Raw genomic sequence first — 57,671 nt, 5'->3', positions numbered from 1 at the left:
TATGTATTTGGAAAATCAATTTGGCATTCAGTAAAGGCTAGATAGTTTTCTCCTTCAACTTCAAATCCGTGACCTGCAAAGTAAAAAATGGTAGCATCGTAATTCTTAATTTTTTCTTCAAACTCCGTTAAAAGTTCAACGATTTTCTGAGAATTCCCATTCGCACAATAAATAACATCATAGCCTAATTTTTCAAAAACCTGCTTAACACTATGTGCATCGTTTAAGGCGTTGTCCAATTTATATTTATCGTAGTAATTGTCATTTCCAATTACCAATGCTAATGTTTTCATTTATTCGATTAAGTTTTTTTCAGCTTGCAGCTAACGTTTTGTGTATTATTATTTGCGATTTTTTGTTTGTAAAGTTAATTAAAAGTGGTGAACTTTTGGTGTTGCGAGATTTGTCCGAAGGAACAAATCCGTAAGCAATTAATAATACACGGTGTTGTAAAACGTTTTTTTAGTCTAAATATTCAACATCAGAACGAACTTTCTTACGCCATATTTTTCCATACTTTTCATCCATGAGTTCAAATATTCGCTCGTTATATATTTTTATGCACTCTTCAGTTGGAGGTGTACAACCAAAGTCAAAATATTCTATTCCATATTTTTTCTCAAATCTTGTATCAGATAGAGAGTTTGCTCTTGGGGCAATCGATCCAACTAAAAGTAATTTTGCTCTATTATTATTCCAGTCTTTGTCTGCCTGTTCTTTGTTATATTCACAGTGAGCTTCTATGATTAGAGTCGTTTTGGTAATTCCGTCGTTGGTTTTTATTTTAAAAACTTGATTATCATATCCAAAAACTAAAAGTTGAACTTCATAAAGCTTATATGGTTTCAGATTTTTTAATTCGAAAAAAACCTAAGCTGTCTGCCATTGTCATTCTCTCTAAAAGAGGCTTTTTACTGTTCAACAGTTCAATATCAATTTCTGAAATTGGTTTTACACCTGTAATAGAGGATTTTACATATCCGTTAATCTCAACTTGAGAATATGAAATTCCATAAACTAATATAAAGGTTAGTTTGAGAAGTGTTTTCAATAAATTCGTTTTCATGAGCAATGTTTTACAACGTATTTGTATAACTGTTGTTACGGGATTAAAGTTACATATTTTGTTTAAAAACTAGTGTTAGTAATTACCGAGTGGATTCGGACGAAGTCGAATCCGCCGTAATTGTGGTTATACATTGTTACCACATGTTTTTATTCAGTTTTGTTTTTTAGTTTTTCCAATTCAATTTTTGTCAATCGTAATTCTTTATTCAAAGAGTCATTTTTAGATTCAAATTCGATTATTTTCTTTTCTAACTCCGATGTCTTTTCTTTCGATTCAGTTTGTTTGAGTTTCAGATTGTAATTTCGATTTGCATAGTATACAGCTGAAACTCCAAATATTATTGATAGGCATATTGGTACTATTCTATACCAATCAAGAGGCTTTTTAGAAATAAATTTCTCATATTCTTGATGTCCACCTAATTCCTTTGCTTTTATTCCTTTTTCTGTTAATCTATATTCGAAATGGTCAATTTTGTCAAAGTATTTATAGGTCATTCCTAGTCTTTGAACTCTAGAACTCATATCTAACATTTCTTGCTTTAATTCTTCAGTTGCTAATTCAAATTCGAAATCCTCATCTTCTGATAATATTTTCCAAACATTAAAACTTGTAATGTCTTGAATTTCGGATAGTACAATATTTAAATACTCGATTTCTGTTTTATAAGGCATTGTTTCTTAAATGTGTGGTAACGTTTTGTGTATTGTTATTTGCGATTTTTTGTTTGTAAAGTTAATTAAAAGTGATTAGCTTTTGATGTTATGAGATTTAGTCCGAAGGAATAAATTTGTAAGCAATTAACTATACATTTTGTTACCAGCTTTTTTCCATTTTTCAATTAGTTCATTCGACAAGGTTGCGCCCCAACCATTTGATCCTGCATTATGCATTTTAAATAGCTCTAAATCAAATTCTGACCTGATTCTAATTTGACATAATTTCTGTATTCCATTAAGCATAGAATAAGATAATTTAGGATTCCACTCACCATAAATTTGGGAAGCGCTTATTTCTCTTATGTTTTGAGTTATTTCGTGAATTGTGTTTTGATATTTAGGGTATTCGTTGATCAATTCTTCTGGAAGTTCATCTCCTAAGCCTTTAATTTTAATTTGATTGCATTCATTATCCCATTCAGGAATGTTGTCCGTTGTCAATAAATCTAGCATTTTATTTCCGAATTGAATTAGGTCAGAATCATTAATTGCATGTTTCCTGGAATAATATATAAGACTAAAGACACCAATTGCGGTCATTGCCCTAATGGAAAGTCTGTTAAATTCTTTTAAATTATCCATCTTGGTAGTTTGAATTGCTGGTAACGGTTTGTGTATTGTTATTTGCGTTTTTTAGTTGTAAAGTTAATTAAAAGAGGTGAGTTTTTGGTATTGCGAGATTTGTCCGAAGGATAAATCCGCAAGCAATTAACCATACATTTTGTTGCCTGTAGTTTTTATTTCAGTTCAATTACTTCGATTTTATTTTTAGTCAAACTCACTCCAACTTTGAATTCAGGCTCCCATTTGAATTCAGGATTGTTTTTTCTTTGGAAGCTATATATAGTCCAATAATATACATTTCCATCGTCAGAGATACTTTCGAGGTTAGAACTTGTTTGTCCTTTTATTTTGCGTATTCGTTTTTTAATTTGTCGGTTAGAATCAAATATCTTTTGAACCTTTGATATTCGTTTCATTTCAGCGATAGTCTCTTTGCGAAATTTTTTTTCAGAGTTTACTCCGTGAATACTGTCCATTTTTTTCCAAAGTTCTGTATGTACTGTTTTTACGCTGTCAACTAATTTTTGTGAAATTATAGAGCCTGCAACTTGATAAAGTTCAATTTCCCATTTTTTTCCAACGAATTCCATCGCTTTTCTATAGTGATAATTCGATGAGCCATAAGTCAAAATTCGATCAGGTTTTCTTTCGGCTTGCGAGAATGAAGTCCAACTTAGAAGAATGATTAATATGAATAATGTTTTTCTCAAATTACTGGCAACGGTCTCGGCTATGAGTAGTTGCGTAGATTAGTACTAAACTTTGCAAGTCATATATCAAACTTAAAATCCGAGAGGGTTTTCAGAAGTAGAGGAGAACAAGCAATTAATTATAGCCTTTGTTAGCAGTTGGTTTTTTATTTTTTTAATGTATAATTAAACTTTGAATTTTGAATTCTTTCTTTGGTTTTGTCAAAATTCAATGAGTCATTCAATTTTTTATAGATTATATTTTTTTGAATACTAATATTGATATTGTTTGAGGTTAAATCTACACACTCAGAATATATTTTCAATGCAGATTCTAAATTCCCAATAAGATACTCCTTTGTTGCCTTTTTAAATAGTGACTCGTAAGATTTTGTAATACCGTTTGTTTTTTGATTGATTTCTATTTTTCCATTCGTGTTTTTTGAATTGGAAAATAAGATATAATGAAATAAAACTTCCTTGAGAACTTTCACCTTTTTTCCGTTTACGACTGGGGATATCCACATTCCATTAGTTTTTAAAATTGCCTTTTTCAAATTTTTGTCATATGATTTATTAATGTGATGATGAATTTTTATATCACTGACTTTTCCATCTGTATTTATCACAAATGTCGAGTAAGATAAATGTTCTTTCCCGTTTGAACGTCCTTCTACAAATGGTTGAATAAAACTTTTTACGTTAGCATAGTCTTTATTCCTGAATTTTGGATAAACTTTTTGATTTTCAATATATAAAGAGTCTTTTCCTTGTTTGATAATATTCTTTTCGTCAAGAGTTAATTCATCCAAATACACTTGCTCTCTAGAAAAAAACATCCTTGCCGAACTAGGACTAATTTTATTATTGTTTAACTCAATTAAAATTAGTTGTCTATTATCTATTTTTTCAATTTTAAACTTGTTGAATAGTAAATCGATAATATCATTTTTAACTGTGTATTTAATTTTATAGCCCTTTTCGTTGTAAACAGAGGAAATATACATTTGACCATTATTTTCAAAAGTATATTTGATAAAATTTTTATCTCTTTTTTCGATAAATGGATTATTTCCTTTATCAAATGCCTCTATTTTTGTTTTAATCCAAGAGCCAAGAATAATTCTGTTATTTTGGCTAAATAGAGTTGTAGAGAGAATAAATAAAAATAGAGATGTTGTTATTCTGATGTTCATTTTTTAACTTGCTGCTAACGTATTTGTGTATGATTTTTTGCGCTTTTTCTGTAAATTTAATAAAAAAGCTTTGAGTTGGGAATAATATGATTTAGTTTAAAAAAGTTAGTATTCCGCAACTAAATATACACACTGTTATTTGCTGGCTCTTTATTAGTTGAAAAATAAGGACTATATATTTTCAATAGCGATTATTTAAAGATGTTCTTTTATGTCGAGGTTTGTCTAAGCGCGGACTTTACTAAATAAATTGACTGTTTTTTATTTAAGTCGCCATTATGATAAATAATGCGGCTTGCATATAACGTTTAGTATATGAAAAGTAGGCGGTTTCGAAGCACTAAACTTTCAGTTAAGCATAAAGTTTGATACAAGCAGTGAACCTTTATATTAGTAATATTACGCCTATTTTTTATATACATTGTTACCAGCTTTTATCTACTCATAGTAATTAAAAGGTCATCAATCTTTGCTCTTAATAATTCAGCAGGTTCGACTCCATTATCTTTCATATCTAACATTTTGCAAAGATCTTTGGCTGATATTATAACAATTAGTTTACCTGCTTCCTTTAAGGCGCCACTTGCAGCTTTATATGCATTTACATGACCATCATTTTTAGCAATTATAAAAGCTACTGAACGTAATGCTGTTGTGAACAAATACTTCTCAGTGGTGTAAATTTCACCTTGATTGATAACATCTGAATAATTTTTGTATTCGAAAATAATATATCGACTTTTGAAATCATGAAGAATTTCTTCCCAGAAGTTTTTTCCTGAGGGTCTAACTCTACAAAGTAGGTCGAATTTGTGCAAACCGTCAAGAGTGCTGTTCTGATCTTTCCACAGTTCTAAATCATTATTGAATAAGTACTGTAATATCTCGGTGCATTTTTTTTCAAATTTTGAAAAGTCGCCACGACCAGGGCCTATATCACTTAATTCAGCACAAAGTTGCTTGCCTTTAAGTTCTATAATCTCACCTTCTTTATCGGTTATTCGAGTATTTAGAAAATCTTGGATTAAAGTTGAACTTATATTTGTGTCAACAACTGAATACTCTTCAACAGGTTCTCCAAATAATTTGAAAAGAAACTCTTCAAGTTTATAGTATAAATCACCAGAATCAATCACCAAGGCAAATAGTTCTCGAATGTCCCAAATCACTATACCATAGTTCTTAAAAATATCGTTTTTAAAAGCTTTATTTACAGAGCTAGATATAATCAACAAAGGAATAGTGTCTTTTCGATTCTTATGAACAAAGAATAATTGTTGACAAGCTCTTTTAACCAAATCAATTCTTGCCTTTTTATTTCTTTGGATTTTTATTTCAACAATTGCTTCCTTACCATTCTTTACAATATCTAAATCGTAACCAATATCTCTATTTCGGCTTACATCTTTTACTGTAAAACCTTTAAATTTTAGAATTTTAGCAATCAGTGCTTCAAATTCTTCGTAGGTTTTAAATATGTCTAGTCGCTTATTTTCTTCCATTTTCTAATTGCTGGTAACGGTCTCGTATAACCGTCAGTTACCGGTTTTAAATTACTATTTTTCGATTAAGCACTGATGCTCGCAATTCCGAGTGGATTCGGACGCAGTCGAATCCGCCGTAATTGCGGTTATACATTGTTGTAGCCAGTTTTTATTCAGTTTAATTTCCACCATTTCGGTTTTTTTGATTTTTTCCAACTTTTAAATCGTTTGTTCAAAATTGGCTTGAATTTTTCATAATTCTCCCAATTATCTTGAATATGGTAAAGTGTTGGCAAATCTGTACCCAAAGTTTCAGAATAATCTTCTAAAAAGTCTCCATTTTCATAGTATTTATACGTGAATTCATTCCCTAATTCAGTCAAATCATCATCCATTAACACTCCATCAAGATTTCTTTCGAAAAATTCAGCTCCAGTTAATTTTCTTTTTTTGACTTTAGAAATTTCTGAATTCAAAAATTCATCGTCATTTGTGTCGAAAAGTCCATTTTCAATAATCCAAGTCAAGTAAAATCCAGTATGAACATAACCTTGAAAATTGTCTAATTCATTCGGAAATTCTCCGTCAAAATGCCATTTCGCTTTATCATATACTCCGTTAAAACCATCTGGTCGTTTTAGGATTTCTACTTCAATATATTTTTTGTCAATAAATTCTTGTTTTAATTTATTCAATTCATTTATTGCTTTTGCATTTGTTCCGCAATGTTTAGTAGATTCAGAAATTCCGCTTTTCCCAATTTTTCCAGATTGAATTTTCAATAGATGTCTATCGATTTCCATCTGAACAAAATCAGTTGTTACTCTATTTTTCTTTTCTAATCGAATTGTCATTTTCAAATTGGCTACAACGTTTTGTGTATTGTTATTTGCGATTTTTGATTGTAAAGTTAATTAAAAGTGGTGAACTTTTGATTTTGCGAGATTTGTCCGAAGGATAAATCCGCAAGCAATTAATAATACATTTTGTTGGCAACTGGTTTTAATTTGTCAAAAATCCATTTCTTTTTTTTAGGGTTGTCGATAATGTAGGTCAATTCGTCTACTCTTAAAGACTTACATGAACTTTCAGATATGGGCTCGTATCTTAATTTTATAGTATCTTTTATTTTACTAATTCTAACATCATATTTATCACATCCGTTAACTTTATATATTGTTTTGACGATAATTATGTCGTCTATATAGTTAATTTGAACTTTATTAAAGTCAAACTTATATTTCCCAACGTTATATTTGTATTCTGGTTCTCCGATTTCAATAGATTTAAAACCTATTAGATTTCCATTGTGTTTTTTTTGAGTTTCAGTTACGCATGAATTAAGAAAAAGAGTAAGATACAATATAAAAAAAGAGTGATAGTATTTTTTCATCTTAGGACTTGTTGCCAACGTATTTGTGTATGATTTTTTGCGGGAAAAGGACGCGAGTCATTTTTCGTTGATGCGGAAAGATAATTAATAAGATTGAATTTCCGCCGAGGAAATTCAGCCGCAATTAATTATACACCTTGTTGTGCTACGTTTTACCAAAACAAAGGTCTTTTACAATAATAACATTTATCGATTCCAGATGTATTTATTTTACTTGATAAATTTTCGTAAGAAAGAGTTTCTATTGTTTTTTTAAATTCAGCAAGAGTCTTTTTATTTAATGTTTGAAGAGTTATTGTCAGGTAATTGTTTTTGTAAGCGATGTAATTATTACTGAAATACTTTTCTCCAATTCTAAAGTCGTGTCTAAAGATATAATTATCACCAATTTTTTTTGATAATTTCTTTAAGGAATTTGAGTTAAGAATTTCATGTTTCAGAACTTCACACTCTTCTTGGAAAAATTTATTTAAACTTTCAAAAGATTGTCTTCCTGTTATAAGTCCATAATTACAGATTTTAAACTCTAAAGAGCTTTTATTCTCTAAATCAGTATAGGATTGAACATTACTACAGGAGTCTAGTGTTTTTTGAGTTAGTGATGACGGAATCTTAATCCTCATGTTATGAAATTCTATAACTCGTGTTTCGTTAGATTTGTCATTACAGGAAAGTAATGTGAAAATAAATAAGATAAATAATAATTTTCTCATTAATCGTTTTAATGTTGCACAACGTTTTATGTGTATGTTTTTTGCGATTTTTCTGTAAATTTAATAAAAAAGCTTTGAGTTGGGAATAATATAATTTAGTTTAAAGTATTTAGTATTCCGGAATTAAATATACACACTGTTATTTGCTGGCTCTTTATTAGTTGAAAAATAAGGACTATATATTTTAAAAGCTATTATTTAAAGATGTTCTTTTATGTCGAGGTTTTTCTAGGCGCGGACTTTACTAAATAAATTGACTATTTTTTATTTAAGTCGCCATTATGATAAATAATGCGGCTTGCATATAACGTTTTGTGTATTGTTATTTGCGATTTTTTGATTGTAAAATTAATTAAAAGAGATGAACTTTTGGTATTGCGAGATTTGTCCGAAGGATAAATCCGTAAGCAATTAATAATACATTTTGTTACCCAATGTTTTTATTCAGATTCAGTTAATTTATAAAAATCAGTTTCTTTTTGAATATCAGATATAGATTTGTTGAATTTCTTTTTTAGATGTTTATCTATTAGTTTATTATAACATTCCATTTCTGACCTTAAAATGCAACCCATTGAATAGTATTCAATATCATATTTCGATCCCAAAATTTCATCCATTCCTATAATAGAGCCAATACCAAAATGAAAGTATTTTAATTCACCCTTTTTTAAGTCAATAGAGAATCTATTTTCCATTTTTTCACAAGTATCTAATTCATAATATTCAGTAAGTCTCTTTTGTTTTTGTAAAGATTTATAATATTCAGTCCATAAATGTAAATTTAAAACAAAACAGATTCCAAATGTGCCAATCATTGTTTTTGTCAAGAAATTCCGCCAATCTTTAGCGAGGGAATAAAGTCCAACACTTATAAAACCTATAAAAAATAAAACTTTTGAAATTGTCAATTCCAACTTTACATTGTACCAATATTGCATTTTTACTGAATTAAAAATTAATAAAGTAAATGTGATAATTGATAAAATTAGAAGGATGTATTTTGTTCTTGTTTTCAATTTATTGTAAATGTTGGGTAACGGTCTCGGCTATGAGTAGTTGCGTGGGTTAGCGATTAACTTTGCAAGTACACACCAAGCTGAAAATCCGAGAGGATTTTCAGAAGAGGGCGAGAACAAGCAATTACTTATAGCCATTGTTGTAAGCAGTTTTTTATAGTTGATTTATGTATCCAACAACTTTGGATTCAGGTTCGTAAAATACATATAAATATCCGTGTCCAAAGTGTAGATAAGGGTCAAATGATTCTTTATCTAAAATCTCTTGTCCATTTACAGTTTCCGAGTCATCAATATCTCCTATCTGAAATAGAAATTCCATTTTGTTTCCAGAAATTGGACAATTAAGCCAATTTTCATCGTGAATCCAATTAGGTATTACAGTGTGACCAATTTCTCCAGGCACCATGTCAAATTCGTGAACGCCAACCTTTATTTTTCTTGAAGGTGCATTTTCAATCTTGAAATTCAATTTCTTATATTCAATATAGGCATCCGATGGTATGTCCTCAAATAATTGATAAAAATTCGAATCCACATTATCCCTTATCAGTTTTGGTTTTTTTGGGTCTGAATAGTCAAAAAACACAGGTGATTGCAAGTCAATGAATATTGGACATAATAAATGTAAGTCAAAATCAATTTTCGGGAAATGAGATTCATTTTTGGATATGCACCCAAAGTAGACAATCGGACTTGTCTCTAATTCAGGAATATTAATTTCGGAACTTGCCTTTCCACCAATTGAGTTAATTCCGTTGTCGTCCAAAATCAGACTTGCTTTGTCTGATGCAGATTTTTTCTTAAATATTTTTGATAGTATTCCCATTTCTCAAATTGCTTACAACGTCTCGTATAACAAGCGTAGCCTGCCGATAGGCGGCTATGATTTGTTATACATTGTTAGCTGCTATATTTATTTTTATTCAATTCTTTTAATGCTCTTCCTGCTGCTGATTTTCCATTATCCATTGCGGTTTTGGTCAATTCAATCAGTTTATTTCTTGCAGGTTCATATTTATGAAATCCTATTATATCTATTGCTCTTTCTTGGATATACATATCTTCATCGTCCAAAAAAGAATAAATATACGATTCAATTTCCTTGCTTTTTACTAAAGCCATAACAGAAAAAGCTAATTGTTGTCTTAAATCTTCTTTATTTTCAGAAACTTTTTCCAATTCAGTCAGAAGTTCAGCGATTATTTCTTCTCTGTTGTCTAAGTCAATTTCATTTTCTCTTTTCGGATAATCAAAAACTTGAACATCCAACTCACTAAAGTCGTAAGCCTCTGGGTTTTTATTAATCGTATTTATCAATTTAGTAATGTTCTTAAATTTAGGTTCAAGATTTACTTCGTCGTGAGATAAATAACAAACAGTTCCTTTTAATTTTCCTTGAACATATAAACACCAATAGTTTGAGTTGTTATCGGTTAGTATTGGAATCAAATTTTCGTAAATTTCATATTGCTCAAAAAATTCAAGCATACTTTCAAAATCGTCTCTCTCAATTAGCTCAAAACCATCTCGGGATTCGTAACTCAGAAGATTTTTTAAGTCATCTTTTTCGATTTCGTATTTTGAAAAATGTTCCATATTTATTTTCGTAGGTATTGCAGCTAACGTTTTATGTGTATGTTTTTTTGCGCTTTTTCTGTAAATTTAATAAAAAAGCTTTGAGTTAGTAATAATATGATTTAGTTTAAAAAAGTTAGTATTCCGCAACTAAATATACACACTGTTATTTGCTGGCTCTTTATTAGTTGAAAAATAAGGATTATATATTTTCAATAGCGATTATTTAAAGATGTTCTTTTATGTCGAGGTTTGTCTAAGCGCGGACTTTACTAAATAAATTGACTGTTTTTTATTTAAGTCGCCATTATGATAAATAATGCGGCTTGCATATAACGTATTTGTGTATGATTTTTTGCGGGAAAAGGACGCGAGTCGTTTTCCGATGTTGCGGAAAGATAATTAATAAGATTGAATTTCCGGTGAGGAAATTCAGCCGCAATTAATTATATACCTTGTTGTACATAGTACTTTTATTCCCATTTCGAGATTAACTCCTTAATTCCTTTTTCAATTCCATTGTAATATTCTCCTTTTTTGAAGTCAGGAATAATAATGTTATCCATTATTTTCTTACATATTTCGTCCGTCAATATTTTTTCAGTTCCATTACCCGTTGAGATTCTTATTCTCCTCAAGTTTTTGCTGAAAACTATTGTAAGTCCGTTATTTTTTTCCTTCAATCCAATTCCGTTGTAATTTGAAAGGTCAATAGCGAATTTGTCGAAGTCAGTATATTCTCCGATTGAAGCTATTGATACTATAGCAATTTGATTAGACGATTTTTTCTCAAACTCACGAATAATCAACGTCAATTTTTCTAACTGTTCTATCGTAAAAATGAATTCATAATCATTTACTTCACGTTTCAGTTTTGGTAAATCACTTTCTCCAAGATCAAATTCTGAAAATTCAACTTTAGGCGCTTCTGATTTAGATTCTATATTATCAACCTGTTTTGATTTACAACTAGAAACTATTAAAACAGTAATTATAAATATTCTAAATATCTTTTTCATTGGTATTATGTACAACGGTTTTGTGTATGGCTCGTCGCGGAAAATCAGCTATGATTTTCCGACGTAAAACGAAGATAGCAAATTGCAATGAATTCCGATTAAGGAATTCAGTCGAGATGAGCTATACACGTTGTTACCACACGTTTTTTATTTTACTATTTTTAATTCAGTTAGTAATTGTTCATTCGAAAATCCAGAACAACTGTTGTCTTGAAATTTAATTTTTTCAGCTCCGTTATCAAGATTATAACTAATTCCGAAATTACAGGAATTGTCAGCATTCTGCATTAAATTCAGTTTACGTTCAAACAAAGCTATTTTGTTAATAACAGATTCCGTTATTTTTATTTTTCCACGCTTTATTGTTTTACCATTTTTGTAATATTTATATTTTAAAAATCCATTTTTAGGCTTTAAAATCAGCTTGTCAGATTCAAAAGTCTGATGTCCCCAAGATGAAATTAAAACCCAACTGTCATTGTTTTTAATTGACTCTTTAATTAAAGATTTCTTATCGTAGTCTTTATATTTATTTACACAGATTTTTATTTCAGTCAGTTCCTTTGTTTTTGTGAAAGTCGTATCGATTTGCTGTCCAAAAATATTCGTGTACTCGATTCTTAAAAAGTCAGAGTTATTTACGATTATCTTTTTTTCATTTCCCCAATATTTTTCAGTTTGTTCAAATTTTTGGTTGGTCAGAATTTTTGGTTTTGCCCTATCTAGTTTAAACATAGTAAAACCATTTTCTTTACTACAATCATTGGAAAACAATTCAATTTTGTTTTGGGCAAACGAAAAGATTGTGTTTAAAACTAAAATTATCGATATGTAATGTGTTTTTTTCAAATGTGTGGTAACGGTCTCGTATAACCGTCAGTTACGGGTTAAATTAGCGATTATTTTCGGATTAAACACTAGTCTTAGCAATTCCGAGTGGATTCGGACGTAGTCGAATCCGCCGTAATTGCGGTTATACATTGTTGTAACACGTTTTTTATTCAGTTGTTTTTCTAACAAATTGTAAAGTTTTTCCGTTGAATAATTCGATTGAAATAGTGTCATTTTCAATTTTTTTCAACATTCTTGTTTCATTGTTATTTTCAAAAGTCAGATTATAAGTCAGACTTTGCTCTTTTTCAAAAATTCTGTTTGGATAAGATAAACTATCCACTTTTTCGAGCCTTCCAAAAACCGAAGATTTCACATTTTTAATAGCAATGTTTTTATTCAAGTCAAAATTAGGACTCAATCCAATTATAGCACTTAAGCCACTTTGTTTTGGTTTAATAAATTGTAAGTAATATCCTGTTCTGATGTTCAAAAATTTATCCTTTTCATATTCAACTTTAGTAAAAGGCAATTCATCGTCGGTTATTTCAGTTCCAGTATATTTATATTCGTGAAAATGTCCTCCAGGACAACCCATTAACATAAAACAGACTAAAATCAAAAAGATTATGTTTATTTTAGATTTCATTTGTGTTTGTTTGGTCGAAATGTGTTACAACGTATTTGTGTATGATTTTTTGCGGGAAAGGACGCGAGTCGTTTTCCGTTGTAGCGGAAAGATAATTAATAAGATTGAATTTCCGTCGAGGAAATTCAGCCGCAATTAATTATACACCTTGTTGGGCAACGTTTTCTAATAATCCGCAAGAGTTATTTTCACTCCGTTTATTTCCATTCCGCTTTTCAATTCCGTTTTTTTGATTTCGTAATAAGGATTCCACTTTTCCAAAATCAGTTTGTTTTCGTTTGTCCAGCCTTTTATTTTAAACCCGTCTGGAATTAGTCCTTTTTCGAGGTCAAATTCAGTTTTTTTATTTTCAATAACAGACCAAAATACTCTTGAATATCCAAATCCGCCATTGTCTAATTGGTATTCATAATATTTATGTTTTTTGTTTGGTGAAATTGCCTTTGAAATAAGAATAAAATCACCTTCTTTTAGTGAATGCTTCGAATGAAAAGTTTCCGCAACTTCATTAAAGTCAGAGTTGATTTTAACTCCGATTCCAACAATTCCGATTAAAATTATTGTAGTTATTATTAAAATCCATTTTTTCATTCAGCTCGGGATTTTCAAATGTTGCCCAACGGTCTTGTATAAGAATAGTAAGGGGTTAAAACGCTCTTACTTATCGGTTTAGTACTTAGCCAAATTTACAATTTTACCGTTAATTTTCTTTTTATATAACCGTCAAATTGAAAATTTGGCGGTCTTTGTTAATTAGCACAAGATTTGGGTTTTGCACTATAACCCTTATTATTTTTATACCTTGTTACCTGCTGGCTTTTCATTCTCAAAATCAAAATATAACTGGACATAACCATTTATTGCTTGAAGTCTTAGAGTTAGGCTCTCAAATTTCCATTTCCGACCATCCCATTTATCTTTATTAAATTCATTATCTCTCAGTTCTCCTTCATTATCTATATCATTACCAAAATAAGTTAACATTCTTTTGACTAACCTTTTAACTTCTTTATCGATTATAAACCAATTTGTAGGTTTGTCTTGACTTAAGAAAGTACTTGTTTCTTCTTCTGTGTTGGTAGGATAAAAGACTCCAATTTTATTAAAAAAACCAAATAAAAAATAGGGAAAATAAAATGTTCTAAAAATGCCATCTTCAGATTTTGAATCATAAAAACTATCTGACTTTAATAAATCTTGCATAATTTTTAAATCGAGGTTAGGGTTATCAAAATAGAAGAATTTTTTGTAAAATTCTAAGAACTCGTTGGGTTTGAAAACTCTAGTATTTATATTTAGTTCCTCAAATACTTTTTTAGTTTTTTTAAAAGATCTGTTATCATTAATTACATAAATATTACAAGTTGAAGCAAAGGCAGCGTGAAAAGCATCATCAGTTGTATTTTTAAATGTTTCTTTTCTGCCTTTTTTGATATTTACAGTATCTTCTTGGTAACCGTGCATATCAAGTTTTAGATATGTATTTGTTATATCATCAAACCATTTTGGAGCATTTTGATATTCAGGATAGAACTGTTCAGGATTGAAACCTAATTTATCATAAGTTTTTTGAATGAATTCAAATGGTTTTTTTGTATCGAATATTTGATCTCTATTAATTCCTGTTCCGCTTTGAACTGTTTTTCTTAAATCTTTATAATCTTCCAATTCGTTAAGATTGAAGTTCATTTTACTAAAACTTTTAAAGAAACCTTCTATTGTAGGGTTTTCTTTTAAACCAGGGAACATTTTTTCCATAACTTCAGAACTTTCAGGTGTTTCAAAAGCTTGTTTAAAAGACTCTTCAATTGGAATAGACTTGAGTAAATCAAATATTGGTTTTACAAGCCTTTTTGTTAATTCATCATCTTCAAAGTTTTCTAATAATCCATCTATACTTATATCTTTGAATGTGTTTTTGTCAGAGATATTTTGTTCAAACAATTCTTTTGGCGGATAATAGTCTAATATGATTCCTTTTCCATTATTAAAAAGGCAATACTCATTTGTTATATCAGAAATAAATTCTAAATCAGAATTTATATATTCTTGCTGTTTTGATGTTTCTTTAAAGCTAGAGGATATGTCGTTTATGTGTGAAGTTGAAAAGGGTATTAATAAATTTTCATTGTTTAATATTAGCTCTTTCAATTCATCGTGTTTTCCATTTTTCATTTGGGATAAAACATTCCAGTCAAAATAAACTTTTATCATAGGTTTTGATTAATCTTGATTTTCAGCTTGCAGGTAACGTATTTGTGTATGATTTTTTGCGGGAAAAGGACGCGAGTCGTTTTCCGATGTTGCGGAAAGATAATTAATAAGATTGAATTTCCGATGAGTAAATTCAGCCGCAATTAATTATACACGGTGTTAGCTGTAGTTTTATCTATAAATTATTTTCTTAATTTCTTTATCTGAATTTACTTTCTTTACACTAAATTTTAAGCCATAAGATTCATTATTTTCCTCTCCAATGCTAAGAGTTTTTATTCTATTCTTATTAATTATAACATAAAAATCGTCTGACTTTTTTTCTGAAGAAAAAATAATATCTGATCTTTTCGGGCTATACTTAGAAACAATTTCAACAATCTCATTTACTACAGGGTTTTTGTGATTAAATTTGATGTAGATTCTGTTCTGTTTATTATTAAATAATTTCTCGTTTATCCAAATTTTATTCTCTGTTGAATTAATTCTATGTTTTTCTATTCTTCCGTTTAAGTACTCAATACTTAATTCTTTATTTATTAATGAACTATCACAATAGAAAAAAACACTGTCTTTGACTACTCTCTCAGGCATTTGAATATTTCCTTTTTGAATATAATGTTTGAAAGGTTTTACATGATAAATAGTGTCATTTATTCTTGTTAATTTACCATGAAACTCTTCATAGTTTCCATGGTTTTGACTTGAATTTACATAAATTATTGTGTCACGATTCTTTAGTTTTACAATTTCTAATTCACACTGTTTTACAAAGTCAAAACAATAAAAGTCATGAAAAAAATATTCAACATCTGACTGTTTAATGTCTTTTTTAGAACATGAAATTAAAGATGAAAAAACTAAGATTAAAGTTAACTTAGTTACTATGCTTCTAATCATATTTATCTTTTGGTTTAAGTTCTATTACAGCTAACGTTTTATGTGTATGTTTTTTTGCGCTTTTTCTGTAAATTTAATAAAAAAGCTTTGAGTTTGGAATAATATGATTTAGTTTAAAAAAGTTAGTATTCCGCAACTAAATATACACACTGTTATTTGCTGGCTCTTTATTAGTTGAAAAATAAGGACTATATATTTTAAAAGCTATTATTTAAAGATGTTCTTTTATGTCGAGGTTTTTCTAGGCGCGGACTTTACTAAATAAATTGACTATTTTTTATTTAAGTCGCCATTATGATAAATAATGCGGCTTGCATATAACGGTTTGTGTATTATTAGTTGCGTTTTTTTTCCAAATGTAACTAAAAATTATTGGTTTTTAGTTTCAGCGAATACTTCCTAAAGAATCCAGAATTAAGCAATGAATTATACACGGTGTTACCCACAGTATCTATTCCTTCATATCATATTTATCAAATAATTCAGAAAGTTTATTGAATTTTGATTTAGATAGTAAAATGAATCTTGGAATCTCTCCTACTATTTTATAATTACTACATTCAAAACAAATCTCAAAAAATCCGTCTATATTCTCATTAGAATCATAAAATATGATTCCATGACGAGGAGCGTAACATGAATCTACTGTATAATCTTCTATATCTGTTTTTTGGTTAAACAAACTATTAAGAAAAATTGTAAAATCCGATTTCTTTATTTCGGTTTTCTGTCCAATTAATTTTTCTTCCAATTCAACTTTCCAGTTTTTATTTTTAATGTACTCTTTTTTAATTATAGTTTCGTTATCACATTCCTTTTCCAAAATTTTATCTCCATTATCATTGAAAAACTTTACCTTCCTACATTTCGGTAAAATTTTGATTAATTCAATACGGAGTATTTCAGAGTTTATAAATTTTTCAGTTTTTGAAACTATTGAATCAATATCAGAAGTTGACAATTCCATGTCTGTTATAAATTCTTTATTAGTCTGTGAAAAACCGTAAAAGGAAAAAAGAAAAATAACATATATTATCGCGTTTCTCATTATTGTGGGTAACGTTTGTATAAACTTAAATGCAGTATATCTACATTTATCTTGTTGTTGTTTAAGTGTTTGATTTATATTGTTTTATTGTCTAAAAAAGTGTCTAATGGACTTTTTATTTTTGCAAGAGACTTGCTAGTAACTCTTGTGTAAATTTCAGTTGTTTTGCTGCTTCCATGACCTAAAATATTTTGAATATATCTTAAATCTATACCTTGTTCTAACATATGTGTAGCGAATGAATGGCGTAACATATGTGGAGTGACATTTTGTGAAATTCCTGCCTTCAAAGCAGCTCTTTTTAAAATTTTAGCAACACTGCTGCTACTATATTGTTTTCTATTAAATCCTTCTATTAACCAATAATTTGGTTTATATTCATTTATATATAGATTATGCAATTTTTTCATATGCTCTGCGAAAATTGTAGTTCTATCTTTGTTTCCTTTTCCAGATCTAACAAATATAAGATTTTTATCATATAAAATATCTTCTTTTCTTAAGGCTAATAACTCACTTATGCGTAAGCCAGATGAATAAAGTAAAGCTAAAATAAACTTATGTTTTAAATTTTTACTGTGTTTTAATATCTTAAAAATTTGTTGCTCACTTAAAACTTTTGGAAGTTGCTTTGGCTTTTTCGGTCGTTCTATATAATATGTTTTGCGGTCTCTCTGTAAAACTTTTTCAAAATAAAATTTAATAGCATTTATGGCTTGATTCTGTGTGCTGATAGATACTTTTTTTCTTTGAATTAGGTAGTCTTGAAAGTTTCTAATGTCTTCTTCGGTTGCACTTTCAATAGGTTTTTTATCTAAGAAATCTATAAATTTTTTAAGAGAAGAAGTGTAAACCTTTATTGTGTTGGTACTGTATCTCTTTCTTTTTAATAATAATTCATAAGATACCGGAAATGTTGTGATGTGTTTTTTATTTTGATTTCTAATAATACGATTTGTAAAAGAGATATTATGGTTTTCTAGTAAGTTTAAAATTTTATTTATGTTTTCTGAGGATTTCAATAAATACCAACTTTTTAAGCTTTTGCTCCATTTTATACCATTCAAATTTTTAATGATGTTAATGATTTCTTTGTTGTAAATAAAGCGAATAGTGATTTGTGAATTTCCTTTATGGGTAGTACATTCCAAAATAACATTAGAATTAGTCATCATAGCAATTTTCTTTTATAGCATTGCTAAAATAGTAATTTAAATGAAAATGGTTAAATACGAAGACGATACAAAAAAATAGAGTTTGAAGACCAAAATAAATTCAATAAAAAAATCCAACATTTCTGTTGGACTTTTTTGCTCCCCCTCTTGGGCTCGAACCAAGGACCCTCTGATTAACAGTCAGATGCTCTAACCAACTGAGCTAAGGAGGAGTTTGCGACACAAGATTTGTGTTTTGCGAGTGCAAATATAACATCATTTTTTATTCCGCAAACGTTATTTCACGTAATTCTTTGAAGAAATTTTGTTGAGAGAATTAAATCAGTTAAGAATGAATGAGATAGGATAATAACTAGATGTGAGTTTTTTTGAAAATAAATTCAATAAAAAAAGTCCAACATTTCTGCTGGACTTTTTTGCTCCCCCTCTTGGGCTCGAACCAAGGACCCTCTGATTAACAGTCAGATGCTCTAACCAACTGAGCTAAGGAGGAGTTTGCGACACAAGATTTGTGTTTTGCGAGTGCAAATATAACATCATTTTTTTATTCCGCAAACTTTTTAGTGAAAAAAAACGTTTTTTTTTAATTAGTGTCTCAAAATTAAAATCTTAAAATTAAAGAATGCTATTTTACTAAAAGTTGTACTTTTGTATTAGTTATTCTTATTACAGAAAAGTACAATTGTTTTATATGGACAAGTTTTCGTTCTTAAATGCAGCACACATTGGTTTTATTTCAGAGTTGTATGAACAATATCAGAAAAACCCAGATGCTGTTGAACCAAGTTGGAGAAGTTTTTTCCAAGGATATGATTTAGCAAACGAGAATTACTCGTTAACTGATGAAGAAGAGATAGAGATTCCTGAAGAAGTTCGTAAAGAGTTTCTAGTAATCGATTTAATAAATGGATATCGTACCAGAGGACACCTGTTCACTAAAACGAATCCTGTAAGAGAGCGTAGAAAATATACGCCTACTTTAGATTTAGCAAATTTCGGATTAACGGATCAAGATTTAACAACGGTATTTAATGCCGGACAAATTTTAGGTATTGGCCCGCAAACGTTATCTGTAATCGTTAAGCATTTACAAAACATCTACTGCGATAGTATTGGTGTAGAGTATATGTATCTTAGAAATCCAGAAGAGATTAAATGGTGGCAAGATCGTTTGAATAAAAACGACAATCACCCAAGTTATAATTTAGAGGAAAAAAAATACATCTTATCTAAATTAAATCAAGCCTCTACTTTCGAGAGTTTTTTACAAACAAAATATGTAGGTCAAAAACGTTTCTCTGTCGAAGGTGGAGAAACTTTAATTCCAGGTATTAGTGTGGCGCTTCGTGATGCTGCTGAAAAATATGGAGTTCAAGAGTGTGTTTTAGGTATGGCTCACCGTGGTCGTTTAAATACATTAGTGAATATCTTTAAAAAACCTGTTCGTGATTTATTTAGCGAGTTTGAAGGTAAAGATTTCGAAGATGAAACTATAGATGGAGATGTAAAGTATCACTTAGGTCTTACGTTAAGTAAATCGTACAGAGGTGGTCAAGAGATGAAAATGAACTTAGTTCCTAACCCTTCTCACCTAGAAACTGTAGATGCAGTTGCTGAAGGAATTGTTAGAGCTAAAGTGGATTTAGATTATGATGGGGATGATTCTAAAATTCTTCCAATTTTAGTACATGGTGATGCTGCAATCGCAGGTCAAGGTATTGTATATGAAGTTGTGCAAATGGCACAATTAAACGGATATAAAACGGGTGGAACAATTCACGTTGTAGTAAATAACCAAGTTGGTTTTACAACGAATTATTTAGATGCTCGTTCTAGTACATACTGTACAGATGTTGCAAAAGTAACATTGTCTCCTGTATTACACGTAAATGCAGATGACGCAGAAGCTGTTTGTCACGCAATGCAAATTGCTGTGGAATACAGAGCAAAATTCAAAAAAGATGTGTTTATTGACTTATTAGGATACCGTAAATATGGTCATAACGAAGGTGATGAACCAAGTTTTACACAGCCTAAATTATATCAATTAATCAAGAAGCATAAAAATGCGAAAGAAATTTACGTAGCAAAGTTATTAGAAGATGGATCAATAACTAAAGATTACGTGAAACAAATTACAGACGAATTCAAAGAGCATTTAGAGGCTGAGTTTACAGAATCAAAGAAGAAAACAACTTCTAAGATTCAAGATTTCATGCCAGACGTTTGGGACGGATTCGTGCGTAAGCAATTAGAAGATATGTTACAGCCAACAGATACAACATATTCTGTTGAAGCATTAAAAGATATTGCAAAAGTAATTTCATCAACACCAGACGGACATAAGTTTGTTCGTAAAGCTGAACGTATTTTAAAAGGACGTGCAGATATGGTATTTGAAAAAAATGAGTTGGATTGGGGTACTGCCGAAAATTTAGCTTACGGAACTTTACTAGAAGAAGGTTACAATGTTCGTATTTCTGGAGAAGATGTAGAAAGAGGAACATTCTCTCACCGTCATGCGATCATGCGTGATGAAAATACTTTAGAGCGTGTAAACTTATTAAACACAAATCCTAAAAATAAAGGAGAGTTAACAATTTTCAACTCTCATTTATCTGAATACGGAGTTTTAGGTTTCGATTACGGTTATGCAATGGCTGCACCAAATACTTTAACAATCTGGGAAGCACAGTTTGGTGATTTTGCTAACGGAGCACAAATCGTTTTCGATCAATATATTTCTTCAGCAGAAGACAAGTGGAAGTTACAGAACGGATTAGTAATGTTATTACCTCATGGATATGAAGGTCAAGGACCAGAACATTCATCAGCAAGAATAGAACGTTTCTTACAATCTTGTTCTACAGATAACTGGACAATTGCAAATTGTTCTACACCAGCAAATATGTACCACATTTTACGTCGTCAGATGAAACGTGAATTCAGAAAGCCTTTAGTGGTATTTACTCCTAAGAGTTTATTACGTTTACCAGCGGCAGTAAGTACAATTGAAGAATTAGCTGAAGGAACTTTCCAAGAAGTAATCGATGATACAATCGATACAGCTAAAGTGAAGAAAATGGTATTCTGTACGGGTAAATTCTATTACGACTTATTAGCTGAACGTAATGAATTAGGTAGAGAAGATGTTGCTTTAGTTCGTATTGAGCAATTATTCCCATTACATAACGACAAAATCAAAGAAGTTATGGATAAGTATCCAAACGTTGAAAGTTATGTTTGGGCACAGGAAGAACCTAAAAATATGGGAGCTTGGTCGCACATGTTAGAGCGTTTTGAGCACGCAAGATTAGAATGCGTTTCAGATGCATACAGAGCTGCTCCCGCTGCAGGTTCTAAAAAGCGTTCAGAAGAGCGCCACAAAGCAATTATTGCTAAAGTTTTTGATAAATAAAAAAAGAATAAAATAAATTTCAGATATAAAAATTAATACTGATGGTTTTAGAAATGAAAGTTCCTTCTCCGGGGGAATCAATTACAGAAGTAGAAATAGCAACTTGGTTAGTTGAAGATGGAGACTATGTAGAAAAAGATCAACCAATTGCCGAAGTTGATTCTGACAAAGCTACGTTAGAATTACCAGCGGAAGAAAGCGGAATTATCACTTTAAAAGCAGAAGAAGGAGATGCTGTAGCAGTTGGTGCTGTAGTTTGTCATATAGATATGGGTGCTGCTAAGCCAGAAGGTGGAGCAGAGAAGAAAGAAGATGCACCAAAAGCTGAAGAGAAAAAAGAAGCTCCTAAAGCTGAACCAGCAAAAGATACATATGCAACAGGAACTGCGTCGCCAGCAGCTAAGAAAATTTTGGCTGAAAAAGGAATTAGCGCTGCTACTGTTAAAGGAACAGGGAAAGACGGAAGAGTTACTAAAGAAGATGCGGTAAAAGCTGTTCCATCTATGGGAACTCCAGGAATGGGAGCTCGTGGTTCTGAGCGTAAGAAATTATCGATGTTGCGTAGAAAAGTTGCAGAGCGTTTAGTTGCTGTAAAAAATGAAACGGCAATGTTAACTACATTTAACGAAGTTAATATGAAGCCAATTTTCGATTTGCGTAACGAATATAAAGAAGCTTTTAAAGCGAAACACGGAGTTGGTTTAGGGTTTATGAGTTTCTTCACATTAGCTTGTGTTAGAGCGTTACAGATGTATCCAGCTGTAAACTCTATGATCGATGGTAAAGAAATGGTTTCTTTCGATTTTCAAGATGTTTCAATTGCTGTGTCTGGGCCAAAAGGTTTAATGGTTCCAGTAATTAGAAATGCTGAAAACTTAACGTTTAGAGGTGTTGAAAGCGAAGTGAAGCGTTTAGCAATTAGAGCTCGTGAAGGTCAAATTACTGTTGATGAAATGACAGGAGGTACATTTACAATTACAAATGGTGGTGTATTTGGTTCTATGTTATCTACACCAATTATTAATCCTCCACAAAGTGCAATCTTAGGAATGCATAATATTGTAAACAGACCAGTTGCAGAAAACGGAGAAGTTGTTATTCGTCCGATTATGTATGTAGCTTTATCTTACGATCACAGAATTATTGATGGTAAAGAATCTGTAGGTTTCTTAGTTGCTGTTAAAGAGGCTTTAGAAAATCCTGTAGAATTACTAATGAACGGAGATATTAAGAAAGCTTTAGAAATGTAATTTTCTTTAAAGTGAATATAAAATTAAAAAATCCTATACCTAAACAGTGTAGGATTTTTTTTGTCACATAATTAATCAATAAAATGAAACTACAAGATTCAAAAATTGCTACAACAAAAAGAATAGAATTATTAGATGTTTATAGAGGGTTTGCTATTCTCGGAATTTTTGTTGTGAATATCGTGATCATGAATTCTACATTTTTAAATCAAGATGAATTCGCTACTCAATGGACATCTAGTGTTGATGTTATTGCTCAGAAAGTTTTGCAGTTGTTTTTTTATACTAAGTTTTTTCCAATTTTCTCTTTGTTATTTGGTCTAGGAATTTCTATGCAAGCCATTAAATTAACTGAAAAAGGAAAAATGAGCACTGCTTTTTTTATCAGGAGAATGTTCTTCTTATTCTTGTTTGGGTTTTTACATATCAGTTTACTTTGGTCTGGAGATGTATTAAATATGTATGCTTTTCTGGGTTTGTTAACGGTGTTTTTTATTAAAAAATCGAACCGATTGATTTTAGGATTATCATTGTTGTTTTTACTCTTTCCTTTTTACGATTTTGTATTTGAGCGATTATTTAATGTTGTAGGTTATGATTCTAGCCAATTTTTAATAAACCATTCAGGAGAATCAGTAAGAAATATAATAAGAAATGGATCTTATCTTGAAGGTGTGCAATTACGGTTTTTAGAATATGGAGCGAACTTTCCTATGCTAATCGGATTTCTTGCTCCAATAGCCTTATCAATGTTTTTATTGGGTTTGTATCTAGGAAAAAATAAGATATATGAATCTCTAGAAAGTTTTATAATTAACATTAAAAAACCGGTACTAATTGTAGCAGTTGTTTCTAATCTGTATCGAATATTATTTCTTTATGTATTGGTAAAATTAGATGTCTATAAAATTGATATTGTAAGACAACTTTTTATAAAGTTTATGGTTATCTCAGATGTAATTATGGGACTATTTTATTTATGGATAATGAGTTGGTTGTGGTATAAAACAAAATTCAGAAAGGTTTTGTCACCTTTAAAACATGTAGGTAAAATGGCATTAACGAATTATTTAATGCATAGTTTTATTGGTTTGTTATTGTTTTCTTCCGTAGGTTTATCGCTGTATGAAACTTTTAGTCCCTCACAAACTTTTTTAATAGCACTACTAGTTTTTGTTTTTCAAATTATTACTAGTAGAATATGGTTGTACTATTTTAAATTTGGTCCATTAGAATGGTTATGGAGATGTCTTACTTATAAAAAGGTTTTTAGGTTAAAAAAGAATGTTTAATTATACTTTTATATATTTATAGATTAACCTTTATAAAGATCCATTAAAAATGCATTTTAAGCATTTACTTTTAATCTTATTTATTTTATTTAGTATTGTTGATGTCTTAACGATTTTTTATGGTTGTAAAGATTTGTTGTGGTTGCCTAGAATATTAAGTTTATCAGCAGTTGTTTTGTATGGTTGTTTTACTAATAAAAAAATCCAGATAAGTTTTTTGATATTATCCTTTTTTATTGTTTTAACAGGTTTTTTATTTTCTTTAAATGACTACACTTTACTGGGGATGTTAAGTTTAGTTTGCTTGAGATTAAGTTGGTTAAAATTAATCTATGATTTGAATAGTAAAATAGATTACATTATTTTTTTTAAAGTATTAGGAATAACTTCTGTGTTCTTTGGTGTTATATTTTATGTTCTATATGTAAATAGTACTTTTTATTATTTAGCTGTAGCAACAACATTTAGTTTATTACTATTATTAGCTATAGCTTTCTCGTTATTTACTACAAAAGGAGGAGCTTTCGGAAATAGAGAAATGTTATTATCAATTATTATTTTTATTTTTTCTGATACTTTATCTGGTTCAAAGAAAATTACAGGAACATCATTGTTTTTTATCATTTTAAGTGTTGTTTTATATAATACAGCATATTATTTTTTAATGAGAGCAGTGATAAAAAACGCGAAGAAATAAGGTTATTCTTTAGAAAATTTAATTTTTAAACTAGGAAAACTAACACCATCTATAGTTATTTCAGAAGAGGTTTTGTAGGCGTAAATTGAATCCTTTACGGTTAATTTAGGTGTAACCAAATCATAATTAATTTTAATTTTTTCAATAGAATCAGATACAAAGGTAATTTGATCAGTTACTTGAATATTTTCAATTTCAGCCTCTTTAACTGAATTGATTTCTAATATTTTATTCTGAGATAATTCTTGTAGTTGATTGATTATGTTTTCTTCAAAATCAGGATGAGTGGCTTTCAATTTTAATAAATCAAAATACTGATTGAACTTCTCTGTTAAGAGTTCATGTTTTGTGATTTCTAAAGCAGAAGTTTCGGTATAACTTTTAGCAGTGAAATCATAGGTTTTATTCATCTCTTTATTCGCACAAGAAATAAATAGTAAAACTAAAATTATGTAGATTAACTGTTTCATTGTACAATAAATTTAAGTTTAACAATTTTTCCATGCTCAATAACTTTATCAAGAATTTTAATTTTCTTTAAAGTATTCGTTGGAGTAGAAATCAGCTGAATAAAGTTTAATTTCGAATATACTTCTACCCCCAAATCATTTCCGTAAAAACGATAGATTTTAGCATTATTTGAAATTAAATTATTTAAGTTTAGTTGACGAACCTTCCAGTCTTTCACATTATTATTCGCATAATAATCTAACATTAAAGAATAATCATCAGAAGCAATTCTTACTTTATTATTACTATTAGATACAATACGACGTGTAATGGTGTCTGTTTTATGGTAAGGAGAACTCACAACAAAAGTGATTTGTTTAGCTGTAGTTTTGTGTCGAAAACAACCTAAACTATCAGTTTTAAGATACAAAGGAGATTCTGTTTTGGATAGTACGGTAATATTTAAATGTGATTTGGTAATTGGAATATCTGTAATTTGGTCTACAAAACAGAATACAAATTCATTAGTTTTAGGTTTTACTAAAGTCCATCCGATAATACTAATTAAAAGAATTGAAATTCCGAAGAGTAGAGTTTTTTTTGGAATTACATGACTTCTTTCTTTTTCATTTTTAGTGACGAAATCATTCCAGTTTTCGTAGCCAATATACTTACTTAATAAATTTAAAATATCAATTCTTGGTAATTTATCAGAAGTGTTTTTACAATAGGTATAAAACCATTTTTCACTGACCTTTCCTTTCACCTTATCAAATAAATCTTCCTGAAAAAGAACAATGTCTTCTCCTTTCCAATCTTCAATGGTTTTTGGTGCGCTATGCGTTTTTAAAAAAGTAACAACAAGCTCTTTTTTAAGTAAATCAAAGTGATAAGATTCGGTTTTCTCCAAAGTTCTAATAGCTTTTTTGTTTTGTAAAATAGTTTACAAAGCTTTTACAAGTGTTTTACAAGGCTATGTATAGCAACAAAAATAGGTTTGTAAAACGAATTATTAAATATAAAGTTATGAAAGTTTATTCAATCAAAATCCAATTAAAATTGTTGATGTTGTTTTTATTATTATCACAAGTTTTTGCGTGTAGCGACAAATCTCCATCTTATAATGAGAATATCAGTGTTTCAGAAAGTTTCGCTAAGGAAAGTAATTTGAAAGCATTTGCTGCTTCAGAAGAAGTAAAAGATAAACCAACTATTAAAACTATTGAAAAACAGAAATTAAAAATTATTAAAACTGGAGAGTTAAAACTTAAAGTTAAAAATGTAAAAACAACAACTGCTCAAATAAAAACTTTACTCGAAAAGTATAATGCTTACATAGCAAATTTGCGATATGAAAACACCTCTTATCAGAAGCAAAATAATTTTACAATTAAAGTACCGAAAGCATCTTTCGATGTATTATTAGATTCGATTAGTACTTATGCTGAAGTTTTAGATTATGAGAATGTGAGTACTCAAGATGTAACTGAAGAATTTCTAGACATAGAAACAAGATTAGCAACAAAACTTCAAGTTAAAGAACGTTATGAAACCATATTAAAAAAGAAAGCTAAAACCGTAGAAGATATTATTTATGCAGAAGAGAAGTTAGGTGCTATTCAGGAAGAAATTGAAGCAGCACAAGGTCGATTGAAATACTTATCCAATAGAGTAATGTTAAGCACAATTCATGTAAAATTATATGAAGAAATTCCTTATAAATTTTCAAAGATAAAAACAGAAACTTTTGGCAGTAAATTTAAGCGAGCGATTTCCTTTGGTTGGACTTTTCTAGAGAATTTAGTGCTAACTCTAGTACATACTTGGCCAGTGATTTTAATAGGTGTTGTGGGATTTTTGTTATACCGAAAAAGAAAAAATACTAAATTAGAGGATATTAACTAAATCTTCTTACAATGAAATTAGGTGCTTTCTCAATAAGTTTGTCTGTTAAAAGTTTAAAAAAATCAAAAGAGTTTTATGAAACACTAGGTTTTTCAGTATTCGCTGGAGAAATGGAACGAGACTATTTAATCATGAAAAATGGAAATTCGTTGATTGGTTTATTTCAAGGAATGTTCGAAAACAACATTTTAACATTTAATCCAGGTTGGGATGAAAATGCAAATAATTTAGAAGAATTTGATGATGTTAGAACGATTCAAAAACACTTAAAAGAGAACCACATCAAATTAGAAAAAGAAACAGATGAAACTACAACTGGTCCTGCAAGTATTGTGTTTTTTGATCCTGATGGAAACACAATTTTAATAGATCAACATGTATAAAAATGAAAGTCAGTTAGAGCGGAATAGAAGAATTTCTAGTCCGCTTTATCTGATAAGTTATGTAGTTGTTTAAAAAAATTAATTTTGATCGTTAAGTTTCCAGTTATAATTCATGTATCTGATTTTAGCATTAGGTAAAATCTTTACTTCAGAATATTTGTTAATAAAAGCAATAATATCTCCCATTTGAAAATCTTCTGGATACCATTCAAAAACTTTAGATATTTCTATTTCTGTATTGGTTATTTTATTTTTAATTGAGTCGTTAATAAATTCTTTGGTTAGTTTTTCTAAATTTTCTTCAATATTATTTTCAGTAAATGCAGAATTTGTAAACCTAGGACCAGAGTAACTTGCCGCATTTAATCCAAAATGAATACGACCATCGTTAAACTGTTTTCTAATAATACCATGTTCAATTTCATTTAATGTGTAAACTTTACCTCCAACATTAGCAAAACGATAATTCCAAGCATCTTTACCTTTTTTCTTTATATGCACTATACTATTATTGGTTGTACTTGTGACTATAAAACCAATAGTGCTATTTGTATTTTGTTTTTCTTCTATGCTTGTTTCTTTTTTAGGAGGGTAATTGTCAATAATTATCTTAATTGTATATGCGTTATATGCGTTATATGCGTTAATCCAAAAGGCTTTTCTTTTATTATTGCTCCACTCTTCATTTGGTTTCGTTTTTGATAAATAATCTAAATAAGAGTTTAGTTTGTCAGAGTTTTTTAGGATTGATTTATAATTTATCTTTCCATTAAGGTTAATATTTTGCTGAAGAATAGTATTGTAATCTTCAATTTGACCATAAATTGTATTAAAACAAAGTAGAATTATAATTGGGGATAAGAAATTTTTCATAATTAATTAAAATTGTGTTTTTTCAAAACACTCTAATATAATGAATTTCAGTGATATAGTTTTGGTTTGTGAAGATTTAAAAAAAAAACGAGTAGATTTTAAACTACTCGTTTTTTTAGGATTATTTATGAACAAGGGATAATTATCTTATTTATCGTTTAAGCTCCAGTCATATTCTAAGTATGAAATTGTAGCATTATCATTTACTTTAGTTTTAGAATATTTATTTATATAGTCTACTAGTGTGTTGTTAGATGTAAAATCTTCTTGGTACCACTCAAAAATCTTTGAGACTTCAATTTTAGTTAAAGTAATTTTATTTTTTGATGTGTCATTTATAAAATCAGACATTAAACTTTCTAGTTTTTGATCAATGTTTTTCGCGCTGAAAGCGTAGTTAGGGAATTTAGGTCCAGAAACAGATCCTGCATTTATACCAACGTGTATTCTAGCATCATCGTGCCATCTTCTTAAAATTTTATGTTCAATATAATCTAAAGAATATGTTTGTTTACCCACCTTAGCGAAAGGTAATTTCCAAGCATTTCTTCCTTTTATTTTTATATCAGTTAACTTTTTTAAAGGGTAACTGTCTATGATTAATTTAATAGTGTAAGCATTGTAAGCATTCATCCAAAAAGCTTTAGCTTTTTTAGAAGACCATTTTTTTGAAGGAATTGTAGCTTCTAATTGATTTAAATAAATGTCTAGAACAGCTTTGTTTTTTCTTAAACCTTTGTAATCTAATTTTCCGTCTGAAGTCACATAGGTTTTTAATAGTGCGTTAAAAACTTCGTTAGATTGAGACTGGATGCTGTATGTTAATGTGCTGAATAATAAAGTAATAAATAGTTTTTTCATTTTGTGTTAATTTGTCCGCGGGGGGAATTTATTTACAAAGATTAAGACGGGTAAAAAAAAAATACATTACAAATGCGCGGTAAAAAAAATTAAAACAAAAATAAATTATGTTAAAATTTAAGTGTTTTTAAATTCAAAAAAAGGAAGTTTAGCTAGGTTTTTCAAGGGGTTTGTTTGATAGTAAAAATTAACAAAATTTAATTTTTTAAAAGAAGTATTTTAAGTCTCTTTAAAATGATTTTTGTTTGTTTTTTTAGTTAAAAAGTTTAAAATTATTATGCTTTATGTATGTTTTAAGATAAAAAATTGTATATTTTATGTTTAATTTATAGATTTGTTAATAAGTTATTAACCAACTATAAACCCTTCAAAATGAAAAAACTCTTTTTCAAAGTGACTTTTTTAGTCACTTCCTTCCTATGTGCTCATAGTATTCAAGCACAAAAAACTTTTAAAATTGGAGATGAATTTGATTCTGATGTTAAGATGACTAAAAGTTATCAAGATCTAAAGGAATTAAAATTTAAAAACATTGACGGTAAACCTGATATGGTGTTCAAAAAAGAATTTTATTCTAAGAATTCAGCTTATGTAAAATTGTATTTTAAAGATTTTGATTTAGCTCCTGGCGATTATGTTGAGATTACTGGTAAAACTACTGGAGAAAAAATTATCTACGGAGGTAAAGGTAAAATAGTAGACAGTGATATGACTATGATTAGTGATTTCTGGTCTAAAGTTTTATTTGATGATAAAGTAGAAGTGAAATTGTATTCTTATGGTAAAATTGAAAACCATAAAGGATTTGAAATTGCTAGAGTAGCTTACGGATATAGCAATGAAAAACTTGCTAAAATTTTTGATGATAACAAATCTTTACAAAATAGAGCTATATGTTCTAGTGATAATAAAGAGCAAATAGCTTGTTATCAAGGAACTGAAATGTTTGAAAAAGCAAAAGCAGTTTGTCGTTTAATAATCAATGGTAGTAGTAGTTGTACAGGTTGGTTATTAGGAAACGAAGGTCATTTAATGACTAATAATCACTGTATAGGTTCTTCTTCAGCAGCTCAAAACACAGATTTCGTTTTTAATTACCAAAATACAAATTGTGCTGGTACAAGTGCCGCTAGTTCTGACGTAGTTGCTTCATCTGCTACTTTTATAAAAACAAGTTCTAGTTTAGATTATACTTTAGTTAAATTACCGACTAACCCAACTGCTACTTATGGATATTTAAGTTTAAGCTCTGCTTTGCCTTCTGCTGGTGATAGAATTTATATTCCTCAGCATCCAGGTGGTAGAAGAAAAGAAATTTCTGTAAATACAGATAGTGGTTTTTCTACAGTAAATTGTGTAGGAGATTGTGGTACTCCACGTGTACCTCAAAAAACAATTAATTATTTTGCTGATACTGAAGGAGGAAGTTCTGGTTCTCCTGTAATTGATTATAATTCTAATTTGGTATTAGCTATTCATAATACTGGTGAGTGTCCTAATGGTTCTTTCGGAAGAAGTGATGATTTAATTTCTTCTATAGGTAATGATATGCCTACTAATGGAGTTGATAATAATGGAGGGGGAGGTAATCCACCAAACCCTACTCAATGTACTTCAACTGTTAGTTCTTTTCCTTATGGAGAAAGTTTTGAATCTAATGTTGGTTGGACGCAAGCAAGTGGAGATGATGGAAATTGGGTAAGAGATGCTTCTGGTACACCTTCTTCAGGAACAGGGCCAAGTTCTGGTGCAGATGGAAGTTTTTACTTGTTTTTAGAAGCTTCTACAAATGGAAGTACAGGTCAAATAGGTTCTAATGCTACTGCTATTTTAGAGAGTCCTTGTTTTAATCTTTCAGGTTTGTCGTCTGCAACATTTTCATTTAGTAATCATATGTATGGAACAAGTGTTGGGTCTTTAAAGTTAGAGGCTTCTACTGATGGATCTACATGGACAAGCTTATGGAATGATTCTGGAAATAAAGGTAATCAATGGAATAGTGTTTCTGTAAACTTAAGTAGTTATTTAGGGCAAAGTGAATTAAGATTACGTTTTGTGGGTACAACTGGCTCAAGTTGGTCTAGTGACATAGCAATAGATGATTTATCATTGTCTAGTGGAGGAGACCCTAATCCTCCAGCATGTGCAGCCTTAAACTTTAATGATTTCTCAATTACATCATTCTCTAACCAAGATGCCGATGGTACTTCATCTGTTGGAAATTCTGGTGCTTCTTTAACATTAACAAATAATACTTGGAAATACTTACCTATGAATTATACTGTTACTGCTAATACAGTAATAGAATTTCAATTTTCTAGTACCTCACAAGGAGAGATTCATGGAGTAGGTTTCGAGGATGATAATACGTTAACATCTTCTCGTTATTTTAAAGTACACGGTACTCAAAATTATGGAATAACTAATTATGATAACTATACTAGTGGAACAGTAACATATACTATTCCAGTAGGAAGTTCTTATACTGGAAATATGGATCGTTTAGTGTTTATTAATGATAATGATGGAGGGTCAGGTAATAATTCTACATTCTCTAATGTTAGAATTTATGAAGGCTCTTGCGAAAATTCAAATATGGTTGTTGCTGAATCTTTTGGAACTAGAGTTGATGTATTAGGTGATGAAGACGAAGATCTATTTACAACTATCCAAGTTGCGCCTAATCCATTGAAAAGAGGAAATGCATTACAAATATTAGGCCCGAATAGAAGCTTAAAAGATGCTTCTTATAATATAGTAAATATGTTGGGACAAGTTGTTAAAAAAGGAAATATAAATCCGTCAAAAACAATTCAAACAAATGGATTAAATTCAGGAGTTTATATTTTAAGAATAGAAAATAAGTTTACCAAAACTAGTAAGAAATTTATTATTGAAGAATAATAAATGAGTAGTATAATTATTTATTGAATTGACTAGAAAACCCTCTTGATTTCAAGAGGGTTTTTGCTTTATATTTTAGTAAAATATTATTGTTTTTAAAGGTCAAAACCAATGTTAACTCCTAGTTTATTAGCAATTAGTTTATTGATTCTTTGTTTTACTTCTGGGATTTTAACACTTTCTAATACTGTATTAGCGAAGGCATACATTAAAAGAGCTTTAGCTTCTTTTTTTGGAATTCCCCTTTGTTGCATATAAAATAATGCTTGCTCGTCTAATTGGCCAATAGTACATCCATGAGAACATTTTACATCATCTGCAAAAATCTCTAATTGAGGCTTAGCATTTATAGTTGCTTTATCACTAATTAAGACGTTATTATTTTGTTGATAAGCATTTGTCTTTTGAGCTTCTTTCTCAACTACTACTTTACCATTAAAAACTCCTGTTGAACGATCTCCGTAAATTCCTTTATAATCTTGGTGGCTTTCACAATTAGGTTCAATATGATGAACTAATGTATGATGGTCAACATGTTGTTTACCTTCAAGAATAGTAATTCCTTTTTGAATAGAGTTAATATGTTCTCCTTTTTGGTAAAAGTTTAAGTTGTTTCTAGTAATATTTCCTCCGAAAGAAAAAGTATGTACAGAACAAACACTTTCTGTTTGTTGTTCGATGTAAGTATTATCAACTAAAGAAGCGTTAACGTTATCATTCTGAATTTTGTAATAGTCAACATTAGCATGCGTGTCTACAAAAATTTCAGTTACAGAATTGGTTAATACAGGATGATCTGTTAAACTTTGGTGACGTTCAATAATTTGTACATGTGCATTTCTTTCAGCAACAATTAAGTTTCTTGGTTGAACCATTGTTGCATTTTCTGCCCCTGTTGTAAAGTTAATAATTTGTATAGGCTTCTGTACTTCTACATTTCTAGGTATATAAATATAGGCTCCTTCATTAGCAAAAGCAGTATTTAAAGATGTTAAATTGTCTTGCTTAGCTATTTTATTAAAGTAATTTTCTATTACGGGCTTATATTTAATTTTATCTAGAGCAGATGATAATAAACAAACGTCAATATTATCGTGAGTAGTTTCAGATAAAAAAGAACTATATTTTCCGTCAATAAATACGATTTTATATGTATCAATATCATGTATGAAGTATTTCTTTACATCTGCTAACTCAACAGCTTTTTCAGCTTTAGGGAATAGGCTATAATCTTCTTTTAAAACTGAATTTAAAGAAGTGTATTTCCAGGCTTCTAACTTTTTGGTAGGAAAGCCTAGTTTTTCAAAATTTTGAAGCGCTTTTGATCTAATATCATGAACGTCAGAATTCACATTCAATCCATTTTCAAAAGCAACGTATGATGATATTAATTTATCTTTTAATTCCATTCTCTAGTGTTGTTTTTGAAATGAATTACGAGTTCACTTCTTCTTTAATCCAATCGTATCCTTTAGCTTCTAATTCTAAGGCTAAAGAAGCATCTCCAGTCTTAACGATTTTACCATCGTGTAAAACGTGTACATAATCTGGCACGATATAATCTAATAAACGTTGGTAGTGTGTGATAACAATAACAGCGTTGTCTTTAGATTTTAATTTGTTTACACCATTTGCAACAATTCGTAATGCATCGATATCTAAACCAGAATCTGTTTCATCTAAGATTGCTAATTTAGGTTCTAACATTGCCATTTGAAAAATCTCATTACGTTTCTTTTCACCTCCAGAAAATCCTTCGTTTAAAGAACGTGATAAGAATTTACGATCAATTTCTAATAATTCAGATTTCTCACGAATCTTTTGTAGCATTTCTTTAGCAGGCATTTCTTCTAAACCTTGTGCTTTTCTTGATTCGTTGATAGATGTTTTAACGAAATTTGTTACTGTTACCCCAGGAATTTCTACAGGATATTGGAATGATAAAAATACTCCAGCATGTGCTCTTTCCTCAGGTGCTAATTCACTAATATCTTCACCTTCTAATTCAATAGTTCCAGAAGTTACTTCATACTCTTCTTTACCTGCAATAACAGAAGCCATTGTACTTTTTCCAGCTCCGTTAGGTCCCATAATTGCGTGTACTTCTCCTGCTTTTACTTCTAAATTCAATCCTTTTAAGATTGATTTTTCTTCTACTTCTGCGTGTAAGTTTTGAATTTTTAACATCTTATTTATGCTATTAGCTTAAAGCTTGATTTCTAATTTTGTTTTAATTATTTATTGAATTATCCGACACTTCCTTCTAAAGAAATCTCTAATAATTTTTGTGCTTCTACAGCAAATTCCATCGGTAATTTATTTAATACTTCTTTACTGAATCCATTTACAATAAGTGCAATGGCTTTTTCAGTATCGATACCACGTTGATTACAGTAGAATAATTGGTCTTCACCAATTTTACTTGTAGTTGCTTCGTGCTCTATTTGAGCCGTTTTATTTTTAGCTTCAATGTAAGGGAATGTATGTGCTCCACATTCGTTACCCATTAATAAAGAATCACATTGAGAGAAGTTTCTTGCATTTTCTGCTCTAGAGCCTATTTGAACTAAACCACGATAACTATTTTGTGATTTACCAGCAGAAATACCTTTAGAAATGATAGTTGACTTAGTATTCTTACCTAAGTGAATCATTTTTGTTCCTGTATCTGCTTGTTGGTAATTGTTAGTTACTGCAATTGAATAAAATTCTCCAACAGAGTTATTTCCTTTTAATACACAACTAGGATATTTCCATGTAACAGCTGAACCAGTCTCAACTTGAGTCCAAGAAATTTTAGCGTTTGTTTCGCATAATCCTCTTTTGGTTACAAAATTGAAGACTCCACCTTTTCCTTTAGCATCACCAGGGAACCAGTTTTGAACTGTAGAGTATTTAATTTCTGCATCGTCCATAGCAATTAATTCAACTACAGCTGCGTGTAGTTGATTTTCATCACGTTGAGGTGCGGTACATCCTTCTAAGTATGAAACATAGCTACTTTCGTCAGCAACTACTAAAGTTCTTTCAAATTGTCCTGTTCCACCTTCATTAATTCTGAAGTATGTAGATAATTCCATAGGACAACGAACTCCTTTAGGAATATAACAGAAAGATCCGTCTGAGAAAACTGCTGAATTTAATGCAGCATAAAAGTTATCTGTTGGTGGAACTACAGAGCCAATATATTTCTTTACTAATTCTGGATGTTCTTGAATTGCTTCTGAAATAGGCATGAATATAATTCCTTTTTCGGCTAAAGTTTCTTTGAAAGTAGTAGCTACAGAAACAGAATCCATAACGATATCTACAGCAACATTAGCTAAACGTTTTTGTTCTTCTAAAGAGATTCCTAATTTTTCGAAAGTAGCTAGCATTTCTGGATCTACTTCATCCAAACTATTTAATTTTGGTTTTTGTTTAGGAGCCGAATAATATGAGATATCTTGGAATTTTGGCTTTTCGTAATTAACATTAGCCCATTCTGGTTCTTCCATTTCTTGCCAAATTCTAAAAGCTTCTAATCTCCATTCTGTCATCCATTCAGGTTCGTTTTTCTTTTTAGAAATAGCACGAACTATATCTTCATTAAGCCCTTTAGGAAATGTTTCACTTTCTATATCGGTATAAAAACCATATTCGTATTCTTTGGTTTTTAACTCTTCTCTTAAATCGTCTTCTGTATATTTACTCATCGTCAAGTTTTCAGTTGTTGGAATGAATGTTATAGAGAGAAGCTTTCTCCACAACCGCAAGTTCTATTGGCATTCGGATTATTAAATACAAATCCTTTACCGTTTAAACCACCAGAATATTCTAGTGTAGTTCCTACCAAGTATAAGAAACTCTTTTTGTCAACAATAATTTTTACACCATTGTCTTCAAAAAGTTTATCATTATCTTCTTTTGAATTATCAAACTTTAAATCGTAAGAAAGTCCTGAGCAACCACCGCTTTTAACACCAACACGTACAAAGTCGTTTGTAGCATCAAAACCATCTTCGGTCATCAATTGAACAACTTTCTTTTTAGCTGTGTCTGAAACTTTTATCATGTTTTAAAATTGATTAAATCTAAATTAAGTGCAAAGATATATACAAAATGTCATATTATCCTATTTTTAGAATGAATATGATCTATGCAACTATAATGTTTAACTATTTTGTAGTAAAAGTTTAATAATTATTTCTGAAATTCAGGATTGTTTACGAATTCAGTATCCGAAAGTGTTAGAAGAAATGCTTTTAAATCAGCTTTATCTTTATCCGTTAAACCTACTCCGCCTTGAGCAACTTTTTTCATTAAAGGGTCTATAGTAGGAGAGTTTTTAAGTCCTTCAGAATAATGATTTATTACTTCATCTAGTGTGTTAAAACGACCATCATGCATGTAAGGAGAGGAAAAAGCTAAATTTCTTAGTGAAGGAGTTTTAAATTTACCATTATCATTAGGGTCTCCTGTAACTGCACCTAATCCTAAATCTGTAAAGTTTTCATCTAATCCGTTATTGTGGAATTTATTATCGGTCCATAAAGGATTATTTTCACTTCCATGACAATGGAAACAGTCTCCTCTACTTTCTTCCATAAAAACATTAAACCCGTTTTGTTCTTCTGGAGTAAGTTCAACTTCATTGTTCAAAAACTTATCAAACTTAGAGTTTCCAGAAATTAAAGTTCTTTCAAATTGGGCAATAGCTTTAACAACTAAGTTTGAATCTATTTCAATATTACCGAATGCTTCTTTAAATAATAGTGGATATTCATTGTGATTTTTAAGTTTTGTAGCTACAACTTTCCAGTCACTGTTCATTTCCATAGGATTAGTCACCGGTTCGAAAGCTTGTTCTTCTAAACCAAATTCTTTACCATCCCAAGCAAAACGCTCATCAAAATTCCAAGCTAAATTGAAAAGAGGCATTGAATTGCGAGTTCCGAATGTGTTATTTACTCCTTTACTAAATTGTAAATTATCTGTAAATGATTTTTTTGGATCATGACAAGATGCACAAGAAATAGAGTTGTCTGAAGAGAGAATGGTGTCGAAGAACAATTTTTTTCCTAATCGAACTCCTTCTACTGTTGTCGGATTTGTGCTAGGAATTATAGGAGCAATAAGTTTATCTCTAAATAATTTAGGAGTGTTTAATGAAATTGGAACAGGTGTATATGTTTCTTGTTCTCCATTAGTATCAGAAGAACAAGAAATAAAAAAAAATATTGTTAGAAAAAAAATATAATTACGAATCACTATCTAAGCTAAAAACTGTTGTGCCATTTGAGCTCATTAATAATTGAGCATCAAAATTAGGCATTAACATTTGGTTTAATGTGTTTAAATTCCATGTATTTGGGTTTTCAAACCATTGATTAATATCTACATTTACATTGATGATAACATCATTATTTGTAACTTTAATATCTGTTAATTTAACAGCTATAGAAGTATCTTGATATGTAGGATTTGCAGGGTCCGTAATATTTGCTGCTCTAATTACATGATAATTAAAGCCTGTAGCAGTTGTAGTTGTTGCACTGGTGAATTTACCATCAAATTGCATGTAATGATATCCGCCACCTAAGTTTGAAGGAACGAAAAAGTCAACATTTAAATCACTATATTCTCCATCTTTATTATCTTCATCAGTAAAACCGAAAGTAAAATTAAGACTGTATGTACCATTAAGTACAATTTTATCAGTTTCGAAAATTAAGTTTTGTTCTTCACCAAGATCAACAAGTAAATAATCAGATAGAGGAGTTTCGTTATTATTTGCATCTACTAGCTTAATGTTAGATAAAACATATCTATAACGTTCAATACTTACTTTATCTTCATTTCTGGTTTCGAACTTTTCGGTATTAAAATCTGCTTTTGTAACTACTGTATCATCCCATTTATGAACAAAATTGATCGTGATTTTTTTGCTTTGTAAAGTGTCATCTTCATTACTTGAGCAAGAAACGAGTAATAATAATGTAATTAAAGAGGTGATTATTTTATTCATTTATTTGATTTTAACTATTAATAAATCAGAAAAACCTTTGTTTTCTGAAATATCTTTGTCATTACTGTTACTTTCTCCAACGGCGACAATATTTCCATTATCTAATTCAATAACATCGTGAAGTAGGTCTATATTGCTTCCTCCAATAAAATTTTGCCAAATAGTGTTTCCGTTAGAAGATATTTTTAAGATCCAAGCATCATTTTGACCGTTGTTAGTGAATTGATTATCGGTGCTTCTAGAGTTTCCGACTAAAATAAAATCACCTTTTTTACTTGGGTAAATTGAAGTGCCAGCATCGAAATTTGTACCGCCGTAAGTTTTTTCCCAAATTAGATTTCCGTTTGTAGAAATTTTAACTACCCAAAGATCTCCGCCGCCATTATTATTTGTAATATTTTTGTCAGAACTTCTAGTGTTTCCGACGCATAAAAAGTTACCATCGTTGGTTTTAACTAGTTTAGCAGCTTTATCTATTTGTGAGCCCCCAAAATTCTTTTCCCAGATTAAATTTCCAGTGTTACTAATTTTGATAATCCAGAAATCATAATCGCCTTTTGGATCTGTAATATCTGTATCTGTACTATCAGAAGTTCCTAGAATAATAAAACTATTATCATCCGTTTGAACAACATCCAAAGCTGTATCGGTAAAAGTTCCTCCGAAAAACTTTGTCCATTCTGTATCGCCAGATGCATTTAATTTAATTACCCAAAAATCTCCGCCAGCATGTCTGTTTAAAAACCTTGAGTTTCCTAGTCCGCCAGAAGAGGTAACATCCAATTCACCAATAATTAAATAACCATTATCTGAAGTTTGGATAACAGATGTGCCAAAATCATTACCTGAAAAGCCAAAAGTTTTTTTCCAACTAATATCGCCAGAAGGGTTGAGTTTAAGAAACCAAAAATCGGAGTTTCCTTCATTTATACCAACATCACCATCGTCACTTTTACTAAATCCTATTAAAGCAAAACCACTGTCATTAGTTTGTATAATCGAATTTCCTCGATCATCTTTAGAACCACCATATGATTTTTGCCATTGTAAATTATCATTAGCATCATATTTTAAAATTAAATAATCGGAATCGTTAGCAGTTTTGTTAATTATATCACCATCTATGCTGTCTACATAACCTAAGATTATATAACCAGAATCGTTAGTTGCTATAATAGAGTTTCCTACTTCATTTCTAGTTCCTCCGAATGTTTTTGTAAAACTTAATTCTCCTAAAAAAGACGGATCTGGATTTTTAATTTCATCTTTATCTGGATCACTACTACAAGAAAAAATAGTAAGTAATATTAAAAATGTTAATATGTGCTTGTGATTAATCAATCCTTATCTCAAAATTAATTTTTTACCAATAGTATTGTTGATCTTTACGATATATATACCGCTCGATTGACTTGATAAAGGGATGGTATAGTTTTTTTGGTTAATATTTTTCTTCTGAAACACTCTTTTTCCTAAAATATTGAATACTTCAATTGAAGTTATAGGTTTATCGCTAGAAATTACTTTTGGATCCAAACTAGTTGGGTTTGGAGTTATGATAAAACTGTTTTTAGCTTTAGTAATAGGGTTTGTGGATAATGTTCCGCTTTTTCTTACAATAAATAATCCGCTGTTAATATCATTAATTATAATGTTTCCACTAGGGAAATACGGATAAACACTCCAAGCGCCATTAAAAGCAGTTGCATTATTACTGGGAAAAGTATCGAAAAATGCTGTTTCAGACATTGATCCAGCAGTTGCAGCAATGTTTGTTATATCTAAAACGCGCATACCAGCAGTATAACTTGCCATAAAATATTCGTTTCCTTTTACATATCCATTATGATCTATTGCTTTTGTTGATCCGGTGTAAGTTGATGAAAGTCTAGGGCTATCTAAATCACTTAAATCAAAGACTAAAGTCCTTGTATTTAAACCTAAATCTCTTTCATCTGTTTCATCTCCAAGTATGAAGTAACGTTGATCTTCCGTAAACCACCCTTGATGTGTGTATCCTATTTGAGGATAATCAACTGTTGCTAATTCAACTACATTATTTTTATTGGTCACATCTAAGATTACAACTTCTGTTTCATTGCTACCAATGTAAATTTCTTTACCGACATGTTCTGAATCTGGTCCACTATATGTGATTACTTGCGCATCGTGAGAATAACCTGCTGTTCTGTAATCTCCTAAAGAAGTAGGGTTTAAAGGATCTGATATATCTAGAAAAATAGGTCCGCCTCCATTATTTGCTCTACAGCCAACTAAATAAGCCACGGCTTTATCTTCATTAATGACAATGTTATGGCAGCTCCCAACACCGTTATAAACAGTGTCTGCAGTAAAAGTTGTAGGAGGAGAAGTTACATTTCTTAGCTTAGTTAAATCGAAAACTTGAACGCCATGGGACCCCACGTTATCAGCAACGATGAAAGCAAAATTATTATATACTTTAACATCTCTCCAGAAATTAGATCCTGCGTTAGTGTTTAATCGACCTAAAAAAATTGGATTTAACGGATCGGAAATGTCAACAAAAGCAGTGCTGTTTGTCATGGCTGCTATGGCATATTCTTTACCGTTAGAAGGATCTGTCCAGCCCCATACATCACTTCCTTCGGCTGTTGTAGAACCGGAAAGTGTTTGTTTAGAAACAATGGACATTAAATCGTAATCTTTACATGGATATGAACCCGCAAAACCACCAGAACAAGGTGTTTGTGAAAATAGAGCGAGGTTAAAAATTATAGTCAGAATTAAGGCTGATAGTAATTTTTTTTCAATATAGATTTTATTAAGAGTCATAAACAAATTTATGAAATTTGGTAAGTTAATTCTAAAATTAAACAGTTAAAAATGTAAAATCCCTAACATACTTTCAATTTTTTTTCATTTTAATTATCGTTTTGTAGTATTTGATTCCTAAATCTAATAGTATCTTTGCCAACATGTTGGAAGATAAGAATAAACAAAGAACTTCATTAGCTGAATTAGGAGAGTTTGGCTTGATAGATCATTTAACTCAATTTTTTAAAATAAATCACGAAACTACAGTAAAAGGAATAGGTGATGATTGTGCTGTTATTTCTCATGATAATGAAACTTTAATTACAACAGATTTTCTAGTAGAAGGAGTGCATTTCGACTTAAGTTATATGCCTTTAAAACATTTAGGGTATAAAGCTGTAATGGTAAATATTTCTGATGTTTATGCTATGAATGCAGAAGCAGAACAAATAACTGTTTCAATTGCAGTTTCTAATCGTTTCCCTTTAGAAGCAATTGAAGAGTTATATGCAGGAATTCAATTGGCTTGTGATACTTATAAAATTGATTTAATAGGAGGAGACACAACGTCGTCTACCAAAGGAATGATAATTTCTATTACAGCTATTGGTTCAGCTAAAAAGGAGGAAATAGCTTACCGTAATGGAGCAAAACCTACAGACCTTATTGTTTTATCAGGAGATATTGGTGGAGCTTATTTAGGATTACAAGTTCTAGAGCGAGAGAAGGAAGTTTTTAAGGTAAATCCTCAAAATCAACCAGATCTTCAAGAGTATTCTTACATAATAGAAAGACAATTAAAACCTGAAGCAAGAAAAGATATTCCTAAATTATTGAAAGAGTTGGAGGTTAAACCAACGTCAATGATCGATGTTTCAGATGGATTATCATCAGAGTTAATTCATATATGTACGCAAAGTAAAGTTGGTTGTAATGTTTATGAAGAAAAATTACCATTAGATCCACAAGTAATTTCTACATGTGAAGAGTTTGATTTAGATTCTACAACTGTTGCTTTAAGTGGAGGTGAAGATTATGAGTTGTTATTTACCGTTCCAATAAAGGATTTTGATAAAATTAAAGGGAATCCAAACTTATCTGTAATAGGTCATATTACTGAAAAAAATGAAGGTTTGAATTTAATTACACGTGGAAATCAGTCAATTAAATTAAAGGCTCAGGGTTGGAATTCTTTTAATCAGGAAGGATAATATTTATGGTATAAAATTTGTATATTGTTAAACAAATAAATATTTAACAATAACAAAAAATTAAAAGAAATGGGTTTATTTTCATTTATTAAAAATGCCGGAGCTAAAGTTTTCGGAATTGGTAAAACAACAGAAGAAGAAGCGGCAGAAAAAGCAAATAAGTTAATTGATGCTGTTAATGCTTTAGAATTGTCTGTTGCAGATTTAGCAGTTAGCGTTGATGATGATAAAGCAACAATTAGTGGTGAGGCTGCAGACTTAGCAACAAAAGAAAAAGTAGTATTAGTCGTTGGCAATACAGAAGGTATTGCAACTGTAGAAGATAATATGACTGTGGCTGAGGTTGAAGAAGTCGCTGAAGAAGAAATGGCACAATTCCACACAGTGGTAAGTGGTGATACTTTAGGTAAAATTGCAAAAACTTTTTATGGCGATGCAATGAAGTATCCTGTAATATTTGAAGCTAACAAGCCAATGTTGGAACATCCAGATAAGATTTATCCTGGACAAGTATTAAGAATTCCACCTTTAGTGGACTAACCAAAAGTTACATAACCAAAAAAGAAAAGCATCACATATTGTGATGCTTTTTTTATAATAATGATAGGATTTTTTCTGATATTTTTTCTGGCGAAATACTTCTCATTACATCTTCATAACCTTCAAAAGTTTTATTGCCGTATATAGAACAAGGTAACAATGGGTATTTATCTAAATTAGGTAAGATGCAAAAGTCTTTTGGTTGATTAAAAGGAGCAAACCCAGCAAATGGATGTGTATTTCCCCATAAAGTAATTGTTTTTACGTTTTTCATTGCAGCTAAATGTGCATTTCCACTATCCATAGACAACATTACGTCTAAGTTTTCAATCACATTTAATTCGTTCTGTAAGCCGCCTAACTTAGCAGCTAAAGATTTTGTATTGTCAAACTTGTTTTCAATCTGTTCTAAGATCAATTGATTATTTTTACCTCCGAATAATAAAATTTGAATATTGTGTTTAGCTAAACTTGCTATTACTAATTCTAATAAATCTAGCGGATATGTTTTTGAATCAAAAGCAGCAAAAGGAGCAATTCCAACCCAAGGTTTTATCTTGTTTCCTAGTTTAGAAATGTTATCAGAATTTAACGGGAATTGTTCTAGTTTTATGTAAGTTAAATCTACTGAGAAACCTAATTGTTTTAAAACATCAGCATAACGTTGATGCGAATTTTTTAGTTGCTTAAAAATTTTATTGGTCTTTGATGTTAACGCTTTCTTTTCTTTTCTTCCTTTGTCAATTTGAGAAATTTTTATGGCGCTAAACATAGAGAATAAAAACCTAACTATTTTAGAACGTAGTACATTATGAAGATCGGCAAAATGAGTTGGTTTAAGTTTTTTAAGATCTTTATATAATCTTACTAATCCGAAAAAACCCTTATGCCTTCCATCAACTTCTGCAGTGAAAAAGTTCACATTTTCTATGCTTTCAAATAAAGGAGCTAAAAACTTTTTTGAAACTACTGTGATTTTTACATCAGGGTTTTGTTGGATTAAAGCTTTTATGACTGGAACCGTCATAGCAACATCTCCCATTGCAGATAATCTGAAAACAATAATATGTTTTTTTTTCTTCAAGAAACGAGAATTAAATTAAGGTTCAAAAGTACGCATAAAAAAATCCACTCAGCGAGTGGATTATATTTTAAAACTTTTATAAATGCTGTAAATTAACAGAATTCATCATAAGCTTGTGCTAAATTTTGTGCAATCATTTGAGCAGAACGACCTTCAATGTGATGTCTTTCTAACATGTGAACTAATTTCCCGTCTTTAAATAAAGCGATAGCCGGAGATGAAGGAGGAAAAGGAATCATATATTCACGTGCCTTAGCTGTAGATTCTTTCTCTACACCAGCAAAAACTGTAGTTAAGTTTGTTGGAGTTTTATCTGCTCCTAAAGAAGCAATAGCTCCTGGTCTAGCAGTTCCGGCTGCACAACCACATACAGAATTAACCATTACTAAAGTAGTTCCCTCTTTTGTTAATGCAGTATCAACATCTTCTGCAGTATATAATGCAGTAAACCCAGCATCAATTAACTGATCACGCATAGGTTTTACTAATTCTTCTGGATACATAATTATTTATTTTTAGAGGTACAAAGATACTTATAATCTCATTATATTTGACATTCAAAAGAATAGAGATGGGAAAATTTACAAAATGGCTAGGAGCTGGACTGGGATTTACTTTTGGTGGTCCTATTGGTGCAATAATAGGTTATGCGATTGGAACAATGTTAGATGGAGTGAAAATTGAAGATTTTACTAGTGAGCAAGAAGATTACAAAAAAACTATAGGAAAAAAAGAAAGGTCAAGTGTAAAGCATACAACAGCTGGAGATTTTGAAATTAGTTTGCTGATTTTAGCTTCTATTGTTATTAAAGCTGATGGAAAAATTGATAAAACGGAATTAGATTATGTTCGTCTGCATTTTATCAATTTATATGGTAAAGAAAGAGCAAATAATGCATTCAAATTATTTAATGGAATTATAAAGAAAGATGTTTCTACAAGGCAAGTCTGTATCCAAATTCGTGAACACATGTCTCATTCTTCAAGATTACAACTAATTCACTTTTTATTTGGAATAGCAAAAGCAGATGGAATGGTAGCTGCTTCAGAAGAAGAAGCAATTCATAAAATTTCTGGGTATTTATACATTAATGACGCAGATTATGATTCGATAAAAGCAATGTTTTATAATGAAGTTGATAGTGCGTATCGAATTTTAGAAATTGAAAAAGAAGCCTCTGATGATGAAGTGAAAAAAGCCTATCGAAGAATGGCGAAAAAATATCATCCAGATCGTTTACAAGATGTAGGAGAAGAACATAAAAAAGGAGCTAAAGAAAAATTCCAGAGTATTCAAAATGCTTATGAGAGTATCAAAAATGAAAGAAATATGTCATAAATACCCTTTGAAAAGATCAAGTAGATAGAGATTTTTAGGCAATTTTAAAGAAAAAATATAAATATGAAAAAAACGTTCCTTTCTAGGAGCGTTTTTCTTTTGTTAAAGATTAGAATTACAATAAAATATGTAATTTCGCAAATTCAATATATAGAACGAAAAAATGAGTAAGAATTTTACTGAATACAAAGGATTAAACCTACCTAAAGTAGCAGAAGAAATCTTAAACTATTGGGAGGAAAATAACATCTTTGAGAAAAGTGTTACAACTCGTGAAGGAAATGAACCATTCGTGTTTTTCGAAGGTCCGCCTTCAGCAAACGGATTACCTGGAATTCACCATGTAATGGCACGTTCTATTAAAGATATTTTTTGCCGTTATAAAACGCAAAAAGGATATCAAGTGAAGCGTAAAGCAGGTTGGGATACACATGGTTTACCGGTTGAACTTGGAGTCGAAAAAGAGTTAGGGATCACCAAAGAAGATATTGGAAGTAAAATTACAGTTGAAGAATACAACGAAGCTTGTAAAAAAGCAGTAATGCGTTATACAGATATCTGGAATGATCTTACTCATAAAATGGGATATTGGGTTGATATGGAAGATCCGTATATTACCTATAAACCAAAATACATGGAATCTGTTTGGTGGTTACTAAAACAGATGTATAATAAAGGTTTAATTTATAAAGGATATACAATTCAACCGTATTCGCCAAAAGCAGGTACAGGATTAAGTTCACATGAATTAAATCAACCAGGGTGTTATCGTGATGTAACCGATACTACTGTAGTTGCGCAGTTCAAAGCAGTTGAAGAAACGTTACCAGATTTCTTACAGAATGAAGGAACAATTTATTTCTTAGCTTGGACCACAACTCCTTGGACGTTACCAAGTAACACAGCTTTAACAGTTGGGCCAAAGATTGATTATGTTTTGGTAGAAACATATAATCAATATACGTTTGAACCTATAAATGTTGTATTGGCTAAAAATTTAGTATCAAAACAATTTGCAGGTAAAAAGTTTAATAAAGTTGAAGCGAAATCAGATTTAATAACGTATAAAGAAGGAGATAAACAAATTCCTTTTTATGTAGTTAAAGAATTCAAAGGAGCTGATTTAATCAATATCAAATATGAGCAATTAATCGATTATGTATTGCCATATGAAAATGCAGAAAATGCATTCCGAGTTATTGGAGGAGATTTTGTAACTACGGAAGATGGAACAGGAATTGTTCACACTGCGCCAACTTTTGGTGCAGATGATGCTTTCGTAGCAAAACAAGCTGTTCCAGAAGTTCCACCATTATTAGTTTTAGATGAAAATGGAAACGCGGTTCCTTTAGTAGATTTACAAGGACGTTTCAGACCAGAATTGAAAGAATTTGGGGGTAAATATGTGAAGAATGAATATTACACAGATGAAGATGCTCCTGAAAAATCAATCGATGTTGAAATCGCGATTAAACTAAAAACAGAAAATAAAGCCTTTAAGGTTGAGAAATATGTACACAGTTATCCGCATTGTTGGAGAACTGATAAGCCAGTTTTATATTATCCATTAGATTCTTGGTTTATAAAAGTAACCAATAAAAAGGATCGTATGTTCGATTTAAATGAAACGATTAATTGGAAACCAAAATCAACTGGTGAAGGTCGTTTTGGAAATTGGTTAAAGAACGCAAACGATTGGAATTTATCACGTTCTCGTTTCTGGGGAATTCCATTACCAATATGGAGAACTGAAGACGGAACAGAACAAATTTGTATAGGTTCTTTAGAAGAATTAAAATCAGAAATAGCAAAAGCTGTTGAAGCTGGAGTTATGGATTCAGATATTTTTGCTGAGTTTGAAGTTGGTAATATGTCTGAAGAAAACTATGATAAAGTCGATTTACATAAAAATGTAGTTGATAAAATTGTATTAGTTTCAGCTTCAGGAAAACCAATGCAACGCGAAAGTGATTTAATTGATGTTTGGTTCGATTCTGGTTCAATGCCTTATGCACAATGGCACTATCCATTTGAAAACGCAGAATTAATTGATAATAAAGAAAGCTATCCAGCAAACTTTATTGCAGAAGGAGTAGATCAAACTCGTGGATGGTTCTATACATTACATGCAATTGGAACAATGGTTTTCGATTCTGTAGCGTATAAAAATGTAGTTTCTAATGGTTTAGTTTTAGATAAAAACGGACAAAAAATGTCGAAACGTTTAGGAAATGCTGTCGATCCGTTTACAACATTAGCAGAACACGGGCCAGATGCAACGCGTTGGTACATGATTTCAAATGCAAATCCTTGGGATAATTTAAAGTTTGATATCGCTGGAATTGAAGAGGTAAAACGTAAATTCTTTGGAACATTATACAACACATATTCATTCTTTAGTTTATATGCTAATATTGATGGATTTACTTATGCAGAGGCTGAAATTCCTTTAGCAGAACGTCCAGAAATTGATCGCTGGATTCTTTCTGAACTGAATAGTTTAGTTGCTAAAGTTGATAAATTTTATGCAGAATATGAGCCAACAAGAGCAACAAGAGCTGTCTCAGATTTTGTACAAGACCACTTAAGTAACTGGTACGTTCGTTTATGTAGAAGACGTTTTTGGAAAGGAGAATATGCTCAAGATAAAGTTTCTGCTTACCAAACTTTATATACATGTATGGAAACTGTAGCTAAGTTAGGAGCACCGGTAGCACCTTTTTTTATGGATCGTTTATATAAAGATTTAAATGCAGCAACAGGTAAAGAATCTTTCGAAAGTGTTCATTTAGCAGAGTTTCCAAAATTCAATGAAGCTTTAGTTGATAAATCGTTAGAGCGTAAAATGGAAAACGCACAAACAATATCATCTTTAGTACTTTCTTTAAGAGCTAAAGAAAAAATAAAAGTTCGTCAACCATTACAAAGAATCATGATTCCTGTTTTAGATGATACTCAAAAAGAAGAAATCTTAGCTGTTTCAGATTTAATAAAATCGGAAGTAAATGTAAAAGAAATAGAGCTTTTAGATGATGCTTCAGGTATTTTAGTAAAACAAATAAAACCAAATTTTAAAGCCTTAGGTCCAAAATTTGGAAAAGACATGAAATCTGTTGCTTCTGAGATTCAGTCTTTTACGCAGGAGTACATTACTCAGTTAGAAAAAGATGGTCAAATTTCTATTGAAATTAGCGGAAAAATGATTACATTAGAAACGGCTGATGTAGAAATTTCATCAAAAGACATAGAAGGTTGGCTAGTGGCAAATGCTGGTGGTTTAACAGTTGCGTTAGATGTTACAATTACAGATGAATTACGAAAAGAAGGAATTGCAAGAGAACTTGTAAATAGAATTCAAAATGCACGTAAAGATTCAGGTTTTGAAGTAACTGATAAAATCAATTTAACGTTTTTAAATTTAGAAGAGTTACAACAATCTGTGTTAGCTAATGAAAATTACATAAAAACAGAAACACTAACCAATGAGTTGGTTTTTGTTGATGCTATTGAGAATGGTACAGATATTGAGTTTGATACCATTAAAAGTAAGATGTTAATCGAAAAAGCATAGTAGTATGGCAGAAGATGTTAAAGTAAGGTACTCTGATAGTGACCTACAAGAATTCAAAGAAATCATTCTAAAGAAAATGCAGCGAGCCGAAGAGGATTTAGAGTTATTAAAATCGTCTTACGAAAATAGTGCAGGAAATGGAACGGATGATACTTCACCGACATTTAAGTCGTTTGAAGAAGGAACAGAGACTATGGCTAAAGAGCGTAATATGCAATTAGCTATTCGTCAAGAAAAGTTTATACGTGATTTAAAAAACGCTTTAATTCGTATTGAAAACAAAACATACGGAGTGTGTAGAGTTACAGGTAAACTTATTCAGAAAGAAAGATTGAAATTAGTACCTCATGCAACCTTAAGTATTGAGGCCAAAAGAAAACAATAAGCAAAAAGCTTCCTTTTTAGGGAGCTTTTTTATTTTATGAAATATTACAATACTTTAATTATAACACTCATCTCTCAGTTTGCAATTTGGGGTCAAAATAGTTCTTTTAAAAGTTTTGTTTCGCCTTTAAATGAAATAGAGGTTAATGTTAAAGCATTAGATGAAGTGAAAATTCAAAATTCAGAGACTAATGAATTAGAAATTCATGTATTGAGTCAATCTGAACAGCTTTATGATGTTATTGTAAAAGAGTTTGAAAGTTTTTTAAAAATAAATTTTAAAGTAAGTTCATTATCAAATAATGTTTTCAGAAAATATATAACGAAAAGAGTTAATAGAGCATCTGTATTAATTAAGATCCCAGAAAATAAAAGCATAACTGTTATTGGAGAAAATGTAGATGTTGTTTCTGAAAATTTTAATGGTGATTTAAATATTTTCATTGAGAAAGGATATATCAATTTAAATGAAGTAAAACGTAGTTTAAACTTAAAGCTATTTCAAGGAAATGTATACTTTTCTTCAAATAAATCAAACTTTAATATCACAACAAATAGGGGTAAAATAAAATGTAATGATAGTTTAAAAATTTCGCCTTTTCTTCAAAGAAATAGAAACTTTAAAAAACAAATTACAATTTCATCTATCAGAGCAAATATCTTTTTGAATCAATTATAGTTTCGAATTATTTTCATAAAAAAAGTTAAATATTATTGTGAATTCGTAACAGAATGCAATTTTTGTAAACTAATAAAAGACCATAAAAAAACAAATACGAATGAACAAAAATACATTAACTGCTGTTGCAGCAGGATTGTTATTAGTAGGTTGTAATTCTACTAAGTCTCTAAAGAAAGATGATTCTGCAGTTAATAATCCCATAGAATCTAGTATAGATTTAACAAACGTAAAAAATGATCAGGTTCCTGTAGTTATTAATCCAGGAAGATTCACTACTGAAAAAGTAACCTATAGACTGCCTAGAGTTGTTCAAGGAACTTATTCTGTGAGTAATTTTGGTAAATATGTAGACGATTTTAAAGCGTTTGATTATAATGGAGAAGTTTTGCCAGTTCAAAAGCTCGATGAAAATACTTGGGAAATTACCAGTGCTACTCAATTAGATAAAGTTTCATATGCTGTAAATGATACTTTCGATCAAGAAAAAGTAGGAGGAATAGGAGAAGAAGTTCCTTTTTCACCATCAGGAACTAATATCGAAGAAACAAACTATGTTTTAAATCTACATGGATTTATTGGGTATTTCGATGTTTTAAAAAAGAATCAATACAAATTAGATGTAATTGCTCCTTCAAAGTTTAAAAGAACTTCTGCATTACAAGAAGTGGGAACGAAAACAAGTGAAGATGGAGCTACTGTGACAACTAGTTTTTTAGCTCCTCGTTATTTTGATATTACAGATAATCCTATGTTCTATGGAGAATTAGATGTAGAAGAATTTAATGTAGGAGATATTAAAATCGTTTTAAGTGTATACTCTCCAACTAAAAAGCATTCTGCGAAAAAAATTAAAGCAGTAATGGAAAAAATGATGCAAGCGCAGAAATCTTATTTAGGTAGTGTTAATAGTACACCTAGATATGATATTTATTTATACTTAGCAGGGCAAAATGAAGGTTCTCCTAAAGGTTTTGGAGCTTTAGAGCATCACACATCTACAGTAGTTGTATTACCAGAAGTTATGGATGATGCTAGATTAGCACAATCGATGATAGATGTAGTTTCTCACGAATTTTTCCATATTGTAACTCCTTTAAGTGTTCATTCTGAAGATGTTCATTATTTTGATTATGATCAGCCAACGTTCTCTAAACATTTATGGATGTACGAGGGAGTAACAGAATATTTTGCAACACATTTCCAAGTAAATAAAGGTTTAGTAAAAGAAGATGAATTCTTTTCAAAAATTATGGGTAAAATTAATAGTGCTTCTCGTATGAACGACGCTATGAGTTTTACTAAAATGAGTGAAAATATTTTAGAGAAAGAATATCACGATCAATATATAAACGTATACCAAAAAGGAGCTTTAATTGGTATGTGTATTGATATTTTAATGCGTGAAGAGAGCAATGGAGAAAGAGGAATCCTTTCTTTAATGAAAGAATTATCGAATAAATATGGTAAAAATCAACCTTTTGAAGATGATAAATTAATTGAAGAAATTACGGCAATGACATATCCTTCTATCGGAGAATTTTTAAATACTCATGTTGTTGGAGGAACTCCTATAGATTATAATTCTTTCTTTGAAAAAGTTGGAGTAGGTGTTGCAGAACGCAAAATTGAAACAGATTATGTAAGAAATGGAGGAGCATTTATTTTACGTGGAGATCAAGCTACAGGAAATATTATTTTTACAGAAGCTGTAAAAGCCAATAGTTTTTGGGCTGAAAACGGAGCTTTACCAGGAGATGCAATTAAAGTAATTAACGGTACTGCTTTAACAAGAGAAAATGCAAGACAAGTAATTGGAGGATTATTCGGATGGCAACCTGGAACAGATGTAGAAGTGAAGTTAGAAAGAGCAGGAAAAGAAATCGTTATAAAAACGAAATTGACTCAATCGTATACGATGGGTAAAAGTTTAGGAGTTAAACCAGATGCTACTCAAAAACAGAAAAATTTATTAAATGCTTGGTTAAAAGGGTAAGATAATAAGCTTTTATAGTTGTAAAAAGATCAATATGTAATTAAACGTATTGATCTTTTTTAAAATAGAAAGGTCAAAAATACATTGTATTAATGACCTTTCTTTTGGTTAGTGTAACTAAGTTGGGTTAGTCCAGAAATTTGATTGATAATTCTGGTGTTGGTATATAACAAGATTCCCTTTTGCCAAACCATTTGTATCTGTTTTTGGCAATAAAATCATATATAACATCTCTAATGAATTTAGGTAGAATAAAAAAGATAGTTATAAGATGTATAGGAAACTTTAAGCGATAAGCTATTTTTAACGCTGCAGTCGATTTATAAAATAAATTTTCATCTGGAGTAAATAATAAAATAGAATCTATTCTATTAGTGTCTATATTAAAATTATCAATAATTTTTTTTCCTGTTTTTCCTTGTAATGAAGTAAAAACAAATTGATTTTTTTTATCGTGTTTTAGAACGAATTGTACACTAGAATTACACAAATTACAATCTCCATCAAAAAGAATTAAATATTTATTTTTAGGAATATTCATTCTGATTATTATCTATTAAAAGGTCTTTCATTAATCCAGTGAAAACCTCTATTAGTTAAAAGATAGTTTTTTCTATAGTCTTTAGTTTTATTGAATTTAATATATATTGAATCAGATTTTAAAGAGCCTCTTACAATAAAATTCGCTGTATCTATTTCTTTATATCTTAGATTATAAACTTCAGTAGAATCCATATATTTTGAAAGTATTAGCTTATTTTCTTTTTCATTCAGTCTTATATTGTACCAATTACTTTTATCATTTGCTTTTTTTATTTTCATCCATCGTTTAGATTCAATTAACATACTTTTCCATTTTGTAATATTAAATCTAGTGGTATCCGAGGCAGAGTAAATTGAATCATTTACTTTAAATTCTTTTACTTCGTAGTAGCCTTTTAAAGGACTTTCTCCTCCTCCTTGACTAGATAAGTATAAGGTAAAAGGAAGTGCATAAAAAAGGATAAGTATTTTTAAAACTAAAAGAGTTTTTTTAATGCCTTTTTTAAATTTAGGTTTTTCAATATCTGAAAGTGTAATAGGTTTTCTAAAAAAGAAAAACTTATAAAGACTTTCAAAGTTGTGAGCCAACAGGAATATCGACATGAGAACCAAATGAGTTGAAATTATTTTTACAGGTACATCATAAAAGTAATTTACTGCCATTACATTGGCTGCTGTCGCTAGAGTAATAATTAGCCCAAATGTTAATGTTCTTCTAAATAATAAAAATACAGCTGCCACTTCTGCAATCCCCATAAATAAATTATAACCTTTAGAAAATCCTAGAAAAGTCCAAGCTAACCCCATAGGAGACGATTCTCCATATGTTTGATTTAAGCGATTGTATGATGGGTATGGAAATTGTGATTTTATAACTTTAGCTAATCCGTAGTTAATTAGCATTAATCCAACATAAAATCTTAAAGCAACTGTTAACCAGTAGTATAATTTCTTGTAATTTGTTTTTTTTCTATCTAGTACAGACCAAACAATTGTAGTAATTATTGAAATTAAAAGAATAGTAAAAATTAGAACATAATCGTATGTTGTATCTCCACTACCATTTGGTCCCGTTTTTATTTCATAACTAATTCCTAAGATTGTTTTTCCAACCCAAGGGATAAATGTATATAAGAAATTGTTTAAAAATTGATTTATATATCCATAAAAAGGGTAAGCACCATTATTATTAAAGAAAATAAATAAGATAAAATATGTAAAGAAAAAACGAAATGATACTTTTTCAGTTATAGACCATTGGGTTGTTTCTATAGAAGTATTATTCATAGGTTAATTAATTAGATAAAACTTTATCAACTTCAAAGCTATCTTTATTGAACAACAAAAAATTGTATTAAATGGACATTAACACTATTTAAGATTTTTGAAATAAATGTTTTTCTTAGATAAAACATCTACTTCTTTAAAAAATTGATTAGGAGTAACTCCAGTTTGAGTTTTAAACATCCTGTTAAAAGAAGCTTGATCGTAAAATTTCTGTTCGTAAGCAATATCGGAAAGTTTAAAATCTTTATTCTTAGCTTTTATTTTTTCTAAAGCGTTTCTAAAACGAATATTATTTCTGATAATAGTAGGAGAACATCTGCAATGTGTTATAAATAAACGATATAGTTTTTTGTAGCTGCAATGTAATTCTTTAGCAATTTCATCAATATTTAATTTTTCTTCTTGAAGAAGATGTACTGCTTTAATAATAATATCTAGTTCTTTTTTCTCATTTAATTTATTAAGCAAATATTCTTCTACAATTTTGATTTTAGTTTCTATAGTTTGACTAAAGAAATCACCATTTTGAATGAAAAAATCTTTAAAATCATCAATTTGAAAAAAAGGAATATTAGAAAAATCTTTAGTGGTAAACTGAGATAAACCAAAAGGTGTAAAAATGATAACAAATTCACGAACAAGTCCTTCTGTTTTAACCTGTAAAGGTTTAGCATATTTATTTAAAGCAGTAAAGGTATTCGGGTAATTGGAGTCTTCTTTAATAGAAATGCAGTCGTCTTTATAACTAACATTAGCCTTTTCAAAAATACAAACTACATTATTACCAGATGGAAATGCATAGTAACTTTCATTATGTAATTCGAGTTCATAATAAAAGCAAATATATTTAGAAAGTTTAGTGCTTGGACTTATCGTTTTAATATCCATCATAAGGTAAGCAACTTACTATATTTTTTCCATATTGATAAATTTTCCTTAAAATAGTTTTTTGCCCAAAAGCTACTTACTTTATTCATAATACTTTTCTTATTTTTGTCGCTATTAAATTTTAAAGATGTCTAAGAAAACTATAGCGATACTTACCGTAATTCTAGCGATATTGATAGATCAAATTAGTAAGATTTACATAAAAACACACTTTTCGTTAGGAGAAGAGATAAAGGTATTAGGCTTAGATTGGTTTAGAATTCATTTTACTGAAAACAATGGAATGGCCTGGGGGTTTGAGTTTGGAGGAAAAGCAGGAAAGTTATTCTTAACATTGTTTCGATTAGTTGCTGTTTCTGGTATTATTTACTGGTTAATACAAACTATAAAAAATAAAATCCATAACGGAGTAGTGATCGCAATTTCTTTAATTCTTGCAGGTGCTATAGGAAATATTATAGATTCTGTTTTTTATGGAGTAATTTTTAGTGAATCAAAACATCAAGGTCCAATTGCTACAATGTTTCCAGAAACAGGTTATGCTGATTTTTTCTTCGGAAAAGTGGTAGATATGCTATATTTTCCAATGTATCAAGGAGAAAGTTTTACCTTTTTTAACGCGATATTTAATGGAGCAGATAGTTGGATTACTATTGGTGTAATTTTATTATTTATTTTTAATAAACAAGCTTTCCCTAAGGCTAAAAAAGAATAAATGAAGTGGTATTTAAAACTTCAAATAAAAATGTTTAACAGACATTTAAATGATTTTGGAGTACCACCTCTATTAGCTTATCCTATTTTAATTACCTTATTTGTTTTAAGTTCTAATTTCATCTTTTATACTTTAGAGGATTATGCAGCTTATAGCTATTTATTGTTGTTAGTATCTGTATTAATTAAGTTGAGTGAAAAAAAGCGAAACGATTTTTTAAAACTTAATTTCACCAAAAAACTATATAACAAGTTAAGAATTACAGAAAACTTAGTAATAAGTATACCGTTTGTTTTATACTTCATTTATCAAAGCGAATACATATTTCTAGTATACGTTTTCTTTGCGATATTATTCTTAAGTAAATTAATAATAAACATTTCTTCTAGTTTTGTTATTCCAACACCATTTGGAAAAAAACCATTTGAATTTCCGATAGGTTTTAGAAATACTTTTTACATGTTTCCAATAGTGTATTGGTTAACTTACAAATCAATTGAAGTTGGTAATTTTAATCTAGGAATATTTTCTTTACTGCTACTATTTATAACACTTATCACATATTATTCTAAGATGGAAAATGAATTTTATGTGTGGTCATTTAAATATTCTGCAGAAGAGTTTCTTCAAAAAAAAATAAAAATAGGAGTATTGTATGCGGTTATTTTAAGTGCACCGATTACTATATTTTTAACCATTTTTTTTAGTGAATATATACTCATTGTGATGATTTTCAATTTGATTTGTTTTTTATATTACATTCAAGCTATTATAGCTAAGTATTCTGATTTTCCTAAGAAAATGAGTTTACCTAGTTCTATGATTTTTACTGCGAGCTTAGCTTTGCCACCTTTTGTGCTTTTTACATTTGGTTATTTTTACAAGAGATCTGTTCAAAAATTAAAATCCATTTTAAATGATAAGCATTAAAAATCTATCTAAAAAATATGGAAGAAATTCAGTATTAAATGATATTAATATTGATTTTGAAGAAGGCAAAGTATATGGAGTTGTAGGTGAGAATGGAGCAGGTAAAACTACTTTTTTTAACTGTTTATCGGGAATAGAAAATTACAAAGGGAATATTGTTTCAGTATCGAATTTAAAAGACACGATTGGTTTTTTGCAAACTGAATTTTATTTCTTTCCAAAAATCACAGGAAGAGAATATATTCAATTGTTATTAAATGCTAGAGAAGTAAGCGTAAAGGATATAGATAAACGTAATATTTTCGATTTACCGTTAGATAAATATGCGATTAATTATTCTACAGGAATGAAAAAGAAATTGGCCTTAACGGCAATTCTTTTACAAGAAAATAAAGTCTTTATTTTCGATGAACCTTTTAATGGAGTAGATATACAAAGTAATATTGTCATCACAGAAATTATTCATCAATTAAAAAAGCTGAATAAGTTGGTGATTATTTCGTCTCATATTTTTTCAACTTTAGCGACAACGTGCGATGAAATCCATGTATTAGAAAAAGGAAGTTTTGTAAAAAAAGTAATGAAAGAAGATTTCACTGAATTAGAAGATGAAATGAAAGCTAAAACTCTTCTTAATACGATAGATAAATTAGGTTTAAAATAAAAAAAGAGATCACTTTTTCGGTAATCTCTCTTTCTAATTTTATGTTTTAAAACGCTATTCTAAAGCTCCTAAATAACGTTCAGCATCTAATGCAGCCATACAACCTGTACCAGCAGCTGTAACTGCTTGTCTGTATTCTTTATCTTGAACATCACCAGCGGCAAAAACTCCAGGAATATTCGTTTTAGTCGTTTTTCCTTTAGTAATTAAATATCCAGTTTCGTCCATATCTAAAACACCTTTAAATAATTGTGTGTTTGGTGTATGTCCGATTGCAATAAATACTCCAGTTACAGGAATATCTGTTTTATCTCCAGTTTGATTGTTTATAGCTCTAACACCTTCAACAACATTATCTCCTAAAACCTCATCAATTTCAGTATTAAATAATACTTCGATATTTTTAGTTTTATTTACTCTATGTTGCATTGCTTTAGAAGCACGCATGTAATCTTTACGAACTAACATAGTAACTTTACTACAAATGTTTGATAAGTAAGTAGCTTCTTCAGCAGCAGTATCTCCGGCTCCAACAACTACAACATCTTGTCCTTTATAAAAGAAGCCATCACAAGTAGCACAAGCAGAAACTCCACCACCAATTAAACGTTGTTCACTTTCTAAACCAAGATATTTAGCTGTAGCTCCTGTAGAAATAATTACAGTTTCAGCTTCTAATTCAGTAGCTTCATCAACGATAACTTTATGAATTCCTCCTTCTTCAGTAGAAAAATCAACTTTAGT

Annotated in this window: 57 protein-coding genes and 2 tRNA genes (2 of these 59 running past the window's edge); 17 read left to right on the top strand and 42 right to left on the bottom strand. The window is 30.0% G+C overall.

Going from position 1 to position 57,671, the window contains the following annotated elements:
• The 24 genes from AC2TEO_RS09320 to AC2TEO_RS09205 form a co-directional block, all read right to left on the bottom strand.
• Positions 1 to 293 carry the start of a caspase family protein gene (locus AC2TEO_RS09320; protein WP_442264554.1) on the bottom strand. It extends 973 nt beyond the left edge of the window, so 293 of the gene's 1,266 nt are visible here — the first part of the coding sequence; the start codon lies at positions 291 to 293; its stop codon lies off the left edge, out of view.
• Positions 294 to 462: 169 nt separating this feature from the next.
• Entirely contained in the window at positions 463 to 744 is a 282-nt protein-coding gene (locus tag AC2TEO_RS09315) for an FEKKY domain-containing protein (protein WP_484730889.1), read from the bottom strand.
• Positions 745 to 835: 91 nt separating this feature from the next.
• A complete protein-coding gene (locus tag AC2TEO_RS09310; RefSeq protein WP_442264553.1) occupies positions 836 to 1,066 on the bottom strand; it encodes a hypothetical protein in 231 nt (76 codons plus the stop codon).
• A 149-nt stretch (positions 1,067 to 1,215) separates the two neighbouring features.
• Positions 1,216 to 1,743: a hypothetical protein gene (locus AC2TEO_RS09305; RefSeq protein WP_442264552.1), complete on the bottom strand. Its 528-nt coding sequence runs from the start codon at positions 1,741 to 1,743 to the stop codon at positions 1,216 to 1,218.
• Between the two features lie 126 nt (positions 1,744 to 1,869).
• On the bottom strand, positions 1,870 to 2,241 hold the full coding sequence (locus AC2TEO_RS09300; RefSeq protein WP_442264551.1) for a hypothetical protein: 372 nt from the start codon (positions 2,239 to 2,241) through the stop codon (positions 1,870 to 1,872).
• Between the two features lie 284 nt (positions 2,242 to 2,525).
• The gene (locus tag AC2TEO_RS09295) at positions 2,526 to 3,062 is read right to left on the bottom strand and encodes a hypothetical protein (RefSeq protein ID WP_484730853.1); all 537 of its coding nucleotides are present in this window, start codon (positions 3,060 to 3,062) and stop codon (positions 2,526 to 2,528) included.
• Between the two features lie 146 nt (positions 3,063 to 3,208).
• Positions 3,209 to 4,237 carry a hypothetical protein gene (locus tag AC2TEO_RS09290; RefSeq protein ID WP_442264549.1) on the bottom strand — a complete coding sequence of 343 codons (1,029 nt, stop codon included), beginning with the start codon at positions 4,235 to 4,237 and terminating at the stop codon, positions 3,209 to 3,211.
• 434 nt (positions 4,238 to 4,671) lie between these two features.
• Positions 4,672 to 5,739, bottom strand: coding sequence for a restriction endonuclease (locus tag AC2TEO_RS09285; RefSeq protein ID WP_442264548.1), 1,068 nt, complete (start codon positions 5,737 to 5,739; stop codon positions 4,672 to 4,674).
• Positions 5,740 to 5,894: 155 nt separating this feature from the next.
• Positions 5,895 to 6,575: a DUF7832 domain-containing protein gene (locus AC2TEO_RS09280; RefSeq protein ID WP_442267755.1), complete on the bottom strand. Its 681-nt coding sequence runs from the start codon at positions 6,573 to 6,575 to the stop codon at positions 5,895 to 5,897.
• Between the two features lie 119 nt (positions 6,576 to 6,694).
• Positions 6,695 to 7,114, bottom strand: coding sequence for a hypothetical protein (locus AC2TEO_RS09275; protein ID WP_442264547.1), 420 nt, complete (start codon positions 7,112 to 7,114; stop codon positions 6,695 to 6,697).
• Positions 7,115 to 7,266: 152 nt separating this feature from the next.
• On the bottom strand, positions 7,267 to 7,827 hold the full coding sequence (locus tag AC2TEO_RS09270; protein WP_442264546.1) for a hypothetical protein: 561 nt from the start codon (positions 7,825 to 7,827) through the stop codon (positions 7,267 to 7,269).
• A gap of 440 nt (positions 7,828 to 8,267) precedes the next feature.
• Entirely contained in the window at positions 8,268 to 8,645 is a 378-nt protein-coding gene (locus tag AC2TEO_RS09265; RefSeq protein ID WP_442264545.1) for an FEKKY domain-containing protein, read from the bottom strand.
• A gap of 355 nt (positions 8,646 to 9,000) precedes the next feature.
• Positions 9,001 to 9,675, bottom strand: a complete 675-nt coding sequence (locus AC2TEO_RS09260) for a hypothetical protein (protein WP_442264544.1) — start codon at positions 9,673 to 9,675, stop codon at positions 9,001 to 9,003.
• A 74-nt stretch (positions 9,676 to 9,749) separates the two neighbouring features.
• The gene (locus tag AC2TEO_RS09255; protein WP_442264543.1) at positions 9,750 to 10,445 is read right to left on the bottom strand and encodes an SMI1/KNR4 family protein; all 696 of its coding nucleotides are present in this window, start codon (positions 10,443 to 10,445) and stop codon (positions 9,750 to 9,752) included.
• Between the two features lie 452 nt (positions 10,446 to 10,897).
• On the bottom strand, positions 10,898 to 11,443 hold the full coding sequence (locus AC2TEO_RS09250; RefSeq protein WP_442264542.1) for a TPM domain-containing protein: 546 nt from the start codon (positions 11,441 to 11,443) through the stop codon (positions 10,898 to 10,900).
• 147 nt (positions 11,444 to 11,590) lie between these two features.
• Positions 11,591 to 12,178 carry a hypothetical protein gene (locus tag AC2TEO_RS09245; RefSeq protein WP_442264541.1) on the bottom strand — a complete coding sequence of 196 codons (588 nt, stop codon included), beginning with the start codon at positions 12,176 to 12,178 and terminating at the stop codon, positions 11,591 to 11,593.
• Positions 12,179 to 12,440: 262 nt separating this feature from the next.
• Positions 12,441 to 12,923 (bottom strand): hypothetical protein, encoded by a 483-nt coding sequence (locus AC2TEO_RS09240; protein WP_442264540.1) that lies wholly within the window; start codon positions 12,921 to 12,923, stop codon positions 12,441 to 12,443.
• 165 nt (positions 12,924 to 13,088) lie between these two features.
• Positions 13,089 to 13,514: a hypothetical protein gene (locus AC2TEO_RS09235; RefSeq protein WP_442264539.1), complete on the bottom strand. Its 426-nt coding sequence runs from the start codon at positions 13,512 to 13,514 to the stop codon at positions 13,089 to 13,091.
• Between the two features lie 204 nt (positions 13,515 to 13,718).
• A complete protein-coding gene (locus tag AC2TEO_RS09230) occupies positions 13,719 to 15,137 on the bottom strand; it encodes a hypothetical protein (protein ID WP_442264538.1) in 1,419 nt (472 codons plus the stop codon).
• 171 nt (positions 15,138 to 15,308) lie between these two features.
• Positions 15,309 to 16,037, bottom strand: coding sequence for a hypothetical protein (locus AC2TEO_RS09225; RefSeq protein ID WP_442264537.1), 729 nt, complete (start codon positions 16,035 to 16,037; stop codon positions 15,309 to 15,311).
• Between the two features lie 451 nt (positions 16,038 to 16,488).
• A complete protein-coding gene (locus tag AC2TEO_RS09220) occupies positions 16,489 to 17,004 on the bottom strand; it encodes a hypothetical protein (protein ID WP_442264536.1) in 516 nt (171 codons plus the stop codon).
• Between the two features lie 155 nt (positions 17,005 to 17,159).
• Positions 17,160 to 18,257, bottom strand: coding sequence for a site-specific tyrosine recombinase/integron integrase (gene xerA, locus AC2TEO_RS09215; protein WP_442264535.1), 1,098 nt, complete (start codon positions 18,255 to 18,257; stop codon positions 17,160 to 17,162).
• Positions 18,258 to 18,398: 141 nt separating this feature from the next.
• A tRNA-Asn gene (locus AC2TEO_RS09210) sits at positions 18,399 to 18,472 on the bottom strand.
• A gap of 207 nt (positions 18,473 to 18,679) precedes the next feature.
• Positions 18,680 to 18,753: transfer RNA gene (locus tag AC2TEO_RS09205), tRNA-Asn, on the bottom strand.
• Between the two features lie 198 nt (positions 18,754 to 18,951).
• On the opposite strand from AC2TEO_RS09205, the gene AC2TEO_RS09200 reads away from it, so the two are divergent.
• From AC2TEO_RS09200 to AC2TEO_RS09185, 4 genes are all read left to right on the top strand, one after another.
• Positions 18,952 to 21,678 (top strand): 2-oxoglutarate dehydrogenase E1 component, encoded by a 2,727-nt coding sequence (locus tag AC2TEO_RS09200; protein ID WP_299681354.1) that lies wholly within the window; start codon positions 18,952 to 18,954, stop codon positions 21,676 to 21,678.
• A 41-nt stretch (positions 21,679 to 21,719) separates the two neighbouring features.
• Positions 21,720 to 22,928 (top strand): 2-oxoglutarate dehydrogenase complex dihydrolipoyllysine-residue succinyltransferase, encoded by a 1,209-nt coding sequence (gene odhB / locus AC2TEO_RS09195; RefSeq protein ID WP_442264534.1) that lies wholly within the window; start codon positions 21,720 to 21,722, stop codon positions 22,926 to 22,928.
• 83 nt (positions 22,929 to 23,011) lie between these two features.
• Positions 23,012 to 24,220 (top strand): DUF418 domain-containing protein, encoded by a 1,209-nt coding sequence (locus tag AC2TEO_RS09190; protein WP_442264533.1) that lies wholly within the window; start codon positions 23,012 to 23,014, stop codon positions 24,218 to 24,220.
• A 49-nt stretch (positions 24,221 to 24,269) separates the two neighbouring features.
• Positions 24,270 to 24,917 (top strand): hypothetical protein, encoded by a 648-nt coding sequence (locus tag AC2TEO_RS09185; protein ID WP_442264532.1) that lies wholly within the window; start codon positions 24,270 to 24,272, stop codon positions 24,915 to 24,917.
• Positions 24,918 to 24,919: 2 nt separating this feature from the next.
• Here AC2TEO_RS09185 and AC2TEO_RS09180 read toward each other — a convergent pair whose 3' ends face one another.
• Positions 24,920 to 25,387: a hypothetical protein gene (locus AC2TEO_RS09180; protein WP_442264531.1), complete on the bottom strand. Its 468-nt coding sequence runs from the start codon at positions 25,385 to 25,387 to the stop codon at positions 24,920 to 24,922.
• The gene (locus AC2TEO_RS09175; protein WP_442264530.1) at positions 25,384 to 26,277 is read right to left on the bottom strand and encodes a hypothetical protein; all 894 of its coding nucleotides are present in this window, start codon (positions 26,275 to 26,277) and stop codon (positions 25,384 to 25,386) included. Before AC2TEO_RS09175 ends, AC2TEO_RS09180 begins: the two co-directional genes overlap by 4 nt.
• Before the next feature lie 116 nt (positions 26,278 to 26,393).
• On the opposite strand from AC2TEO_RS09175, the gene AC2TEO_RS09170 reads away from it, so the two are divergent.
• Both AC2TEO_RS09170 and AC2TEO_RS09165 read left to right on the top strand, forming a co-directional pair.
• On the top strand, positions 26,394 to 27,272 hold the full coding sequence (locus AC2TEO_RS09170; RefSeq protein ID WP_442264529.1) for a DUF4349 domain-containing protein: 879 nt from the start codon (positions 26,394 to 26,396) through the stop codon (positions 27,270 to 27,272).
• A gap of 11 nt (positions 27,273 to 27,283) precedes the next feature.
• The gene (locus tag AC2TEO_RS09165; protein WP_442264528.1) at positions 27,284 to 27,655 is read left to right on the top strand and encodes a VOC family protein; all 372 of its coding nucleotides are present in this window, start codon (positions 27,284 to 27,286) and stop codon (positions 27,653 to 27,655) included.
• A gap of 78 nt (positions 27,656 to 27,733) precedes the next feature.
• Here AC2TEO_RS09165 and AC2TEO_RS09160 read toward each other — a convergent pair whose 3' ends face one another.
• Together AC2TEO_RS09160 and AC2TEO_RS09155 are read right to left on the bottom strand one after the other, a co-directional pair.
• A complete protein-coding gene (locus AC2TEO_RS09160) occupies positions 27,734 to 28,528 on the bottom strand; it encodes a DUF547 domain-containing protein (protein ID WP_442264527.1) in 795 nt (264 codons plus the stop codon).
• A 147-nt stretch (positions 28,529 to 28,675) separates the two neighbouring features.
• Complete coding sequence (locus tag AC2TEO_RS09155) at positions 28,676 to 29,389, bottom strand: DUF547 domain-containing protein (protein ID WP_442264526.1); 714 nt, start codon at positions 29,387 to 29,389, stop codon at positions 28,676 to 28,678.
• Positions 29,390 to 29,761: 372 nt separating this feature from the next.
• On the opposite strand from AC2TEO_RS09155, the gene AC2TEO_RS09150 reads away from it, so the two are divergent.
• Positions 29,762 to 32,293 carry a trypsin-like peptidase domain-containing protein gene (locus AC2TEO_RS09150; RefSeq protein WP_442264525.1) on the top strand — a complete coding sequence of 844 codons (2,532 nt, stop codon included), beginning with the start codon at positions 29,762 to 29,764 and terminating at the stop codon, positions 32,291 to 32,293.
• Positions 32,294 to 32,388: 95 nt separating this feature from the next.
• Here AC2TEO_RS09150 and sufD read toward each other — a convergent pair whose 3' ends face one another.
• The 8 genes from sufD to AC2TEO_RS09110 form a co-directional block, all read right to left on the bottom strand.
• Entirely contained in the window at positions 32,389 to 33,702 is a 1,314-nt protein-coding gene (sufD, locus tag AC2TEO_RS09145; RefSeq protein ID WP_442264524.1) for a Fe-S cluster assembly protein SufD, read from the bottom strand.
• A gap of 25 nt (positions 33,703 to 33,727) precedes the next feature.
• Positions 33,728 to 34,480, bottom strand: a complete 753-nt coding sequence (sufC, locus tag AC2TEO_RS09140) for a Fe-S cluster assembly ATPase SufC (RefSeq protein WP_299622219.1) — start codon at positions 34,478 to 34,480, stop codon at positions 33,728 to 33,730.
• A gap of 59 nt (positions 34,481 to 34,539) precedes the next feature.
• The gene (gene sufB, locus AC2TEO_RS09135; protein ID WP_442264523.1) at positions 34,540 to 35,988 is read right to left on the bottom strand and encodes a Fe-S cluster assembly protein SufB; all 1,449 of its coding nucleotides are present in this window, start codon (positions 35,986 to 35,988) and stop codon (positions 34,540 to 34,542) included.
• A gap of 29 nt (positions 35,989 to 36,017) precedes the next feature.
• Positions 36,018 to 36,347, bottom strand: a complete 330-nt coding sequence (locus tag AC2TEO_RS09130) for a HesB/IscA family protein (protein WP_442264522.1) — start codon at positions 36,345 to 36,347, stop codon at positions 36,018 to 36,020.
• Positions 36,348 to 36,475: 128 nt separating this feature from the next.
• Positions 36,476 to 37,543, bottom strand: a complete 1,068-nt coding sequence (locus AC2TEO_RS09125; protein ID WP_442264521.1) for a cytochrome-c peroxidase — start codon at positions 37,541 to 37,543, stop codon at positions 36,476 to 36,478.
• Positions 37,533 to 38,300: an MbnP family protein gene (locus AC2TEO_RS09120; RefSeq protein WP_442264520.1), complete on the bottom strand. Its 768-nt coding sequence runs from the start codon at positions 38,298 to 38,300 to the stop codon at positions 37,533 to 37,535. The genes AC2TEO_RS09125 and AC2TEO_RS09120 overlap by 11 nt, the downstream gene beginning before the upstream one ends.
• Positions 38,301 to 39,641, bottom strand: coding sequence for a hypothetical protein (locus AC2TEO_RS09115; protein ID WP_442264519.1), 1,341 nt, complete (start codon positions 39,639 to 39,641; stop codon positions 38,301 to 38,303).
• A gap of 3 nt (positions 39,642 to 39,644) precedes the next feature.
• A complete protein-coding gene (locus AC2TEO_RS09110) occupies positions 39,645 to 41,114 on the bottom strand; it encodes a choice-of-anchor B family protein (RefSeq protein WP_442264518.1) in 1,470 nt (489 codons plus the stop codon).
• A gap of 143 nt (positions 41,115 to 41,257) precedes the next feature.
• Between AC2TEO_RS09110 and thiL the strand changes: the two genes are divergently transcribed.
• Both thiL and lysM read left to right on the top strand, forming a co-directional pair.
• Positions 41,258 to 42,307 carry a thiamine-phosphate kinase gene (gene thiL / locus AC2TEO_RS09105; RefSeq protein ID WP_442264517.1) on the top strand — a complete coding sequence of 350 codons (1,050 nt, stop codon included), beginning with the start codon at positions 41,258 to 41,260 and terminating at the stop codon, positions 42,305 to 42,307.
• A gap of 69 nt (positions 42,308 to 42,376) precedes the next feature.
• Positions 42,377 to 42,847 carry a peptidoglycan-binding protein LysM gene (lysM, locus tag AC2TEO_RS09100; RefSeq protein WP_442264516.1) on the top strand — a complete coding sequence of 157 codons (471 nt, stop codon included), beginning with the start codon at positions 42,377 to 42,379 and terminating at the stop codon, positions 42,845 to 42,847.
• A gap of 52 nt (positions 42,848 to 42,899) precedes the next feature.
• Here the strand turns inward: lysM and AC2TEO_RS09095 are convergent, their stop codons facing one another.
• Together AC2TEO_RS09095 and AC2TEO_RS09090 are read right to left on the bottom strand one after the other, a co-directional pair.
• Positions 42,900 to 43,931: a glycosyltransferase family 9 protein gene (locus AC2TEO_RS09095; RefSeq protein ID WP_442264515.1), complete on the bottom strand. Its 1,032-nt coding sequence runs from the start codon at positions 43,929 to 43,931 to the stop codon at positions 42,900 to 42,902.
• Between the two features lie 92 nt (positions 43,932 to 44,023).
• Entirely contained in the window at positions 44,024 to 44,434 is a 411-nt protein-coding gene (locus tag AC2TEO_RS09090; protein WP_299681283.1) for a BrxA/BrxB family bacilliredoxin, read from the bottom strand.
• Between the two features lie 68 nt (positions 44,435 to 44,502).
• Between AC2TEO_RS09090 and AC2TEO_RS09085 the strand changes: the two genes are divergently transcribed.
• From AC2TEO_RS09085 to AC2TEO_RS09065, 5 genes are all read left to right on the top strand, one after another.
• A complete protein-coding gene (locus AC2TEO_RS09085) occupies positions 44,503 to 45,270 on the top strand; it encodes a TerB family tellurite resistance protein (protein WP_442264514.1) in 768 nt (255 codons plus the stop codon).
• Positions 45,271 to 45,433: 163 nt separating this feature from the next.
• Complete coding sequence (gene ileS, locus AC2TEO_RS09080; protein WP_442264513.1) at positions 45,434 to 48,841, top strand: isoleucine--tRNA ligase; 3,408 nt, start codon at positions 45,434 to 45,436, stop codon at positions 48,839 to 48,841.
• 4 nt (positions 48,842 to 48,845) lie between these two features.
• Positions 48,846 to 49,226 carry a TraR/DksA family transcriptional regulator gene (locus AC2TEO_RS09075; RefSeq protein ID WP_442264512.1) on the top strand — a complete coding sequence of 127 codons (381 nt, stop codon included), beginning with the start codon at positions 48,846 to 48,848 and terminating at the stop codon, positions 49,224 to 49,226.
• Positions 49,227 to 49,262: 36 nt separating this feature from the next.
• Positions 49,263 to 49,904 carry a hypothetical protein gene (locus AC2TEO_RS09070; RefSeq protein ID WP_442264511.1) on the top strand — a complete coding sequence of 214 codons (642 nt, stop codon included), beginning with the start codon at positions 49,263 to 49,265 and terminating at the stop codon, positions 49,902 to 49,904.
• Between the two features lie 100 nt (positions 49,905 to 50,004).
• Complete coding sequence (locus tag AC2TEO_RS09065; RefSeq protein ID WP_442264510.1) at positions 50,005 to 51,900, top strand: M61 family metallopeptidase; 1,896 nt, start codon at positions 50,005 to 50,007, stop codon at positions 51,898 to 51,900.
• A gap of 127 nt (positions 51,901 to 52,027) precedes the next feature.
• Here the strand turns inward: AC2TEO_RS09065 and AC2TEO_RS09060 are convergent, their stop codons facing one another.
• From AC2TEO_RS09060 to AC2TEO_RS09050, 3 genes are all read right to left on the bottom strand, one after another.
• A complete protein-coding gene (locus AC2TEO_RS09060) occupies positions 52,028 to 52,441 on the bottom strand; it encodes a thiol-disulfide oxidoreductase DCC family protein (RefSeq protein WP_442264509.1) in 414 nt (137 codons plus the stop codon).
• 8 nt (positions 52,442 to 52,449) lie between these two features.
• Positions 52,450 to 53,730 (bottom strand): hypothetical protein, encoded by a 1,281-nt coding sequence (locus AC2TEO_RS09055; RefSeq protein WP_442264508.1) that lies wholly within the window; start codon positions 53,728 to 53,730, stop codon positions 52,450 to 52,452.
• 84 nt (positions 53,731 to 53,814) lie between these two features.
• Positions 53,815 to 54,621: a helix-turn-helix domain-containing protein gene (locus AC2TEO_RS09050; RefSeq protein ID WP_442264507.1), complete on the bottom strand. Its 807-nt coding sequence runs from the start codon at positions 54,619 to 54,621 to the stop codon at positions 53,815 to 53,817.
• Positions 54,622 to 54,745: 124 nt separating this feature from the next.
• On the opposite strand from AC2TEO_RS09050, the gene AC2TEO_RS09045 reads away from it, so the two are divergent.
• Genes AC2TEO_RS09045 through AC2TEO_RS09035 form a run of 3 tightly spaced genes read left to right on the top strand, consistent with a single transcriptional unit; the run spans position 54,746 to position 56,927 of the window.
• On the top strand, positions 54,746 to 55,333 hold the full coding sequence (locus AC2TEO_RS09045) for a lipoprotein signal peptidase (RefSeq protein ID WP_442264506.1): 588 nt from the start codon (positions 54,746 to 54,748) through the stop codon (positions 55,331 to 55,333).
• On the top strand, positions 55,334 to 56,263 hold the full coding sequence (locus AC2TEO_RS09040) for an ABC transporter permease (RefSeq protein WP_442264505.1): 930 nt from the start codon (positions 55,334 to 55,336) through the stop codon (positions 56,261 to 56,263).
• A complete protein-coding gene (locus AC2TEO_RS09035; RefSeq protein ID WP_442264504.1) occupies positions 56,250 to 56,927 on the top strand; it encodes an ABC transporter ATP-binding protein in 678 nt (225 codons plus the stop codon). Before AC2TEO_RS09040 ends, AC2TEO_RS09035 begins: the two co-directional genes overlap by 14 nt.
• Before the next feature lie 54 nt (positions 56,928 to 56,981).
• Here AC2TEO_RS09035 and trxB read toward each other — a convergent pair whose 3' ends face one another.
• Positions 56,982 to 57,671, bottom strand: partial view of a thioredoxin-disulfide reductase gene (trxB, locus tag AC2TEO_RS09030; protein ID WP_442264503.1) — the 3' portion only. 258 nt of this gene lie beyond the right edge of the window; only the last 690 of its 948 coding nucleotides appear in the window; the start codon falls outside the window, past its right edge; its stop codon occupies positions 56,982 to 56,984.

This window comes from Tenacibaculum aquaeponti (genome assembly GCF_057221555.1).
Note: the sequence above shows the minus strand (reverse complement) of the source record. Positions and strands in the feature narration are given on the sequence as shown.

Coding starts and splice junctions, on each gene's coding strand:
- AC2TEO_RS09270 (WP_442264546.1), bottom strand. CDS start 7,827: ATGAGAAAATTATTATTTATCTTATTTATTTTCACATTACTTTCCTGT.
- thiL (WP_442264517.1), top strand. CDS start 41,258: ATGTTGGAAGATAAGAATAAACAAAGAACTTCATTAGCTGAATTAGGA.
- sufB (WP_442264523.1), bottom strand. CDS start 35,988: ATGAGTAAATATACAGAAGACGATTTAAGAGAAGAGTTAAAAACCAAA.
- AC2TEO_RS09075 (WP_442264512.1), top strand. CDS start 48,846: ATGGCAGAAGATGTTAAAGTAAGGTACTCTGATAGTGACCTACAAGAA.
- AC2TEO_RS09160 (WP_442264527.1), bottom strand. CDS start 28,528: ATGAAAAATTTCTTATCCCCAATTATAATTCTACTTTGTTTTAATACA.
- AC2TEO_RS09165 (WP_442264528.1), top strand. CDS start 27,284: ATGAAATTAGGTGCTTTCTCAATAAGTTTGTCTGTTAAAAGTTTAAAA.
- AC2TEO_RS09250 (WP_442264542.1), bottom strand. CDS start 11,443: ATGAAAAAGATATTTAGAATATTTATAATTACTGTTTTAATAGTTTCT.
- AC2TEO_RS09200 (WP_299681354.1), top strand. CDS start 18,952: ATGGACAAGTTTTCGTTCTTAAATGCAGCACACATTGGTTTTATTTCA.
- AC2TEO_RS09190 (WP_442264533.1), top strand. CDS start 23,012: ATGAAACTACAAGATTCAAAAATTGCTACAACAAAAAGAATAGAATTA.
- AC2TEO_RS09040 (WP_442264505.1), top strand. CDS start 55,334: ATGAAGTGGTATTTAAAACTTCAAATAAAAATGTTTAACAGACATTTA.
- AC2TEO_RS09090 (WP_299681283.1), bottom strand. CDS start 44,434: ATGTATCCAGAAGAATTAGTAAAACCTATGCGTGATCAGTTAATTGAT.
- sufC (WP_299622219.1), bottom strand. CDS start 34,480: ATGTTAAAAATTCAAAACTTACACGCAGAAGTAGAAGAAAAATCAATC.
- AC2TEO_RS09055 (WP_442264508.1), bottom strand. CDS start 53,730: ATGAATAATACTTCTATAGAAACAACCCAATGGTCTATAACTGAAAAA.
- AC2TEO_RS09035 (WP_442264504.1), top strand. CDS start 56,250: ATGATAAGCATTAAAAATCTATCTAAAAAATATGGAAGAAATTCAGTA.
- xerA (WP_442264535.1), bottom strand. CDS start 18,257: ATGACTAATTCTAATGTTATTTTGGAATGTACTACCCATAAAGGAAAT.
- AC2TEO_RS09245 (WP_442264541.1), bottom strand. CDS start 12,178: ATGTTTAAACTAGATAGGGCAAAACCAAAAATTCTGACCAACCAAAAA.
- AC2TEO_RS09070 (WP_442264511.1), top strand. CDS start 49,263: ATGAAATATTACAATACTTTAATTATAACACTCATCTCTCAGTTTGCA.
- AC2TEO_RS09235 (WP_442264539.1), bottom strand. CDS start 13,514: ATGAAAAAATGGATTTTAATAATAACTACAATAATTTTAATCGGAATT.
- AC2TEO_RS09280 (WP_442267755.1), bottom strand. CDS start 6,575: ATGACAATTCGATTAGAAAAGAAAAATAGAGTAACAACTGATTTTGTT.
- AC2TEO_RS09045 (WP_442264506.1), top strand. CDS start 54,746: ATGTCTAAGAAAACTATAGCGATACTTACCGTAATTCTAGCGATATTG.
- odhB (WP_442264534.1), top strand. CDS start 21,720: ATGGTTTTAGAAATGAAAGTTCCTTCTCCGGGGGAATCAATTACAGAA.
- AC2TEO_RS09260 (WP_442264544.1), bottom strand. CDS start 9,675: ATGGGAATACTATCAAAAATATTTAAGAAAAAATCTGCATCAGACAAA.
- AC2TEO_RS09305 (WP_442264552.1), bottom strand. CDS start 1,743: ATGCCTTATAAAACAGAAATCGAGTATTTAAATATTGTACTATCCGAA.
- AC2TEO_RS09120 (WP_442264520.1), bottom strand. CDS start 38,300: ATGAATAAAATAATCACCTCTTTAATTACATTATTATTACTCGTTTCT.
- sufD (WP_442264524.1), bottom strand. CDS start 33,702: ATGGAATTAAAAGATAAATTAATATCATCATACGTTGCTTTTGAAAAT.
- AC2TEO_RS09060 (WP_442264509.1), bottom strand. CDS start 52,441: ATGAATATTCCTAAAAATAAATATTTAATTCTTTTTGATGGAGATTGT.
- AC2TEO_RS09220 (WP_442264536.1), bottom strand. CDS start 17,004: ATGGAATTGTCAACTTCTGATATTGATTCAATAGTTTCAAAAACTGAA.
- AC2TEO_RS09110 (WP_442264518.1), bottom strand. CDS start 41,114: ATGACTCTTAATAAAATCTATATTGAAAAAAAATTACTATCAGCCTTA.
- AC2TEO_RS09240 (WP_442264540.1), bottom strand. CDS start 12,923: ATGAAATCTAAAATAAACATAATCTTTTTGATTTTAGTCTGTTTTATG.
- AC2TEO_RS09265 (WP_442264545.1), bottom strand. CDS start 8,645: ATGATTGGCACATTTGGAATCTGTTTTGTTTTAAATTTACATTTATGG.
- lysM (WP_442264516.1), top strand. CDS start 42,377: ATGGGTTTATTTTCATTTATTAAAAATGCCGGAGCTAAAGTTTTCGGA.
- AC2TEO_RS09170 (WP_442264529.1), top strand. CDS start 26,394: ATGAAAGTTTATTCAATCAAAATCCAATTAAAATTGTTGATGTTGTTT.
- ileS (WP_442264513.1), top strand. CDS start 45,434: ATGAGTAAGAATTTTACTGAATACAAAGGATTAAACCTACCTAAAGTA.
- AC2TEO_RS09065 (WP_442264510.1), top strand. CDS start 50,005: ATGAACAAAAATACATTAACTGCTGTTGCAGCAGGATTGTTATTAGTA.
- AC2TEO_RS09230 (WP_442264538.1), bottom strand. CDS start 15,137: ATGATAAAAGTTTATTTTGACTGGAATGTTTTATCCCAAATGAAAAAT.
- AC2TEO_RS09310 (WP_442264553.1), bottom strand. CDS start 1,066: ATGAAAACGAATTTATTGAAAACACTTCTCAAACTAACCTTTATATTA.
- AC2TEO_RS09185 (WP_442264532.1), top strand. CDS start 24,270: ATGCATTTTAAGCATTTACTTTTAATCTTATTTATTTTATTTAGTATT.
- AC2TEO_RS09085 (WP_442264514.1), top strand. CDS start 44,503: ATGGGAAAATTTACAAAATGGCTAGGAGCTGGACTGGGATTTACTTTT.
- AC2TEO_RS09225 (WP_442264537.1), bottom strand. CDS start 16,037: ATGATTAGAAGCATAGTAACTAAGTTAACTTTAATCTTAGTTTTTTCA.
- AC2TEO_RS09155 (WP_442264526.1), bottom strand. CDS start 29,389: ATGAAAAAACTATTTATTACTTTATTATTCAGCACATTAACATACAGC.
- AC2TEO_RS09150 (WP_442264525.1), top strand. CDS start 29,762: ATGAAAAAACTCTTTTTCAAAGTGACTTTTTTAGTCACTTCCTTCCTA.
- AC2TEO_RS09050 (WP_442264507.1), bottom strand. CDS start 54,621: ATGATGGATATTAAAACGATAAGTCCAAGCACTAAACTTTCTAAATAT.
- AC2TEO_RS09130 (WP_442264522.1), bottom strand. CDS start 36,347: ATGATAAAAGTTTCAGACACAGCTAAAAAGAAAGTTGTTCAATTGATG.
- AC2TEO_RS09255 (WP_442264543.1), bottom strand. CDS start 10,445: ATGGAACATTTTTCAAAATACGAAATCGAAAAAGATGACTTAAAAAAT.
- AC2TEO_RS09290 (WP_442264549.1), bottom strand. CDS start 4,237: ATGAACATCAGAATAACAACATCTCTATTTTTATTTATTCTCTCTACA.
- AC2TEO_RS09275 (WP_442264547.1), bottom strand. CDS start 7,114: ATGAAAAAATACTATCACTCTTTTTTTATATTGTATCTTACTCTTTTT.
- AC2TEO_RS09180 (WP_442264531.1), bottom strand. CDS start 25,387: ATGAAACAGTTAATCTACATAATTTTAGTTTTACTATTTATTTCTTGT.
- AC2TEO_RS09285 (WP_442264548.1), bottom strand. CDS start 5,739: ATGGAAGAAAATAAGCGACTAGACATATTTAAAACCTACGAAGAATTT.
- AC2TEO_RS09300 (WP_442264551.1), bottom strand. CDS start 2,241: ATGCTAGATTTATTGACAACGGACAACATTCCTGAATGGGATAATGAA.